This is a genomic window from Pseudobacter sp. (assembly GCF_051955275.1).
GTDB lineage: Bacteria > Bacteroidota > Bacteroidia > Chitinophagales > Chitinophagaceae > Pseudobacter.
The window spans coordinates 1-57,671 of record NZ_JBQCGW010000191.1; the positions used below are offsets into that span (position 1 = coordinate 1).

Annotated in this window: 38 protein-coding genes and 1 riboswitch (1 of these 39 running past the window's edge); of the genes, 25 read left to right on the forward strand and 13 right to left on the reverse strand. The window is 48.4% G+C overall.

Translation table 11 applies throughout. The features are described from left to right. Both ACTHMC_RS16470 and ACTHMC_RS16475 read right to left on the reverse strand, forming a co-directional pair. The coding region (locus ACTHMC_RS16470; RefSeq protein WP_440414660.1) for a ribonucleotide reductase N-terminal alpha domain-containing protein at nt 1-1,149 on the reverse strand (1,149 nt) is incomplete at its 3' end. Between the two features lie 47 nt (nt 1,150-1,196). Then, on the reverse strand, nt 1,197-2,171 hold the full coding sequence (locus tag ACTHMC_RS16475) for a ribonucleoside-diphosphate reductase small subunit (protein WP_440414662.1): 975 nt from the start codon (nt 2,169-2,171) through the stop codon (nt 1,197-1,199). 134 nt (nt 2,172-2,305) lie between these two features. Further along, nucleotides 2,306-2,509: riboswitch (cobalamin riboswitch) on the reverse strand. A gap of 268 nt (nt 2,510-2,777) precedes the next feature. Between ACTHMC_RS16475 and ppsA the strand changes: the two genes are divergently transcribed. Further along, entirely contained in the window at nt 2,778-5,210 is a 2,433-nt protein-coding gene (gene ppsA, locus ACTHMC_RS16480; protein ID WP_440414664.1) for a phosphoenolpyruvate synthase, read from the forward strand. A gap of 117 nt (nt 5,211-5,327) precedes the next feature. On the opposite strand, the gene ACTHMC_RS16485 is transcribed toward ppsA, so the two are convergent. Together ACTHMC_RS16485 and ACTHMC_RS16490 are read right to left on the reverse strand one after the other, a co-directional pair. Beyond that, on the reverse strand, nt 5,328-6,578 hold the full coding sequence (locus ACTHMC_RS16485; protein WP_440414665.1) for a hypothetical protein: 1,251 nt from the start codon (nt 6,576-6,578) through the stop codon (nt 5,328-5,330). A gap of 7 nt (nt 6,579-6,585) precedes the next feature. Then, nucleotides 6,586-7,821 carry a DUF4270 family protein gene (locus ACTHMC_RS16490; protein WP_440414667.1) on the reverse strand — a complete coding sequence of 412 codons (1,236 nt, stop codon included), beginning with the start codon at nt 7,819-7,821 and terminating at the stop codon, nt 6,586-6,588. 587 nt (nt 7,822-8,408) lie between these two features. Between ACTHMC_RS16490 and ACTHMC_RS16495 the strand changes: the two genes are divergently transcribed. The 8 genes from ACTHMC_RS16495 to ACTHMC_RS16530 all read left to right on the forward strand — a co-directional run bounded on the left by ACTHMC_RS16495 (nt 8,409) and on the right by ACTHMC_RS16530 (nt 19,116). Continuing rightward, on the forward strand, nt 8,409-9,434 hold the full coding sequence (locus ACTHMC_RS16495) for a Kelch repeat-containing protein (RefSeq protein ID WP_440414669.1): 1,026 nt from the start codon (nt 8,409-8,411) through the stop codon (nt 9,432-9,434). A gap of 96 nt (nt 9,435-9,530) precedes the next feature. Next, entirely contained in the window at nt 9,531-10,970 is a 1,440-nt protein-coding gene (locus ACTHMC_RS16500) for a sensor histidine kinase (RefSeq protein ID WP_440414671.1), read from the forward strand. After that, nucleotides 10,960-11,667: a LytR/AlgR family response regulator transcription factor gene (locus ACTHMC_RS16505; RefSeq protein ID WP_440414673.1), complete on the forward strand. Its 708-nt coding sequence runs from the start codon at nt 10,960-10,962 to the stop codon at nt 11,665-11,667. The genes ACTHMC_RS16500 and ACTHMC_RS16505 overlap by 11 nt, the downstream gene beginning before the upstream one ends. Before the next feature lie 254 nt (nt 11,668-11,921). After that, nucleotides 11,922-12,704 carry a murein L,D-transpeptidase catalytic domain family protein gene (locus ACTHMC_RS16510; RefSeq protein WP_440414674.1) on the forward strand — a complete coding sequence of 261 codons (783 nt, stop codon included), beginning with the start codon at nt 11,922-11,924 and terminating at the stop codon, nt 12,702-12,704. Nucleotides 12,705-12,806: 102 nt separating this feature from the next. Continuing rightward, complete coding sequence (locus ACTHMC_RS16515) at nt 12,807-13,781, forward strand: Gfo/Idh/MocA family protein (RefSeq protein ID WP_440414676.1); 975 nt, start codon at nt 12,807-12,809, stop codon at nt 13,779-13,781. Then, a complete protein-coding gene (locus ACTHMC_RS16520; protein WP_440414678.1) occupies nt 13,774-15,204 on the forward strand; it encodes a sugar transferase in 1,431 nt (476 codons plus the stop codon). The genes ACTHMC_RS16515 and ACTHMC_RS16520 overlap by 8 nt, the downstream gene beginning before the upstream one ends. A 33-nt stretch (nt 15,205-15,237) precedes the next feature. Next, nucleotides 15,238-18,153, forward strand: coding sequence for a M1 family metallopeptidase (locus tag ACTHMC_RS16525; protein WP_440414680.1), 2,916 nt, complete (start codon nt 15,238-15,240; stop codon nt 18,151-18,153). A 6-nt stretch (nt 18,154-18,159) separates the two neighbouring features. Further along, nucleotides 18,160-19,116 (forward strand): hypothetical protein, encoded by a 957-nt coding sequence (locus ACTHMC_RS16530; RefSeq protein ID WP_440414681.1) that lies wholly within the window; start codon nt 18,160-18,162, stop codon nt 19,114-19,116. Nucleotides 19,117-19,465: 349 nt separating this feature from the next. On the opposite strand, the gene ACTHMC_RS16535 is transcribed toward ACTHMC_RS16530, so the two are convergent. Continuing rightward, nucleotides 19,466-20,146 (reverse strand): 2-C-methyl-D-erythritol 4-phosphate cytidylyltransferase, encoded by a 681-nt coding sequence (locus ACTHMC_RS16535; RefSeq protein WP_440414683.1) that lies wholly within the window; start codon nt 20,144-20,146, stop codon nt 19,466-19,468. A gap of 34 nt (nt 20,147-20,180) precedes the next feature. Then, the gene (locus ACTHMC_RS16540; RefSeq protein ID WP_440414685.1) at nt 20,181-20,564 is read right to left on the reverse strand and encodes an STAS domain-containing protein; all 384 of its coding nucleotides are present in this window, start codon (nt 20,562-20,564) and stop codon (nt 20,181-20,183) included. A 95-nt stretch (nt 20,565-20,659) separates the two neighbouring features. Here ACTHMC_RS16540 and ACTHMC_RS16545 point away from each other — a divergent pair, with 95 nt between their 5' ends. After that, a complete protein-coding gene (locus ACTHMC_RS16545; protein ID WP_440414687.1) occupies nt 20,660-23,185 on the forward strand; it encodes an ATP-dependent Clp protease ATP-binding subunit in 2,526 nt (841 codons plus the stop codon). A gap of 620 nt (nt 23,186-23,805) precedes the next feature. After that, nucleotides 23,806-24,486, forward strand: a complete 681-nt coding sequence (cmk, locus tag ACTHMC_RS16550) for a (d)CMP kinase (protein ID WP_440414688.1) — start codon at nt 23,806-23,808, stop codon at nt 24,484-24,486. 2 nt (nt 24,487-24,488) lie between these two features. Here the strand turns inward: cmk and ACTHMC_RS16555 are convergent, their stop codons facing one another. Next, nucleotides 24,489-24,848: a SnoaL-like domain-containing protein gene (locus ACTHMC_RS16555; RefSeq protein WP_440414690.1), complete on the reverse strand. Its 360-nt coding sequence runs from the start codon at nt 24,846-24,848 to the stop codon at nt 24,489-24,491. A 159-nt stretch (nt 24,849-25,007) separates the two neighbouring features. Here ACTHMC_RS16555 and ACTHMC_RS16560 point away from each other — a divergent pair, with 159 nt between their 5' ends. The 3 genes from ACTHMC_RS16560 to ACTHMC_RS16570 all read left to right on the forward strand — a co-directional run bounded on the left by ACTHMC_RS16560 (nt 25,008) and on the right by ACTHMC_RS16570 (nt 27,010). After that, nucleotides 25,008-25,733, forward strand: a complete 726-nt coding sequence (locus ACTHMC_RS16560; protein WP_440414691.1) for a hypothetical protein — start codon at nt 25,008-25,010, stop codon at nt 25,731-25,733. 13 nt (nt 25,734-25,746) lie between these two features. Beyond that, complete coding sequence (locus tag ACTHMC_RS16565; RefSeq protein ID WP_440414693.1) at nt 25,747-26,514, forward strand: hypothetical protein; 768 nt, start codon at nt 25,747-25,749, stop codon at nt 26,512-26,514. Between the two features lie 232 nt (nt 26,515-26,746). Further along, on the forward strand, nt 26,747-27,010 hold the full coding sequence (locus ACTHMC_RS16570) for a hypothetical protein (protein WP_440414695.1): 264 nt from the start codon (nt 26,747-26,749) through the stop codon (nt 27,008-27,010). Nucleotides 27,011-27,059: 49 nt separating this feature from the next. Here the strand turns inward: ACTHMC_RS16570 and ACTHMC_RS16575 are convergent, their stop codons facing one another. The 3 genes from ACTHMC_RS16575 to ACTHMC_RS16585 all read right to left on the reverse strand — a co-directional run bounded on the left by ACTHMC_RS16575 (nt 27,060) and on the right by ACTHMC_RS16585 (nt 31,032). Continuing rightward, the gene (locus tag ACTHMC_RS16575; protein ID WP_440414697.1) at nt 27,060-27,332 is read right to left on the reverse strand and encodes a hypothetical protein; all 273 of its coding nucleotides are present in this window, start codon (nt 27,330-27,332) and stop codon (nt 27,060-27,062) included. Nucleotides 27,333-27,442: 110 nt separating this feature from the next. Then, nucleotides 27,443-29,638 carry a glutamine synthetase III family protein gene (locus tag ACTHMC_RS16580; RefSeq protein WP_440414699.1) on the reverse strand — a complete coding sequence of 732 codons (2,196 nt, stop codon included), beginning with the start codon at nt 29,636-29,638 and terminating at the stop codon, nt 27,443-27,445. 152 nt (nt 29,639-29,790) lie between these two features. After that, a complete protein-coding gene (locus ACTHMC_RS16585; RefSeq protein ID WP_440414700.1) occupies nt 29,791-31,032 on the reverse strand; it encodes a hypothetical protein in 1,242 nt (413 codons plus the stop codon). Between the two features lie 52 nt (nt 31,033-31,084). Between ACTHMC_RS16585 and ACTHMC_RS16590 the strand changes: the two genes are divergently transcribed. Further along, nucleotides 31,085-32,230, forward strand: a complete 1,146-nt coding sequence (locus ACTHMC_RS16590; RefSeq protein ID WP_440414701.1) for a glycosyltransferase family 4 protein — start codon at nt 31,085-31,087, stop codon at nt 32,228-32,230. Here ACTHMC_RS16590 and ACTHMC_RS16595 read toward each other — a convergent pair. After that, on the reverse strand, nt 32,227-33,177 hold the full coding sequence (locus ACTHMC_RS16595) for a glycosyltransferase family protein (RefSeq protein ID WP_440414702.1): 951 nt from the start codon (nt 33,175-33,177) through the stop codon (nt 32,227-32,229). The genes ACTHMC_RS16590 and ACTHMC_RS16595 overlap by 4 nt on opposite strands. Nucleotides 33,178-33,244: 67 nt before the next feature. Between ACTHMC_RS16595 and purL the strand changes: the two genes are divergently transcribed. From purL to proC, 3 genes are read left to right on the forward strand one after another with little or no spacing between them, the layout of a single operon-like run. Next, complete coding sequence (purL, locus tag ACTHMC_RS16600) at nt 33,245-35,479, forward strand: phosphoribosylformylglycinamidine synthase subunit PurL (RefSeq protein ID WP_440414704.1); 2,235 nt, start codon at nt 33,245-33,247, stop codon at nt 35,477-35,479. Between the two features lie 29 nt (nt 35,480-35,508). Next, nucleotides 35,509-36,504, forward strand: a complete 996-nt coding sequence (rfaD, locus tag ACTHMC_RS16605; RefSeq protein ID WP_440414706.1) for an ADP-glyceromanno-heptose 6-epimerase — start codon at nt 35,509-35,511, stop codon at nt 36,502-36,504. Between the two features lie 11 nt (nt 36,505-36,515). Then, nucleotides 36,516-37,313 carry a pyrroline-5-carboxylate reductase gene (gene proC, locus ACTHMC_RS16610; protein ID WP_440414708.1) on the forward strand — a complete coding sequence of 266 codons (798 nt, stop codon included), beginning with the start codon at nt 36,516-36,518 and terminating at the stop codon, nt 37,311-37,313. 21 nt (nt 37,314-37,334) lie between these two features. On the opposite strand, the gene ACTHMC_RS16615 is transcribed toward proC, so the two are convergent. Next, entirely contained in the window at nt 37,335-38,774 is a 1,440-nt protein-coding gene (locus ACTHMC_RS16615) for an AAA family ATPase (RefSeq protein ID WP_440414710.1), read from the reverse strand. 673 nt (nt 38,775-39,447) lie between these two features. Between ACTHMC_RS16615 and ACTHMC_RS16620 the strand changes: the two genes are divergently transcribed. The 4 genes from ACTHMC_RS16620 (at nt 39,448) to ACTHMC_RS16635 (ending at nt 54,492) form a co-directional block, all read left to right on the forward strand. Further along, nucleotides 39,448-41,103 (forward strand): CTP synthase, encoded by a 1,656-nt coding sequence (locus tag ACTHMC_RS16620; protein WP_440414711.1) that lies wholly within the window; start codon nt 39,448-39,450, stop codon nt 41,101-41,103. Between the two features lie 104 nt (nt 41,104-41,207). Further along, nucleotides 41,208-43,019 carry a membrane protein insertase YidC gene (gene yidC, locus ACTHMC_RS16625; protein WP_440414712.1) on the forward strand — a complete coding sequence of 604 codons (1,812 nt, stop codon included), beginning with the start codon at nt 41,208-41,210 and terminating at the stop codon, nt 43,017-43,019. Nucleotides 43,020-43,291: 272 nt separating this feature from the next. Beyond that, on the forward strand, nt 43,292-53,653 hold the full coding sequence (locus ACTHMC_RS16630) for a LamG-like jellyroll fold domain-containing protein (protein WP_440414713.1): 10,362 nt from the start codon (nt 43,292-43,294) through the stop codon (nt 53,651-53,653). Nucleotides 53,654-53,835: 182 nt separating this feature from the next. Further along, a complete protein-coding gene (locus tag ACTHMC_RS16635) occupies nt 53,836-54,492 on the forward strand; it encodes a hypothetical protein (RefSeq protein ID WP_440414714.1) in 657 nt (218 codons plus the stop codon). Nucleotides 54,493-54,759: 267 nt separating this feature from the next. On the opposite strand, the gene ACTHMC_RS16640 is transcribed toward ACTHMC_RS16635, so the two are convergent. Continuing rightward, nucleotides 54,760-55,107 carry a hypothetical protein gene (locus tag ACTHMC_RS16640; protein WP_440414716.1) on the reverse strand — a complete coding sequence of 116 codons (348 nt, stop codon included), beginning with the start codon at nt 55,105-55,107 and terminating at the stop codon, nt 54,760-54,762. Nucleotides 55,108-55,387: 280 nt separating this feature from the next. Between ACTHMC_RS16640 and ACTHMC_RS16645 the strand changes: the two genes are divergently transcribed. From ACTHMC_RS16645 to ACTHMC_RS16655, 3 genes are all read left to right on the forward strand, one after another. Beyond that, complete coding sequence (locus ACTHMC_RS16645) at nt 55,388-56,803, forward strand: tetratricopeptide repeat protein (RefSeq protein WP_440414717.1); 1,416 nt, start codon at nt 55,388-55,390, stop codon at nt 56,801-56,803. 86 nt (nt 56,804-56,889) lie between these two features. Further along, the gene (locus ACTHMC_RS16650) at nt 56,890-57,663 is read left to right on the forward strand and encodes a phosphosulfolactate synthase (RefSeq protein WP_440414719.1); all 774 of its coding nucleotides are present in this window, start codon (nt 56,890-56,892) and stop codon (nt 57,661-57,663) included. Then, nucleotides 57,660-57,671: the 5' end (the start) of a shikimate dehydrogenase family protein gene (locus ACTHMC_RS16655; RefSeq protein WP_440414721.1), read on the forward strand. 726 nt of this gene lie beyond the right edge of the window; the window shows 12 of its 738 coding nt (coding positions 1-12); it begins with the start codon at nt 57,660-57,662; its stop codon lies beyond the right edge, outside the window. The genes ACTHMC_RS16650 and ACTHMC_RS16655 overlap by 4 nt, the downstream gene beginning before the upstream one ends.

The window sequence follows — 57,671 nt, forward strand, 5'->3', positions numbered from 1 at the left end:
AGTTCTTCTCATGCGTTTCTCCTGTTCGTACTGGTGATACAGCTTCTCGAATTCTTCACCCCAGCATTCGTGGAGGCCTGGTGCTTCGTGCGGGCAGAAAAGGCTCCAGTCTCCGTTCTCTTCCACACGTTTCATGAAGAGATCCGGGATCCAGAGGGCGTAGAAGAGGTCGCGTGCGCGGAGCTCTTCCTTACCGTGGTTCTTGCGGAGGTCCAGGAATTCGAATACATCTGCATGCCAGGGTTCCAGGTAAATGGCGAAAGCGCCTTTGCGTTTGCCGCCGCCCTGGTCAACGTAGCGGGCAGTATCGTTGTACACGCGGAGCATGGGAATGATACCGTTGCTGGTGCCGTTGGTGCCTCCGATATAGGAGCCGGTGGCGCGGATGCCGTGGATAGAAAGACCGATACCGCCTGCGCTCTGGGAGATCTTGGCAGTTTGTTTCAGGGTGTCGTAGATGCCGTCGATGCTATCGTCCTTCATAGTGAGGAGGAAGCAGGAGCTCATCTGTGGTTTGGGGGTACCTGCATTGAAGAGGGTGGGCGTGGCATGTGTGAACCAGCGCTCGCTCATCATATGGTAGGTTTTGATAGCGGCTTCGATATCCTGTTTGTGGATGCCGATGGCTACGCGCATGTACATATGCTGCGGTCGTTCTGCTACTTTGCCGTCAACCTTGAGGAGGTAGGATTTCTCCAGGGTCTTGAAGCCGAAGTAGTCGAATGCATAATCGCGGTCGTAGATAATGGTGGAGTCGAGCAGCTCATGATTCTGCCGGATCACTTCCCATACATCGTCTGCAAGGAGAGGAGCGGCTTTGCCGGCTTTGGCGTCCCTGCATTCGTAGAGGAGCTTCATGGTTTCAGAGAAGCTCTTGATGGTATTTTTGTGCAGGTTGCTGATGGCGATGCGGCTGGCGAGCAGTGCATAATCAGGGTGCTTCACGGTGAGTGAAGCGGCAGTTTCTGCAGCGAGGTTGTCAAGTTCGGTGGTGGTAACGCCATCGTAGAGCCCTTCGATCACTTTCTTTGCCACGTCGATGGAGTTCACGAAGCGCCTGTCCAGACCATAGCAGAGTTTTTCAACGCGTGCTGTGATCTTGTCGAATTTGACAGATTCTTTTTTTCCGTTTCTTTTAACTACAAACATGATGCTGAATATTAATGGTGGTAGTAAGTATTAGTAATAATGGGTGCTTAGAAATCTTCTTCAAGCGTGAAGGTGTTGGCATCTTTTCCGCCGCCCATGACACCTGACTTCTGGTAATCGCCCACGCGTTTTTCGAAGAAGTTTGTTTTCCCTTCGAGGGAGATCATTTCCATGAAGTCGAAGGGGTTGGCGGTGTTGAACATCTTTTCACATCCCAGTTCCTGGAGCCAGCGGTCTGCAACGAATTCGATGTATTGCTGCATCAGTTTGGCGTTCATGCCGATGAGGTCAACGGGCAGAGCTTCAGTGATGAATTCTTTTTCGATGCGTACGGCGTCTCCGATGATCTTGTACACTTCTTCTTTAGGCAGCTGATTGCTGAGCATGCTGTAAAGAAGACAGGCGAATTCGCAATGGAGGCCTTCATCGCGGCTGATGAGCTCGTTGGAGAAGGTGAGGCCTGGCATGAGGCCGCGTTTCTTCATCCAGAAGATGGAGCAGAAGGAGCCGGAGAAGAAGATGCCTTCAACGGCAGCGAATGCCACCAGTCTTTCAGCGAAGGAGCCGTTCTCGATCCAGCGGAGAGCCCATTCGGCTTTCTTTTTCACTGCGGGAACAGTATCGATAGCATGGAAAAGGTGATATTTTTCCTGCGGGTCTTTGATATAAGTGTCGATGAGGAGGGCATAGGTCTCAGAATGGATATTTTCCATCATGATCTGGAAACCGTAAAAGCAGCGTGCTTCGGGCAGTTGCACTTCAGACATGAAGTTAACGGCCAGGTTTTCGTTTACAATGCCGTCGCTGGCTGCGAAGAATGCAAGTACATGTGAAATGAAATGGCGTTCGCCATCGTTCAGGGAAGCCCAGTCTTTCAGGTCTCCGCTCAGGTCAATCTCTTCGGCTGTCCAGAAACTGGCTTCATGCTTCTTGTACATTTCCCAAACTCTGGGATAGTTGATGGGAAGGATCACAAAGCGGTCTTTGTTTTCCTGTAAAAGAATCTCGTTTTCGTGTTGCATACTATCGCTTTTTAATTCACATTTAATGATCGCAGAAAAGGTAAGAGACAGCGATAATATGCCCTCTACTTCATTCCTGGAATAAAGTACAGGCACTTATCATAATTATGCATTTACCTTTAATGCGAAGGATTCAGCACAGATCATACCGGGCAGGTATCCTGACTTGTTTTTAGTCCCCATTCTGAGTGCGGGACCACCGGAGCTCCCATTGCCACAGGTGTGGTGGCGATGCCGGTGAACTTACAGTTGCGCAACAGTCCATGACTTACACATGGTTCCCCTGAATTCTCCCGGAGGCTGCGAACAGGTCCGGGAACCGGTACAAATTGCGTACAAGAGCGACTGCAAACGTAGTATCAGGGGGGGCGTTTTCCAATTTAACTTAATCACAGGATGTGTATAATTAATGGGGATTATATGGAAGTACAGGAATGATGCGGCTTGCGTCCGGCAAGTGCTTACAGCCCCTAGAATTAACCTTTGTTAACGCGTCTGCAATACACATTAAAAATATTGTTGATAAGTTCTACCGTATACAAACGTTCGTTACCTACTTTTGGATTGCCAAACAGATCCTGACATCAGACAACCATTTTTTTGAAGATGAAAACAACCAGCAACATCCTGCTATTGCATGAAGTTGGCATTCACGACATCGACACAGTCGGTGGAAAGAATGCCTCCCTGGGCGAGATGCTACAAAACCTCACCAATCTTGGTGTAAACATTCCCGGAGGTTTTGTCATCACAGTGAACGCCTACAATGAGTTCATTAAATTCAACAACCTCGATTCCACCATCCGGGCCCTGGTGAAAGAGATCGATTACAACAATGTGGAATCGCTTCGCCGCGCCGGCCTGCAGATCCGTAACCTCGTGCGTAACGCCAGGTTTCCACCGGAACTGGGTCAGCAGATCATTGAAGCCTACTACACGCTCTCTGCAAAGTATGACCAGCAAGGTACAGACGTAGCCGTGCGCTCCTCAGCCACTGCAGAAGACCTTCCCGATGCATCCTTTGCAGGACAGCAGGAAACCTATCTGAACGTACGTGGACCAGCCGCACTCATCGACGCCGTGCGTAACTGCTTCGCCTCTCTCTTTACCGACCGCGCTATCAGCTACCGCGAAACATTCAAGTACGACCACTTCCTGGTTGGCCTGTCCGTTTGCGTACAGAAGATGGTCCGCTCGGATCTCGGCAGCTCAGGCGTTGCCTTCTCACTGGATACCGAAAGCGGCTTCAAAGACGTGATCGTGATCAACGGCTCCTACGGCCTCGGTGAAATGGTAGTACAGGGAAGCGTATCACCCGACGAATTCCTCGTATTCAAGCCCACACTCGAAAAAGGATACAAATCCATTATCGAGAAAAAGCTCGGCATTAAAGACCAGAAAATGGTGTACGGTGATGACCCCGATGAACGTGTGCGCATCATCCCTACCGAAAGATCAGCACAGTACCGTTTCTGCCTCTCCGACGAGAATATCCTTAAACTCGCAGGTTGGGTGGCCATCATCGAACAGTACTACAGCAAGATCAAGAATTACTGGTGCCCTATGGACGTGGAATGGGCGCTGGACGGCCTCTCACAGGAACTCTTCATTGTGCAGGCACGCCCGGAAACCATCCATTCCCGCAAAAAGCACAATACCATCACTGAATATGTGATGAAGAACAAACCCGGGGACATTAAACCCATCGTAAAGGGAATTGCCGTAGGCGATAAGATCGGCGCCGGCAAGGTAAGCATCATGTTCTCCCTCGACAAACGCGTTGAAGAAGGACATGAGTTCAAAGAAGGCGATGTACTGGTTACCGACATGACCGATCCCGACTGGGAGCCGATCATGAAGAAAGCCTCCGCCATCGTTACCAATAAAGGAGGCAGGACATGTCACGCCGCTATCGTTGCGCGCGAAATGGGCGTCCCCGCTATCGTTGGTTGCGGCAACGCTACCGATATCCTCCAGGAAGGTCAGGAGATCACTATCTCCTGCGCCGAAGGCGATGAGGGTTTTGTATACAACGGTAAAATGGATTACGAAGTAACGGAAACCTCCCTCGATGATCTGCCGCAAACAGATACAGCACTCATGCTGAACGTGGCTTCACCGGCACTGGCATTCCGCTTCTCGCATATCCCTAACCGTGGTGTTGGCCTGGCTCGTGAAGAGTTCATCATCAACAATTATATCGGCGTTCACCCGCTGGCACTGATGCAGCACCGTGATCTGAACGATCCGGAACTCACCCGCAGCATCGAAAAGCTGATCAAAGGATATCAGAACGAAGAAGAATTCTTCATCCGCAAACTTTCATACGGCATCGCCAAGATCGCTTCGGCTTTCTACCCGAACAAGGTGATCGTTCGTTTCTCCGACTTCAAGAGCAACGAATATTTCAACCTGCTCGGTGGCAAACATTTCGAGCCACATGAAGAGAATCCGATGATCGGATGGCGCGGCGCCTCCCGCTATTACTCTGATGCCTATAAACCCGCATTCGGACTGGAATGTAAAGCTATCCAGCGCGTACGCGAAGAAATGGGCCTCTCCAATGTAGTAGTGATGATCCCTTTCTGCAGAACCGTATCGGAGCTGCTGAAAGTGAAAGAAACTATGAAGGAATTCGGATTGGTACAGGGTAAAGACGGTCTCGAGATCTACCTCATGGCCGAGCTGCCTTCCAATATCCTGATGGCGCGCGAATTCGCCGAGCATATCGACGGATTCTCCATCGGTTCCAACGACCTCACCCAGCTCACCCTGGGGCTCGATCGTGATTCCGCACTCGTGGCACATCTCTACGATGAACGCAACGACGCTGTGAAAAGAATGATCAGCATGCTCATCGACACCGCCAAAGAATGCAAGGTGAAAGTAGGCATCTGTGGTCAGGGACCTTCCGATTTCCCGGACTTTGCACAATTCCTGGTGGAAAAGGGGATCGACAGTATCTCCGTAACACCGGACTCCGTGATCAAAACAATCAAAGCCATCAGCGCTATTGAATCAACAGCTGCTGTGGTTTAATAATACGGATCCGCAAAAAAAGAAGCAGGGGCTCACCACAAAAGGTGAGCCCCTGTTTTATTTCGCAGTGCCCAGTCGCCCGCGTCCCCGCGAGTGACGGCAGCACACCAACATTCATCAATCATACTTTCTTCCCTTCGAGTACAAAAACTCCCGGAAAGAAAACCGGAAACTCAACTGCACAAAGGTTTCTTTGATGAGGTTGTTGGTTACGGTACCACGCTGTCCCGCTTCCAATGCCAGCCCGTAACTCATTTTGCCACCCAGGTAACCGCCATAACTAATGGTGGCGCCAACCTCATCGATAGGAGTATTGTTCACACGCAGGTAGCTCCTGTTGAAATAGCCGCCTACCTGCACATAGCTTTTTTCAAATTGCATATTCCATTGCTCCACCAGGTTGGAGACCTGCACGCCGGCTGCAATCCTGTAACTGTTGATCGTGCTCCAGTTTGAACCCCTTACCGGATCAGCGGCCCAGTCCTGGTAGGTATAATCCACCGAATAGGTAGTGCGTCCCTTGCTGGTCAGCGCCAGACCCAGGTCAAAGGTCATAGGTAAAGTGAAATGATCATTCGCCAGTATCTCTTCCTTCCTGATAGTGCTGCTTCCCTGGGTAATCGTAACGCTTCTTTCCCTGTTCAGGTCTGTCTTTGCCGCAAACTTCCCGCCTAAAGAATATTTCCAGTTCCTGCTCAGTTTTCCAAAGTAAATGGCGCCATATTCAAAGCGGAATTTGCTGTAGTAATCTTTCTTTTTTGTTTCGATGGGCTCCGTGGAATAGCTGGTCTGTAATTGTTCTGTCTGGTTTACAGATCCCGTCAGTATGGAGGTCCGAAGCCCCAGTGCAAGGTGCCTGCCCACATTGAAAGCATTGTTCCAGCTCACATTGTACACACCTCCATCTCCCTCATAAAGGGCATCATAATTTTCAGTGCTGCCTTCTATATTCAGTTTGGATCGATAAGAATAGTTCACGTAACTGTAGGGCATGAGACTGATGCCGGAAGTCCAGAAACTGTTCAGCTTAATGCCCACGGAAAAGTTCTTGATGAAGAGATCGCGACCGGTATTATTATCGCTGGTAATGGGTGTGCCTGCATAGCTCACTGTTTTTGCCGTAAGGCTTGCATTGCCCAGGAATACGCTTCTGTCGAGGCCCGCCAGCGACGCAGGATTCTTATTGAGCAAATGAAAGCCCGAGCTCATCAGAGCGGTACCGGAATTTCCCATGCCAGCCGTTTTATCATAGAACCTGTGCTCTATATCTCCGATACCATAAGTGGAGTAGGGGGAGTTGATGCTTTGCGCCCGGGAATGGATAGCGGTGATCATCAGTATGGAGAATGCTGTAAATCTGTATTGCATAAATGGGTTATTCAGTAGTGGTCAAAAGCGTGAGTTTCAGCTGGGTGATCCATTTCGGGTTTTGTTTGTTGCCGATCACGGCCCTGTTGAGCAGTTTGGTGGTACCCGGACTTTCCTCCAGCATGTACAATCCCATTTCTGCGCTATTGTTCTGCGTCAGCAGATACGCGATATAATGTGTTATATCGAAAGTGTAACTGGTATTGAGCCTGTATACATCATCGATATAGGGAGAAGCGGCCAGCGTGGCTTCGCCGGTAATATCAGTCAGGTTTTCGCCGATGATATTGGTGGCATTGGTCTGCGCCACAAATAATGTTTTCGGCAATGGAAAAGTATACTGGTCAAAGCTTCCTTCCACCGGCTTCAATATAAGTTGAGCTGATAACAACTGTATGGTTTTTCCGATGGTTTTAATATCCTGCAATGCCGGGAACTTCACTTTCAGCATTACACCGGTGCCCGTCTGCGTGTAAGCGACAGGATTGCTTTCATCGGGATAAAACTCTTCCTGCCCGTCCTGTTTTTTCTCCAGCGGTGTACCTGTTCTGTTTGTCAGGAGTTGATTGAACTGGTATTCACTTCTTGTCGGGTAAAAGTTGATCGTATGTTTTTCATAATAAGGCCAGGTGGTGTGATAATGTATCCTCATCACGGTGCTGCTATCGGTTTTGAATGAATACACCGCCCCGTTATTATTCGCATTCACTTTAATGGTGATGCCTTTCAGATAATTCAGGAACGACCCGGCATCCTGAAAAGCCGCATCCTTATCCCTGATCTTCTGAAACATTTCTGCGCCTTTGTTATCTGCGAGTTTAAAATACAATGAATCTCTGGATGGGCTCAGAGAGCGGCTTACGCTACCAAGGGCTGCCGGAGCCCAACTGAAACTGCTGGTGCTCCAGAGCCTGTTTGCGTAGGTGTAATCCGCGGCTTCGGTCATCTCATATGCTAAAAAGTCAAGTGTTTTACTTGTATCCCCGTACCATATTTTATTGGGTTGAGCCACCAGTGTCAGCGAATCATACACGGCATCCTCAGGTATCGTTGCATTCTGTGCCGCTTCCGGCAGGCCAACCTGGAAGAATGTCTGGGCGAGTGTTGGTCCCATCAGTGGGTCCACGCACCTGCCCACCAGCAGTACGCCATTACCCGAAGTGGGGAAGGAGTCTAGTACTACAGTAGAAAGAAAAGGAGTAACGGTATCGATGGTCAGGATCCTGGTAAAGCTATCGGGCAAGCCAGATCCAAACTGGATTTCTTTTTTCTGGCAAGCCAGAAAAGAAAAAACAAAACACGTTGTAACAATGATCCTGTAAACATTTCCGGGGGCATAAAATTGCTTGATCATTCCTGGGTTGTTCATTTGTCCGCAATATATCCGGCCACTTTTTCAGCATTTTGTTATTATATATCAGCCTCGCAATAAAATCGGCAGAACCATATTTTGCATCTGCGAGCCGCACCCGTACCTCTTCCTCCTCTCCTGAAATCGTCTAAATCCAGCGTGATCCCTCATTCGGTGTTGCACGCTCAGTGTGCCCTGCAAAGAAGGGATGGGAATTGCCGGGCCTTCAAACATACGATCCCAACGCCCGGCTATACACCTCTGCTTCAACATACCCCGCCACCGCCCATCAAAGTACAAACAGGTGTGGGTATGTTTTACAGCCCGCAATCCCATCCCTTCTTTGCCCAAAACAAAAACTAACTCAAAACACCTCCAATAGACAAAACACTCCATTTAGTCGATTTCCTCCCACCCCCCATCTATTTTGTGTTCTTCTTTGCGCAACCCCCAAATACTTTGCGCAAAAATTCACACAAATGAAACATCCCGTTTTACTCCTCCTATTCTCTTCCCTTTTCATTCTGAGTTCCTGCACCAAAAACGGTGATGACAGTGATGATGACCTCGTCGGCAACTGGGTGCGGAGTGAAGACTTCAGAGGCGATCCCAGAAGCGAAGCCGTTTCATTTGTCCTGGGCAACAAAGCGTATGTAGGCACCGGCCTCTTTGCCACTAACGGACAGTACAGTACTGAGTTCTATCGCCTGGACCTGGATCTTGGCTACTGGGAAAAGATCCCCGACTTCCCCGGTGAAATGCGGCGTGGCGCTGTGGCCTTTACTGCCAACGGAAAAGCTTATGTGGCCTGCGGGTTCAATGGCCCTGCCAACAAATTGCTGAACGATGTATGGGAGTATGATCCCGTTCAGAACACATGGACGGCTAAGAATCCCTTTCCCGGCGTGGCGCGCAGAAATGCTGTGGCATTTACGGTTAATGATAAAGGTTATATAGCCACGGGCTACAATACCAGTGCGCTATCCGACTGCTGGGAATACAACGCCACGGATGACAGTTGGACGGAGAAGGCCAGTATCCGTGGCCGTAAGCGTTCACAGGCCGTGGCTTTTGTAGTGGCCGGCAAAGCCTATATCTGCAGTGGCAACAATAATGGTGAAGCGTTGAACGATCTCCAGCTCTTTGATCCGGTGGCCAATAAATGGACTGATCTCCGCAAACTCACCAATGTGAGCGATGAAACTTATGATGATGATTACGCCAATATCGCACGTTATGGCGCTGTATCATTTACTGTCGGAAACAAGGCTTACCTGGCTACGGGCCGTGCCGGGTCACTGATATCGGATACCTGGGAGTATGAACCATCCACTGATCTCTGGACCAAAAAGACTTCCTTTGAAGGCACGGCACGCGAAGGCGCCACCGGCTTTTCTTTGAAAGACAGGGCGTTTGTACTTACAGGTCGCAGTGGCTCCGAGATCTTCGACAATATGTTCGAGTTCCGTCCATTTGAAGAACAGAACGATGATGACAACAACTAACCCGCATTTGTTATAGATAAGATAAAATAGCTGCTTTGGCAGGCGCTGCGATGTTTTGCATGCAGCGCCTTGCTAACTTGGCGGCTCAATTACACAATGAGAAAAGACAGTGCGCTTGACGTGTTCGCTTATGTGCTGGGCTTCAAACCTGCAAAAACGGTGGTGCATCGTCTGCTCATCATTTCATTGCATATCATCGGCTGGGGGCTCTTCCTTTCCATGCCGCTGCTGATCTACAGGATCGAGATCCTGGATACTTACTTTCTTTACAGGGAAGTGATCAACAAGGTTTTCCTGATCGCACTGTTTTATTTTCATTATTACTACCTTATCCCTCGTTTCTTCCAGCGCAAACAATATGGAAAATATTTCCTGACCATCATCGGCTCTCTGCTGATCATCTGCATTCAGCAACTGACAGTGGAGTCTATCATACAGAATAAATTCAGGACTATGTCGGGCATGGTGATCAGAGCTGGAGGTAACAGGATGTTTCATCGCCTGGCGCCGGTAGGCAAATTACAAATGGCTCCGTCCATCAGCGCAATTACCGTAAGCCCTGACAGTAACCTGATCAAAAGGGTAGAAGGGGATGGCGCTTTCGTGGAAAGCTTTGAATACAGAAGGGCTTTCAACCACAGCGAAACGGATACGGTGATCATGACGAGAAGCCGCACTTTTCCTGCCGGAGATTCCATGCATGAGCGATTCATGGAAAGACATTTTGCGGATGCAGGTCCGGCCGCACCCCTGATGCGGACTGTTCCTTTCGGTATGCCGGGGCCCATGAACACCCTGCATCTTTTCGGCACGGAGATACCGTTGATGGCGCTGCCCATGCTGCTGATGGATACGCTCACATCTGCCATCATCATTTTACTTATCAGCGGATTCATCAAACTGGCCAACTCGCTTCTCATCAGCGAAAAACAAAAGAAAGTACTGGAAACAGAAAGGCTCAATGCCGAGCTCAGCTTCCTGAAACTGCAGATCAACCCGCATTTCCTGTTCAATACGCTCAACAGCATCTATTCTCAGGCGCACCTGAAATCGGAACAAACGGAATATTCCATTCTCAAGTTCAGCCAGATCATGCGCTACGTATTGTATGATACCAGTACCGAAAAGATATCACTGAAAAAGGATATTGAATACATCAGTAATTATATCGACCTTCAGAAACTCCGCTTATCCAAAAACGTTACTGTGAAATATGAAGTGAGTGGCGATACTGATCATTTGCTGATCGCGCCATTACTACTGATCACCTATATAGAAAATGCATTTAAACATGGTGTAAGCTATTCCATCCCCTCCGAGATCAGGATCCGCATGGATGTGATCGGCAATTCTCTGATGCTGACCGTAACCAATGCCGTTACTTCTTCACGCCAGACGGGGCATGAAGGGGTAGGACTGATCAATGCCCGGAGAAGGCTGGACGTGTTATATCCCGGCAGGTACCTGCTGGATGTGGTAGACAATAAATCCCTCTACATTGTTAACCTCAAAATTGAACTGGAGCATGAAAATTAACTGCCTCATCATTGATGATGAACCCTGGGCCCTCGACCTGATGGAGGATTTTATTCAGAAGATCCCGTACCTGAAGCTGGTGGCAAGATGTGAGGGACCAATGGCCGCCAGACCTTACTTTGAGCAGGACGATATCGATCTCATTTTCCTGGATATCCGCATGCCGGACCTCTCGGGCATCCAGTTCCTGAAAACGCTCTCAAAAAAGCCTTCCGTGATCTTCGTTACTGCTTACAATGAATTTGCCGTCGAAGGATTTGAAATGGACGCCATCGATTACCTGCTTAAGCCTGTTCCCTTTGATCGTTTTGTAGCCGCCGTCAGCAAAGCATACGAATACATCAGTTACCGGAAAAACAGGAACGTAAATGCAAACGACGATTTCATCTTCATCAAAACTTCCCACAAGATCCAGAAGATATTCTACGAGGATATTATCTACCTGGAAGGACTGAAAGATTACACCCGTATACACCTGTCCGGTAGCCGGAAGCCCGTAGTAACTTTACAGAGCCTCAAATATTTCGAGAGCCGTTTACCTGCTACCAATTTTATCCGCATTCACCGTTCCTATATCGTATCACTGAGAAAGCTTGACACCGTATCCCGTAAAACGGTGTTCCTTGGCGAGACAGAACTGCCCTGCAGTGAGCATTACCGGGGTATCCTGTACAACCTCATCGGGGAAAAGTTGTAGGAATCAACGGGTTATCATTTTTCAACAGAATAGAATATCGTATAATATGTTAAAAACCCTAACTGAGGCGTAAATAAAATGCCACAGGGATGCATATTTTTGAGAAATACGTACATTTGCCACGGTTCAATTAGTAAAAATCCAGGATTGCGCTGCTAAACTTCAGCGCAATTTTATTTGAAGTATCCCGTTGATAGAAAATATGCGGTAGTAGCACGCATGATTTTTTACCCTAAAAATTGGAGAACGTGTCCATGCAAAAACCAAAGAAGTTAAGGCTGACCAGGATGGTCCAGGCAGCTGTGTTGGGGGTTCTGATTATTTTCCACTTTTCGTTCGTACCGTATACTACCGATGGAACTGTGGCCCCTTCACCTGAAGCGAAAACATTTTATTTCTCCCCTTCACCCATTGGCAGTATCGAATACAGTGCCATTGCCTGGTCATTGACCAAAATGGCGGTGTACGACAGCCTTCATCTGGAGGAGCAGGGACTGAGCCGTACCGTTTTCCAGATGGCCCTCAAGGGAATGGAAAAACTGAAAAGATCAGGCCTCGTACGCGATAATATTCTCTCAATTGCAGATTTCTCCAAACCAAGCAACGAAAAACGCCTTTTCGTTATAGACCTCAATAGTTGTCAGATGCTTTTCCATAGCCTGGTGGCCCATGGCAACCGCTCAGGAAAAGAATCCGCACGCGTTTTCTCCAATAAACCCAAAAGTAATGCCAGCAGTCTCGGTTTCTATGTAACCGGCAAACCTTACCAGGGCAGCAATGGTTATTCACTGAAATTACAGGGAATGGAGAAGGGTATCAATGACGCTGCATACCGCAGGGCCATTGTTGTACACGGTGCAGATTATGTGTCTGATTCCTGGATCAACAGCCAGGGTTATATCGGAAGAAGCCAGGGATGTCCCGCAGTTCCCAACGATATTTCCCGTCCGCTAATCGACGAGATCAAGGATGGCACTGTTCTCTTCATCTATCATCCAACTTCTGCTTATATTTCCCGTTCAAGGCTGGTGCGTTAAATGAAAACAAGGCTGAGTTATTCACATCCACATACTTCGTGGTAATAAAAAACCGTTTTCTAAACGGCCGCAGCGTTTATCTTTGACAATTAATTTTTTATTATGCTAAAGGTAGGCGTATTCGGCGTAGGCCATTTGGGTAAGTTCCATCTGAACAACTGGAAAGAGATGAAGGATGTTGAACTGGTTGGATTTTTTGACCCCTCAGACGATGCAGCACAACAGATTACTGAAAAATACGAGCTGCCCCGTTTCCTGGATGCCGAAATGCTCATGGATGCCGTGGATGCCGTGGATATTGTAGCGCCTACCACTTACCACTTCGACCTTTGCAGGAAAGCTATCCGGAAAGGCAAACATGTTTTTGTTGAAAAACCCCTCGCCAACACCATGGAGGAGGCCCGGGAACTGGTGAAACTGGTAAAGGAATCCAACATCAAATTCCAGGTAGGCCATGTGGAAAGATTCAACCCCGCCTTCCTCTCCCTGCAGGGGCTTGACCTGCAACCCATGTTCCTTGAAGTGCACCGCCTGGCAGAATTCAATCCCCGCGGCACGGAAGTGAGCGTGATCCTCGACCTGATGATCCATGATATCGATATAATCCTGAATCTGGTGAAGAGTGAAGTGAAGATGATCTCCGCCAGCGGTGTAGCTGTGATGACGGATACACCCGATATTGCCAACGTGAGGATCGAATTCAACAATGGCTGCGTTGCCAACCTCACATCCAGCAGGATCTCCATGAAGAAGATGCGCAAAATGCGTTTGTTTCAGAAAGATGCGTATATTGGTGTAGACTTTCTCAACAAGAAGTCTGAAGTGATCAAGCTCAAATCGCCACTCGATGTTGATGCCTTTTCCTTTGATCTGGATACACCACACGGAAAAAGGACCATCGCAGTGCTCAACCCACAGGTACCTGAAGTCAATGCGATAAAACAAGAACTGGAAGCATTCCGCGATTCAATTGCGACAAATACACCTACACGTGTGTCTGAAGTAGATGGTTACAGAGCCATGGACGTAGCGCATCAGATACTTCAGAAAATTAAAAACAACAGTATTGTTGCCTAAACCCTCAAAAGGGAACATACAAACTATTCATAGTGCCTGGTACCTGCTTAGCGATTATACGGCTGCAGTACTGGGGTGGATATTGTTTTATTTTGCCAGGCGATATTTCCTGCATGAACGCATCATGCTCGATGGTAAGATCTACCTGAACGACAGGTTCTGGGCCGGCATCATCCTGATCCCCATCGCCTGGGTGATCTTCTACGGAATGGTGGGCGCTTATCAGAGCCTTTACCGCAAATCCAGGCTCAGCGAGTTTTCCAGCACCTTACTTTGTACCCTGCTCGGCTGTACCCTCATTTTCTTTGCCCTGGTGATCAATGATCCCCAGCACCACTATACTTATTTCTATAGCGCACTCGGAACTTATATCGGCGCACAATTTCTCTTTACCTGGGCCGGCCGCTATTTTATCCTCAACCGGATAAAAAAGCAGCTGGTCCGTGGAAATGTACATTTCAACACCCTGCTGATCGGCGGCAACTCAGTGGCCACCCGCATCTTCAAGGAAACCCGCGAGGGCCTGGCAAATGCCGGTTATCATTATAAAGGATTCCTGGCGGCAGGGCAGGAGCCCAATGGTATCAGGGAATACCTGCCACAGTTCGGTTCGTATAAGGATATGAGTGAGGTGATAGATCAACGGCAGATCAAACTGGTGGTGATTGCAGTGGATAAGAACGAAAAACAGCAGATCAACCATATTGTGGAAGTGCTCAGCGAAAAGGACGTGGATGTAAAGATCGTGCCGGATACACTGGATATCCTCTCCGGAAGCGTTCGCACCAGCAATGTTACCGGCGCCCTGCTCTCCGATATCCGAACAGACCTGATGCCCGAATGGCAACAGAATATCAAACGTGTGATAGATGTGGTAGTGGCGCTGACCGGCCTCATCCTTTTATCTCCCTTCCTCGCATACGTGGCGCTCAGGGTCAGGTTCTCCAGTGCCGGCCCCATCCTGTACTCACAGGAAAGGGTAGGATACAGGGGAAGGCGTTTTCATATCCTGAAATTCAGGAGCATGTACCACCCCGCAGAAGTCAATGGCCCCCAACTCTCAGATACCGATGATCCACGCATCACCAAATGGGGCAGGACCATGCGTAAATGGCGTGTAGATGAATTGCCACAGCTATGGAATATCCTGAAAGGAGAAATGACCCTGGTAGGACCACGCCCGGAGCGAGACCATTATATCCGCCTCATCCAGCAGCAGACACCTTATTATAATTACCTGCTGAAAGTGAAACCCGGACTTACTTCCTGGGGCATGGTGCAGTTCGGTTATGCCAGCTCTGTAGACGAGATGATCACCCGCATGAAGTACGATCTGATCTATATCGAAAACGTTTCACTGGCGCTTGACCTCAAAATAATGCTGCACACTTTCCGCATTCTCTTTCTTGGCAAGGGGAAGTGATTTGCTTTGTATCTCCTCAGTAATCCCTTATTTTTGAAAAAAGGTACATTCGTGCACAGACTTCTACTACTATTGGGCTGCTGCCTGCTGCTTCAATCCTCTCTTCGCGCGCAATCCAACTACTGGCAACAGGAAGTTCATTATACTATAGATGTAAGTCTCAACGATAAAGACCATGCGCTGGATGGTTCCCTGAAACTGCAGTACATCAACCACTCTCCCGACACCCTCCGGTTCATCTGGTTCCATATCTGGCCCAATGCCTATAAAAATGACCGCACCGCTTTCTCTGAACAACTGCTGGAGAACGGCCGCAAAGACTTTTATTTTTCGGATAAGGAACAACGTGGGTATATCAACCGCCTCGATTTCCGCGTGAACAATGAACGCATCAGAACAGAGGATCATCCGCAATTTATAGACGTAATCAAGGTTTGGTTGCCCGCACCCCTGGCTCCGGGAGCTCAAACCCTTATCACCACACCCTTTCACGTGCAACTGCCGGCTGTGTTCAGTCGCAGCGGCTGGAAAGGACAGGCTTACCAGATCGCACAATGGTATCCCAAACCCGCTGTCTACGATAAATCCGGCTGGCATCCCATGCCTTATCTCGATCAGGGTGAGTTCTACAGTGAATTCGGCAGCTTTGATGTGCGTATCACCGTTCCTGAATACTTTGCCGTAGCTGCTACCGGCAACCTGGTAATGGGTTCTTACCTGCCACCCGCCGGCGCCGCATCTGCACCCAAAAAAGAAGAAAAGAAGAAATTTTCTATCCTGATGGAGAAGAAACCGGTGAAGAAAGCGGCACCCTCTCCCTTCAACAAGAATAAAAATAAAAAGGCAGCCCTGGCCATCACCGATGATCCGCCACCCGATAAACCTGTAAAGATTGAAACCCTGGCAGCCACACGCACCCTGCAGTTCAAACAGGACCGGGTACATGATTTCGCCTGGTTTGCCAATCCGGAGTTCATCCTGGATTCAGATACGCTGCAGCTGCCTTCGGGCCGCATCATCAAAGCCAATGTATTCCGGCTTCCGGCCAAAAAGGAAACCTGGAAACGTGGCCTCGGTATGTTGAAGGAAGCCATCCGCTGGCGTTCTGAACTGATCGGGGAATACCCCTGGGACGTGGTGAGCGTGGCGGAAACTCCCATGGGCTTCAACGGCGGTATGGAATATCCCACCATCACCAGCATAACGCCTGTGTCCAGCAGCGCCGACCTGGAAAAGCTGATCGGCCATGAAGTAGGGCACAACTGGTTCTACGGCGTGCTAGGTTCCAATGAGCGGGATAATCCGTGGATGGACGAAGGATTCAACACTTACTACGATAACCGTTTTAATGATAGCAAAGCTGTAAAGGAAGATGGCAACTGGATGACACGCCGCATTCCGGATAACGACCCGCGCCTTTTGGTGTCTATCGTCACCAAAGACAAAATAGACCAGCCCATCACTACCAAAGGCCCCGACTTTACCTTGCTCAACTACGCCGCAGTGGCTTACATGAAAACATCCATCTGGATGGCTGAGCTGGAAAAAACACTGGGCAAGCCGCTGTTCGACAGCTGCATGCGCACCTATTATCAAACCTGGCAATTCAAACATCCTGCACCGGAAGATTTCCGTAAAATAATGGAAGAAAGCTCCGGTCGTAACCTGGATAAGATCTTCAATGAGCTGGATCGTAAAGGAGATATTGCACCATACACTGGTCCGAAGAAACTCAAACCGGCTTTCATGTTCTCCTTCAAGGATAACGACAAAGTGAATTATATCAACTGGTTCCCGGCAATTGGTTACAATGCCTACGATAAGTTCATGGCCGGTCTCATTATTCACAATTACAATCCCCCTTTCCATAAATTCCGCTACGTGCTTACCCCGCTGTATGCCTTTGGCAGCAAGCAGGTCAACGGTGTCGGCAGGATAGGGTATACTTTTCTACCGGATAAGGGCGTACGAAAACTGGAACTCGGTCTTGGTGCAGCCCGTTTCTCCACTATGCAGGGAACGGACAGCAATTATAATCACGTGTACGGCAATTATTACCGCTTCACACCTCAGCTTCGTGTTACATTCGGCAGAAAAACAGCCCGCACCTCCCTCGAGAAATGGATCGAATGGAAAACCTTCATCCTGGGCGAACGTGGTTTCAATTATGCCATCAGCAGCAAGGATTCCATGTACCATCCTTACAAGGGTAAAACGGAACGCAGCTATGTGAACCAGCTCACTTTCAATATCACTGATTATCGCATTCTCTATCCTTATGATGCGCAGTTGCAGGTACAGCAGGGCGATGGCTGGTACCGTGCGCAGGCTACCGGTCACTACTATCTGAATTATGCTACCGGCGGTGGTTTGCAGGTTCGGGCCTTTGCAGCCAAATTCGGCTACCTGGGCGAGCGCACATCAGAGAAAGAATTCCGTACACTCCGCTATCAGCCCAAGCTCACGGCAGTACGCGGCAACGAAGACTATACTTACAGCAATTATTTTGTGGGAAGAAATGAACTGGATGGCGCCGGCAACCAGCAGATCATGATCCGTGATGGCGGTCTCAAGCTGCGCACCGATCTCTTCCAGGACTTACAGGGAAGGTCAGACAACTGGATAGCCTCCATGAACTTCAGCACCAGTCTTCCTGCCAAAATGTTTCCTGTTGAGTTACCTATCCGGTTGTTCCTGGATGTGGGGACCTACGCAGGGGCCTGGAAGAACAATGCTGCCACCAGTCGCTTTCTCTACGTGGGAGGCATTCAGCTGGTGCTGTTCCGTGATCTCGTTAATATCTACGCACCCCTGGTGTACAGCAAAGAGTTCCGCGACAATCTCAAAACCGTTCCTGAAGAGAATAAATTCCTGAAGAAGCTTTCTTTCAGTATCGACATTCAGCGGCTCAGTCCACGTAAAATGACTAACAATATCTATTCATTCTAAGGTCTCATGCAAGTTCTACCGGCCATACAGTACCTGACCCGCGAACAGCTGGACATCCATAAATGGGACCAGGCGATAGCTGCTGCCCCTAACGGTCTGCCTTATGCGTACAGTACCTACCTGGATCATATGAGCCGGCACTGGAGCGCACTTGTTTTGAACGATTACGAAGCCGTAATGCCGCTCACCTGGAATAAGAAATATGGCATTGCCTACCTGTACCAGCCTGCCTTCACGGCCCAGCTCGGCATTTTCGGCCAAAACCTCAGTGCCGGACTTGTAAAAGATTTCATCAGCGCCATTCCCAAAGAATTCCGTCTCATTGAAATAGAACTGAACCACGCCAACACTTCCCAGAATATCGCCGGTCTGTCCCTCCGCAACAATTACACCCTTAACCTGCGCTCATCCTACGAAACCCTTTCCAGCCAGTACCGCGACAATATCAAACGCAACATCAAAAAGGCTCATCAGCTCAACCTTCGTTATGAAACCGGCATTCCTGTTGCCGACGTGATCACCCTTTCCAAATCCCAAATGCAGAGCATTTCCAACCTCACCGACAGTGATTACCAGCATTTCCAATCCCTCTTCAACCAACTGGTAAACCAACAAAAAGCCATCGCCTGCGGCGTCTACAACGCTGCCAACGAGCTCATCGCCAGTTGTGCCTACGTGATCTCGAATGACCGTGCCTGTTATATCATGGTAGGTAATCATCCGAATGGCCGCACCAACGGGGCATCCCATTTTCTCATAGACCGCTTTATCCATCAACACGCCGGCCAGCCGCTTCTCCTCGATTTCGAGGGTTCCGATATCCGTAACCTTGCATTCTTCTACAGCAGTTTCGGTGCAACACTGGAAACATATGCATCTCTCCGCATGGATCGTTTGCCCTGGTATGTACTTTGCCTTCTCGGGTTTAAAAAACGAGTCTGGAAAACAAACCGCACCTTTTAGTGGTGCTATTGGTCGTTGTGGGGAAAGATCTGAGGTCTGGTAATTCTATTGAGCTTCTTCCCTTATGTTTTCAAGGACTCTTTTTTTCAAACCCTCGCCGGCATGACCCCGCGGGTGCATCATTCACTACTTTGATGTATGAAGAGGCAGAAAATAGCAATGATATTTATCAAGATTTGAAGCGCAAGAATGAGTTGAAGTGCTTATAGAACTCTATTGAAGAAGTTCAATCGCGGAGATAAAATAGCGGTTTTCAGGCATTCAAAAGGTAAAGGCTGGAAAATAGCTGATGATAATGAGGAAATCCTGAAGGGAGGGTATAAAAACTCTTGCCTAACTTTGCGAAGAACTATATCCCCATTTCCCTTTCCTCCAGGATCTTCTCCGCAATCAAAATATCCAACGGCCTGGTGATCTTGATATTCGTCGGTTCCCCTTCCAGCAAGTGGATCTTCACTCCCAATCTTTCCACTACACTTGCTTCATCCGTAAAACTCTCATCATATTCCTGTTCAAAAGCGGCTTTGATCAGGTCTGAATAAAACGTCTGGGGAGTCTGAATGATCTTGATCTTATTACGGTCCACAGCGGTATTGCCATTGAAATTTTCAATCCGGATGCTGTCGACAGCTGTTACTGCGGGAATGGCATTGCCTCTTTCCTGCGCCATATTGAAGCAGCGCCGGATGAGGTCGGGGGTGAGCAGGCAGCGTACCCCATCATGAACGAACACGATGGATTGCTGATGGATATGATCGAGGCCATTTTTAACGGAATGGAACCGGGTTTCACCGCCGGTGGTCATCCAGATACGATCGGGGGCATAGGTTGACCGGAGGATCTCATGACCGGTCTGAAGATGTGCTTCAGGCAGCACCAGGATGATGGTGAGGTCATCGAATGCTTCCAGAAAAGCGGTGAGTGTATACCATAGCACGGGTTTATCGCGCAGCGGGAGGAATTGTTTGGGTAACTGGGTACCCATCCTAAGGCCGGAACCTCCGGCCACGATAACGGCAAATTTCTTCATGCGATTCAGTTAGTTCCGGGCTCACCGGGTTTCATCAGAAATCATTGTCACCTCCAAGCAACTCCCGTTCAATTTCTTCCATCTGAACTATATCCCAGGCCTCGCTTTCGGTGGGAGCGTAGTTAAACACTTCCAGCAGTTCCAGGGAATCAAGCTCTTCCTTTACAGCAGGTTGGAGTTCGCAGATCACGAAGCTGGCCTGCTGTTCGTAAAAAGTTTGCTGGATCTTTAACAATGTTTCGGCAGCAGCTTCATCCATGTTTTCAATGTCTTTCAAATTAACGATTACGTTTTTAACGTCAATTTGGAGGAAAGGAAGCAGACTTTCACTCAATTCCGCTGTCATATTGCCAGAAAGCGCTGGTTCTGTGATGTAAATGACATGGAATTTTTGCTTGGTATCAATTTTGACCTTCATAACACACTTAGTACTTGTTAACAACCGTTAATAATACGGTCAGAACAGAAGTCAAAAATATTTGTTATTATTGTATAACACAACAAATTATAAAAATGGACAACAATTTTTCAGCCCAGGTGAAAGAGATCATTTCGTTTAGCAGGGAGGAGGCTTTAAGGCTGGGGAACGATTTTATCGGTACCGAACATTTGTTGCTGGGGTTGATCCGGGAAGGAGAGAATACCGCTGTCCGCATTCTGAAGAGCTTCAATGTAGACCTTTATGAGCTCAGAAAGGAAGTGGAAATGGCGGTAAAGGACAAAACCGGAAAGAATATTGCCAACATAAACAGTTTACCCCTAACCAAACAAGCGGAAAAGGTAATTCGTGTAACCGTGCTCGAGGCAAAAGCGCTCAAGAGCCCTACGGTGGAAACCGAACACTTGATGCTCTCGATTCTCAAGAACAAGGAAAACATAGCTACTCAAATTTTAAATCAATTCGACGTGGATTACGATCTTTTCAGAAATGAACTAGGCGTGGTAAAGAGCAACGACGTACGAAGCGAGTACGCTGATGAAGGGGAGGATGATTTTGATGAAGAGAAAAAATATTCGCAGCAGAAATCACGCGCTGCCGGTAATGCCAAAAGCAAAACACCGGTGCTCGACAACTTCGGCCGCGACATCACAAGACTTGCAGAAAACGGATCACTCGATCCCATCGTAGGCCGTGAAGCAGAGATCGAGCGTGTATCGCAGATCCTCTCCCGCCGCAAAAAGAATAACCCCATCCTCATCGGTGAGCCAGGTGTTGGTAAAACCGCTATCGTGGAAGGATTGGCGTTACGTATCGTGCAAAGAAAAGTATCACGCGTGCTGTTCGACAAACGTGTGATCTCTCTGGACCTCGCCGCCCTGGTGGCAGGTACCAAATACCGTGGTCAGTTTGAAGAAAGAATGAAGGCTATCATGAACGAGCTCGAAAAGAACCGTGACGTGATCCTCTTCATCGATGAGATCCACACCATCGTGGGCGCCGGTGGCGCTTCCGGTTCACTGGATGCCTCCAACATCTTCAAACCAGCCCTCGCAAGAGGCGAGCTCCAATGCATTGGCGCTTCCACACTGGATGAGTACAGGATGTATATCGAGAAGGACGGTGCCCTTGACCGCCGCTTCCAGAAAGTAATGGTAGAGCCACCTTCCGTGGATGAAACCATCCAGATCCTGAACAATATCAAAAGCAAGTACGAGGACTACCACAATGTTACCTATAGCGATGACGCCATTGAAGCTTGTGTGAAACTCAGCGACCGCTACATCACTGACCGTCTGCTGCCAGACAAGGCCATCGACGTGATGGATGAAGTAGGAGCCCGTGTTCACCTCAAGAATATCAATGTACCCAAGGAGATCCTCGATCTTGAAAAGAAGATCGAAGATGTGAAAGTGGAAAAGAACAAAGTGGTGAAGAGCCAGAAATTTGAAGAGGCTGCTTCCCTCCGTGATACGGAGAAACGCCTCCAGGAAGAACTGGAAAAAGCGAAAGCAGGTTGGGAAGAAGAATCCAAACACAAACGTTATCCCATAGACGACGAAGCCATTGCCGAAGTGGTGAGCATGATGACCGGCATCCCCGTTAAACGGATGGTGCAGGCTGAAAGCGATAAACTCCGCCGCATGTCTGAAGACATGAAGGGAATGGTGGTTGGTCAGGACGAAGCCATTGAAAAAGTGGTGAAAGCCATTCAGCGTAACCGGGTGGGCCTGAAAGATCCGAAGAAACCGATCGGTACCTTCATCTTCCTCGGACCTACCGGTGTGGGTAAAACGGAGTTGGCGCGTTCTCTCGCCCGTTATATGTTCGACTCTGAAGATGCGCTGGTGCGTATTGATATGAGTGAATACATGGAGAAATTCACCGTGAGCCGTCTGATAGGCGCTCCTCCCGGATATGTTGGATACGAAGAAGGTGGTCAGCTCACTGAAAGAGTACGCCGCAAACCTTACTCCGTGATCCTGCTGGATGAGATCGAAAAAGCACACCCGGATATTTACAATATCCTGCTGCAGGTACTGGATGATGGTCAGCTCACTGATGGTCTCGGCCGTAAAGTGGACTTCAAGAATACCACCATCATCATGACCTCCAACATCGGTGTACGTCAGTTGAAAGACTTCGGTGAAGGTGTTGGTTTCGCTACACAGGCGCGTACAGCGGCCAGCGATGAGAACAACAAGCAGGTGATCGAGAAAGCGCTGAAACGTACTTTCTCTCCTGAGTTCCTGAACCGTATCGATGATGTGATCATCTTCAACAGCCTCAATAAGGACAATATCTTCAAGATCATTGACATCCTGATGAAGGGCGTAACCAAGAGATTGCAATCACTCGGATTCACACTGGAGCTCACGGAAGAAGCCAAGAACTTCATCGCCGAGAAAGGATATGATGTTCAGTTCGGCGCCCGTCCGCTGCACAGGGCCATCCAGAAATACCTGGAAGATCCGCTTGCAGAAGAGATCCTTAACATGCACATCAAGGCAGGGGATATCATGGTGGCTGATCTGGATAAAGAGAAAACAAAGATCACGTTCACTATCCAGGAGCCCAGAAAAGAGAAATCAGAAGCGTAAGCTCAATATAGTTTTTCACTACAAGGAAACACTTAGGCTCCGCCGCAGGGCGGGGCCTTCTTTTTGCCTGTAAAAGACAAGCGGTTATGCGAAAACGGTATGAATGGTGATTTTTGCTGTATATCGGCACTAAAAGTTACGGTGAAACACAACTTTTCTTTCAAGGTGCCGTTTTAAATACACAAGTCCTTGAGTTTTGATTGCCGTAATCTGGCGCCGGTTATTTTTCGCGATACCACCACCCTCATTGCGGGCATGGACACTACAGAAAATCCAATGCTTACCGAAAACCGAGTGACTTACAGTAGTGAGTCCACTTTGTCGTCACCCACTACATTATTGAGAAGGCGGGCCAGTTTGCTGGTCCGCTTTCTTTTTTGATTTAAAAGGTGCCGGTAATCGGGGGAGCAGCGATTGGTTACAAGTGTCAGGCTCCCGTTCGTTCGGGTGTGCCCAGTAGCTCGCCTCAGACGAGTTACATATATTCCTTCGCCTCCGGCGAACACTGTGCCCGCCAGAGGCGAGCCATTAGAGGTCACCCGCGGGGACGCGATCGACTGCCACACACTGAGTATTCATTATTGCGGATTGCCGCTTTTTTCTCATTTTTGCAATGCACCATGGACAAGAAGATCATCATCACCATCGACGGCTGGAGCAGCTGTGGCAAAAGCACCCTTGCAAAACAATTGGCGAGAGAACTGGGGTATGTATATATAGACAGCGGCGCCATGTACCGCTCCATCACCCTGTACTTTCTCCGTAATCACGTTGACTGGACCCACGCCGATCTCGTTCATGAAGCCCTGGGCAATGTGAAACTTGAATTCCACGCCAACCACAAGAACGGCCAGAGCGAAATGTTCCTTAACGGAGAGAACGTGGAGTATGTGATCCGCGACCTGGTGGTTGCTGAAAAAGTGAGTGAAGTGGCTGCCATCCGCGAAGTGCGGGAATTTGCCGTAAAACAACAGCAGGAGATGGGCAGTAAAAAAGGGATCGTGATGGATGGCCGTGATATCGGCACTGTTGTATTCCCCACTGCGGAGCTCAAGATCTTCATGACGGCAGACAATGCCATCCGCGTGCAGCGCCGCTTTAAAGAACTCTACGAAAAGAATCCCAACATAACCATAGAAGAAGTGCGCGCCAATCTTGAAATGCGCGATTATATCGACTCACACCGTGAGGTAAGTCCTCTGCGCCAGGCGGAGGATGCACTGGTGCTGGATAATTCTCATCTCACCATCCGCCAGCAGCTGGATATTGCGTTGGGCTGGGTGAAGGAAAGGCTTCCATAAGTTTACACGTAAAATTGTTCCGAGATCACCTTGCCGTCGCGCAGTGAGTACACGCATAGTTCCGGCATTTTGAACCGGCCTTTACCTTTCATGGTAACGTCCATGGTCATCACAAAGGCGAAGGAATTTTCCGCAACGATGGGCTCACCCACCTCGATGCTGTGCATTTCTTCCACCAAGTTCTGGAACTTTTCGCCCTTTGCGATGATATTTGACAGTCCTCTCGTTTCTTTTTCAAAATCATCCGTGGCATAGGGCTCTATGCTGATCACATCTTCAGCATACAATTCCTTCTGAGCTTTTTCCCAGAGGCCGTCCCGGCAGTAGTTAGCCAGTTGATTGGCAATTTCTTTGGTGGTCATGGCTGTTGGTTTTAAAAAAGAACTACAAATATGCTGCCATCGGGCCTCGTTTTCCGGGAACTGTTTACCTAAATCAATTTTTTTTGGGGAAGGTTTCCCGGGTTGGAGGAATGCAGTAATTTGGAGAAGAGTACCCATTAAGCATTAAACCAAAACTATATGGAAGACAAGAGCCTCCAGGCTTTCCTGAATGGATTCAGGAGCCCTGCCTGGTTGATCGTGGCCGTTGGCGTGCCCATTCTGACCGAGTGGATCATCAACCGGCTGAAGGCGCTGAACAGCGCTAAAATTCTGGCCGGAACTGTGCCAGAACAACCTGCCAGGGTAGGGGGTGCGACAGCTCCGCCGGTGAACCGGCTTCCCCGTTTCTATGTTTCCCTGCTCAATACTTCGGTGAAGTTCATCAGGCCGCTGTTCCTGGTCTGTCTGCTGCCGCTGTTCCTGTTGGGGCTGGCTGGTTTTGCGTACACAGCCTTTCAAGGGGAATTCCATTTCACGGCATTCCTTTACATTACCTTCTACACCTGCACTTTCGGGTACAATGTGATGCGCTTCTTTGGTGCAGGCAATAAGCACCACAGCCGGTTCGGGAAGATCGTGCGAACTATTTTCCTGGCAGGGACGGTGGGACATGTTGCGCTTATTCTCTTTCTGCTGGTGCATCAGTCGTTTTACAATTTGCTTCTGTTCACTGCTCCCATGACCAGCATGGATACCTGGGTACCCATTTGGTTCCTGACCACTTGCATCTTTGGAGGGCTGGTGGCCATGCAGGAACTGTCGAGTGCAGGAGGAAGGGACGATGAGGCGTTGGTATGGGTGCTTGCTGCCTGTGTTGGTACTTATGTGCTGATGCTCATCAATCTTATTTACCAGGTATTCTGATAAATGAATATTTATGGATGATTTTCAACAGAACATATTCAATCCGAAGGATTCCCTGACCATCCTGCTGGGTATCCTGGTCTCCCTTGCCATTGCATTTTATAAAGTGATCTACGACGCAGGCAAACGAAAGCTTGCGCAGATCGGACAAACTGCAGATAACATAGGCGCGTTTGGTAGAAAAGGTAATACTGGCTTTGCCCTTCTGGCCTTATCTGCGTTTGTATTCAGCATCATTGCTGTTTTTACAATAAACAATTCAGGGCAATTACCGGGCCCTGTTACCCGGGCGCTGTTTTACTGGAGCATATTTTCACTGGTGGTCATGAACCTGCTGTACCTGTTCCAGTACAATCCTTACTACCGGTTACGGATACTTGATAATTCCCATCTGCGGGGCGGCACCATTGTTACACACAGTATCATTCTCACATTGGTGGCTTTCCTGCTGGTGAGGCAGTTGTTTTATCAGTATGTACTGGTGAAACAATTACCCTTGAAACAGGAAGATGGGCTATCAATGGTTAAAATACTGTTGCTCTTCCTGTTCCTTTTTCTGAATATACTGGTGCTGGGTGGCCAGCAGTTCCAGCGTGCAAGATCATTATGGTTCAGACAACTGGCGGTGGGTTTGTTGGTAGTGTTCGTGAGCATTTGCTTGTTTATACCAGTTACAAAACCCTTTCAGAAGGGGTATGTGTTGAAGATGCTGGAACAGGATAATAAGCAGGTGAAAGCATACCTGGATAGTATGGAAAAGATGACCCGGGCTGCTCAATAAGAACCGGCCGTTCAGGAGTCTTTAGTATACACTTCAGCATAAAAATCAGTTGCCTTATACATAGAAAGCAACGTCCTGCCAACCCATTGCCTACCTTTCTTACATGAATCGGTTTTCCCTGGTACTCATAATAATTTGCTTCGCCTTTACATTCCCTGTTAAAGCACAACAACCTTGTGTTTCAAATCAGCTTGAAACAATTGTATATTTTCTAACTATCAACAAATCAAAAATGTTGAGATACCTGGAACCTGTTCCCGGGGCAGGTTTCGTTAAGACTGACCATGAATACATTTATTTCTGGAGAATGAATGCTGAACAAATTGCCACCTGGTTGGAGAATAGAACAGAACATTCTATAATTACAAAAAAGCAAGTCTCTCCTGATTATTATTCATTTTCCATCCCTAATCATGCCAAGACTCCTGCCCTGATCGCTGCTTTTAATCATTTAGGAGTAAGAATAACGTTCAATGGTCACGGCAAGAACAAATAGAAGACGAGCAATCCCAATGCAAGTCCCAGGCAAGTGTAATTCAATCTTTTTACAAAGGTCTGGCAAATAAAGAGGATCTGTAGATTGCAAAGAATTCTCCGGCTGCTATTGCATCATAAATAAAGCGATCCACTTTATACTCTTTGCCCTTTGCCGACCTGATCAAATATGTCTGGTGGCTGTTGGTCCGGTTGCGGGTAGTTTCTATCGAGCAGCCTGTTTTGCTTTCTCTGCTCCAGGAGCCTGGTAACAACCAACTATCAGCAATAAGAATCATTACGATCAGTAAGGTGATACCATATGACGTCAGTATTCTTTTCATGCTCTTTACGAATACCAATTAACTAAAAAGGGCTACCCCCTCTCAGGAGCAGCCCATTGCTTGTCATGTCAGTGTACCAGCTTTCAGTTACCTGATAACTGCTACCTGATCTATCTCAGGAATAACATTTCACGATACTTAGGCAGTGCCCAGTACTGATCTGCAACCAGCAGTTCAAGTTTGTCTACATGGTAGCGGATAGCATCAAAGAAAGTGTCCTTCACCTGGCTCTGATAAGCGATCGCTTTAGTGCGGGTGTTGGTGATATTGTTGGCGATCTTTCTTGCCTCGATCATTTTTTCTACCAGGTCGCTCACCTTATTGATATGCTCGCTGATCTTAACGAGGATCTGCTTCTGGTTGGCGAATGATTCTTCTGCCAGGCCGATGTCTTTCAGACCCTTGATATTGTTGATCAGGATATTCTGATACTTGATGGCTGCAGGCAGGATATGGCTGGTGCAGAGCTCACCCATGATACGGGCTTCGATCTGTACGCGCTTGATGTATTTTTCCAGCTCGATCTCGTGGCGGGCTTCCAGCTCAACGTGGGTAAGTACGTTGTTGCTTTCGAAGAGGTGCTTGGCTTTTTCGGTAACCATTGCATCCAGCGCCAGCGGAGTGGTTGGGATGTTTGGCAGACCACGGCGTGCAGCCTCATGGTGCCATTCTTCGCTGTAACCGTCGCCTTCGAAGAGAACCTTCTCGCTGCTCACGATGTACTCGCGGATCACATGCATGATAGCGATCTCTTTCTTCTCGCCTTTTTCGATCAGGGCATCCACTTCAGATTTGAAGTTCTTCAGTGTTTCAGCCATGATAGAGTTCAGGGTGGTCATCGGGTTGGCGCAGTTGGCAGTAGAACCTACAGCGCGGAACTCGAATTTGTTACCGGTGAACGCGAATGGAGAAGTACGGTTACGGTCGGTATTGTCGAGCAGCAGCTCAGGAATGCTCCTGTGCAGATCCAGTTTCAGGATAGCTTCGTCCTGCTCATCGAATTTATCACCTACTCTTTCCTTCACATCTTCCAGTACCTTGGCCAGGAACTGACCGATGAATACGGAGATGATGGCAGGAGGAGCTTCGTTGGCGCCAAGGCGGTGGTCGTTACCGGCAGAAGCGATGGAAGCGCGGAGGGTATCAGCATAATCATGAACAGCTTTGATGGTGTTCACGAAGAAGGTGAGGAACATCAGGTTGGTCTTCGGCGTTTTGCCGGGAGCCAGCAGGTTCACACCAGTGTCTGTAGCCATGCTCCAGTTGTTGTGCTTACCGCTACCGTTGATGCCAGCGAATGGTTTCTCGTGCATCAGTACGCGCAGTTTGTGACGGCGTGCAACACGGTCCATGATGTCCATCAGAAGGGTGTTGTGGTCAACTGCCACGCTCACCTCTTCAAAGATAGGAGCGCACTCGAACTGTGCAGGAGCCACTTCATTGTGACGTGTACGGAGGGGAATACCCAGTTTATAGCTTTCTTCTTCGAAGTCCCTCATGAAAGCATAGATCCTTTCAGGAATAGATCCGAAGTAGTGATCTTCTAATTGTTGTCCTTTTGCAGGAGCATGACCGAATACGGTCCTGCCGCTCATTACCAGGTCAGGACGGCCGTTGAACATAGCTTCGTCGATCACGAAATACTCCTGTTCCCAACCGAGGGTTACATTAACCTTGGTAACATTTTTGTCGAAATAGTTGCAAACGTCTACCGCTGCTTTGTTCAGGGCTTCCACAGATTTCAGCAGGGGAGCTTTGTAATCCAGGGTAGCACCGGTGTAAGAAACGAAGATGGTGGGAATGCAAAGTGTTTTGCCTTCGCCGATCTCCATGATGAATGCAGGAGAAGAAGGATCCCAGGCTGTGTAACCACGTGCTTCGAAAGTAGCACGGATACCACCGTTAGGGAAAGAAGAGGCATCAGGCTCCTGTTGGATCAGACCATCACCGTCGAATGTTTCGATAGCGCTGCCATCACCTTTGAGCGTGAAGAAGGAATCATGTTTTTCAGCCGTTGTACCGGTAAGCGGTTGGAACCAGTGTGAGTAGTGTGTTACACCTTTGCCCTCTGCCCACTGACGCATTCCGGCAGCGATCTGGTTGGCAACTGCACGGTCCAGTTTTTTTCCGCCTTTCACGGAAGCAACCAGACTCTTGTAGGCTTCATCACTTAAATATTCACGGGCGGTCTTGAGGGTAAATACGTTTTCCCCGAAAATTCCGGTAATCTTCGTTCTACTCGCGGCGGCATGGCCATTGGACTGAGTAGACAGGTCGTTGATGGCTTTAAAACGTAAAGATTCCATTAAATGTGTGTTTTGCTTTGTGCAAATAAACAACGTATTGCCCGTTTAGAGAAATATTTTGGACAGGATGTGAATATTTTTGACAAAATGGTGAAAATAAGTCAATTTTTTGCGACAAACATCAGAAAACTAACGGGTGGAAGTATTGAAAACTAAATATGTAATTTTTTATTATTTGTGTAGAGAAGGCAGGTGAGCAGAAAGAGTTCCGGTATGATCTTGTACCTCACAATGGCGCCGGGAAAGGGCACCGTATATCCGATGAAAATATACAGGCATACACCGAAAACCAGCAGGAAAAGCAGGAAAGGATGGGATAGCCGGACCTTCCATTCATCCCACCCACGGTAACAACTCCATATAAACAGAAACCAGAAGAACAGGATATCTGCCGAAGCAACCAGTTGCAGCGGTCCCTTAGCCTCCCAGGGCAAAGGCCGGAAAAATGTATTCACCGTTGCCTGAGGCAGCACCTTCGCAAAACCGGTCACAGAAGGATGCAGCGTATCCAGTGCCATCCGGTTATTACTATGCAGCAGGAAAAACTCCGCCTGCTTCTGAACAACCAACATAGGCAGGTTCTGTTCCCGGGAAATACCCGCGGATAAAAAGAAAACAACAATCCCCGAAACATACACCGGGATCCACACCTTCCAGGCTTTCATTTTGTATTTAACGGTAATGTATACACTCAAAAGGGCAGGAAAAAGGAGCAGGGCTACGGGATCCCGCATGATCATCACCCCCAGTAAACCGAGGAGGGAACCGGTCAATTGCTGTGGGTTACGGGTCTGCATCCATTTGTATCCCCTGTTCAAAGCCAGGGTCAGGAACAGGAACAGCAGGGGATCACCCCTGAGCCCGCTGAGCCAGAAAACAACGGGAGGGAACATGAAAACCAGCACCAGCCAGGTTTTTCGCTGCAGCGGAAAAAACTTAACCAGTAATTCATAAAACCAGTAATGTCCCCAGAAGGTTATAAAACTAAAAAAAACTATATTTATATAATAATTACCTCCGCTCACCAGATTGAAGAATGCCAGCGGTTTCATCACTAACAGGTATTCCCAGTCGCTCAGGAGGTTTCTTAACCCCGCTGAAAAAGTAGCATTTCTCTGAAAGGGTAATAATGGATTGAAGTCCGAGAAAAAGAGAGCAGGTTGTTGCAGTAAACGGATTTTTTCTTCCAGGCCCTGATGATGAAAGAACCAGGTATCATCCCCGCCGAAATAGTGGCCGAAAATATAGCCGTAACTTACGCCGGCTACTACTTTCACACCAAAAACCAGGTACAGTTCGTTATTGGAAAGGATAGCGGATCTGTTTCGTAATATGCGTTTCAACAGCCAGCAGAAGCCGGCCGTGAGCAATAGTATATATAAGATTGTGAGCATCCGGTGGCTAAATATATTCTATAAATTATAATTTTGACGCTAATATCAAACAATGGCCCGGCATCCCGATAAAAATAAACTGATTGCATTTGTGTCCAACAGTGCATGGTCTGTCTATAATTTCAGGATGGATGTGATCTGTTGTCTGCTGAACCAGGGATATGATGTGCTGATCCTTGCGCCTGACGACGATTATTCCGTTCACCTGAAAGAAGCTGGTTGCCGGTTCGCGCCCATTGATTTCAATAATAAAACAGCCAATCCATTTTCGGATCTTATCTTCTATCGTCAGCTGAAGAAATTGTACAGGCAATACCGCCCCGATTTCATTTTCCACTACGTGGCAAAGCCGAATATCTACGGCTCCCTGGCTGCCCATGCCGTGAAGATCCCGTCAGTGGCTGTGATCACGGGTCTCGGTTATCCCTTCGCAAAACGTAACTGGCTTTATTACACCCTGAAATTCCTCTATAAGAAGGCGCTTCGCCATACCAAAGAAGTATGGTTCCTCAATAATGAAGATGCAAAGATCTTCATCACGGAAAAGATCGTGAATATCGAAAAAGCGAAAGTATTACCAGGCGAAGGGGTGAATACCGGGTATTTTTCTCCTTCCTATTCTTCCGGTAAGGAGAAAGATGATGTATTCACTTTCATCATGAGTACTCGCCTGCTCCGCAGTAAGGGTATCGGTATTTATGCAGATGCTGCCCGGATCTTAAAGAAGAAGAATTATATCGTGCGATTTGAGCTGATCGGGTTCTTTGAATCACATCATCCTGATTCCATCAGCACGGATGATCTGCGCAGATGGGAGCAGGAAGGACTGATCCAGTACCGGGGCTTTGCTGAAGATGTGCGCCCTTACCTGGAGCATGCCGATTGTTTTGTGTTCCCCAGTTTTTATAACGAAGGGGTCCCCCGATGCCTGATGGAAGCGGCCTGTATGGAGCTGCCCATCATTACTTCGTATAACCGTGGCTGTAAGGAAGTGGTGCTGAACAATTCAACCGGTTATATCTGTAAAAGCCAGGATGCTTTTGACCTGGCGGATAAAATGGAGAAGATGATCAACCTGCCCGCTGAAGACCGCGCCCGTATGGGTAAGAACGGCCGCTCGCTCATCACTAAAAAGTTCGGGATGGAAAGGGTGATCGATGAATATATCAGTACATTGAATCTGGACCTCGAAGATTAGAAGCTGAGGTCGTCATCGAAAGTGCCTCCCCAATGGTCTTCAATCAGATCAAGCACGCCTGACTGGCGTATCTGTTGCTCCCAGGTCCAGCTCTGCAGGTCCGGAATATCATAGATCATTCCGCAAACCCGGTCCCAGCGCAGGTCAGCAAGGTCCTGTTCCACATAGCAGTATTTTCCACCATATCGTTGTTCAAAATCCATGATCCAGTGGTATTGAGTGCTTACCACGGGCAGGCCTACGGCCAGGTATTCCAGGAACTTGGTGCTTGTCTGCCGGTTCAGCGGCTCCTTGTCTATCATGAAATTGAGGCCGAACCTGGCCCTTTTCAGCTGCAGCGGCACTTCTTCATAAGGGATCGGGCCGATAAAACTGATATTCCCACTCTGCTGATATCTTTCCTTAAGCAGGGGGCCGGCTTTTCCTACCACCAGGATGCTTCTGTCTCTCAGATGGCCGGTGGCAAAGCAGTCGAGCAGTTTCTCCGGTTCCCGCACGGGGCCCAGGTCGCCCAGGTACACAAAATCGAATTCGCCGGTGGAGGGGGCGGAAGCATATTGCAGCCAGGTATCCGGGATACCCATATCGCGGAAGCCGGAAGGCACATCATCCTCAAAACCAAAGCTTCTTTTTACGTATTCATTCAGGAAGAGGCGATAGTCCGGTTCCACATTCAGCCATTTCTTGCTGAGGTTCTTCCATTTCCGCCAGGGTGGGATGGAAGTGGAAGTATATTCATGGATCTTGAGCACGTTGCGGCGGCGGGGGCTGAGGTCGGTTCCCATGTACCGCCACTCCACATCGCAGGGGAGCTTTTTTATTTCTTCTTTGTTCACCAGCACCGTATCAATGCCATATCTGCCGAAAAAACCACGATAGGCTTCGGTCTCAGACAAATAGGCCTTGTTATTATGCACGAATGCGATCCTCATAGAATGGGCTAACAAGGGATAAATTTATAAATAAGATTGCATAGTGGTTCGTACTTTTGCACCTCGGCCAAAAAACCACTTCATGGAAATAACAGTAAAAACGGCGCAGCAGTTGCGTCTGACAGCAGAGGAATTTGAACTGATAAAAGAAAAATTAGGACGAACCCCCAATTTCAATGAACTATGCGCTTTCAGCGGCATGTGGAGCGAGCACTGTAGCTACAAAAACTCCATCAAGTGGCTGAAGACCCTGCCCCGTGAAGGCAAAAAGATGCTCGTAAAGGCTGGCGAGGAAAATGCCGGACTGATGGACATCGGCAACGACTACGGCGTTGTTTTCAAAATCGAATCACATAACCACCCCTCCGCCATCGAGCCCTTCCAGGGTGCCGCTACCGGCGTAGGTGGTATCCACCGCGATATTTTCACCATGGGCGCACGCCCCATCGCATCCCTCAACTCCCTCCGTTTCGGCAACCTGGCCGAAGCAAAGACCCAGCATCTGCTGGCCGGAGTGGTACACGGGATCGGCCACTATGGAAACTGCTTCGGCGTTCCCACAGTAGGCGGCGAGATCTACTTTGAACAATGTTATCATACCAACCCCCTCGTGAATGCATTCAGCGCAGGGATCGTAAAGATCGGTGAGACCGTTTCCGCAACCGCTGAAGGCCTCGGCAACCCCGTAATGTTCGTGGGTTCCGCTACCGGTAAAGACGGTATCGGTGGCGCCAGCTTCGCCTCTGCCGATATTACCGCTGAATCAGCACAGGACCTCCCCGCCGTTCAGGTGGGCGACCCCTTCCAGGAAAAGAAACTCCTCGAAGCCTGTCTGGAAGTGATCAGGACCGGAGCCGTGGTAGGCATGCAGGACATGGGTGCGGCAGGTATCATCTGCTCCACCGCTGAAATGAGCGCCAAAGGTGGCGTAGGCATGCGCATCGACCTGGATAAAGTGCCTACCCGTCAGAAGAACATGAAATCATGGGAACTGCTTCTCAGCGAAAGCCAGGAGCGTATGCTGATGGTGGTGGAGAAAGGAAAAGAGCACCTGGTTGAACAGGTATTCGAGAAATGGGACCTGCCTTGCTCCGTGATCGGCGAAGTCACCGGCGATGGTATCCTCAATTTCTACATGAACGGAGAACTGGATGCGAGCATCCCTGCTGAAGCCCTGGTGCTCGGCGGCGGCGCTCCCCAATATACACGTGAATTCAAAGAGCCTGCTTACCTGCAGAAAGTGGCCGCCTTCAACGCAGACAGCGTACAGGTGCCAACCGACCTCCGTGGCGTGGCAGAGCAGATCATCACCATCCCCAACATCGCCAGCAAACGCTGGATCTATGTTCAGTACGATAGCATGGTAGGTACCGGTAATGCCTCCACGAACGCGCCTTCTGACGCTTCCGTGGTTGTAGCCAAACCAACCAACAAAGGCCTGGCCCTGACTGTAGACTGTAACAGCCGTTACGTGTTCGCAGATCCGTATAAAGGAGCGCAGATCGCTGTTGCTGAAGCTGCCCGTAATATCGTGTGCAGCGGCGGCGAGCCCCTGGGTGTTACCAACTGTCTGAACTTCGGTAATCCTTATGATCCGGAAGTTTACTACCAGTTCGTAAATGCCATCAAGGGTATGGGCGATGCCTGCCGTAAGTTTGATACACCGGTAACAGGCGGTAACGTTTCTTTCTACAACCAGAACCCTGAAGGTCCTGTTTACCCAACACCAACCATCGGTATGGTGGGACTGCTGGATAATGTAAACAAGAAAATGACCCTTGACTTCAAGAATGCAGGAGACACCCTCTTCCTCATCGGAAAGAGCCGCGCAGACCTGGGGTCATCTGAATACCTCAATAAGGTGCATGGTGTGGAATTCAGTCCTGCTCCGCATTTCGACCTCGAAGAAGAGTTCACCCTGCAACAGAAAGTGGCTGAGCTGATCAAAGCCGGTGTGATAGAGTCCGCTCACGATGTGAGCGAAGGCGGTCTCTTCATCACCCTTATTGAAAGTGCATTCAACCGTAACCTGGGCTTTGCTGTAAAAGCAGCAGACGCAGGCATCCGCAAAGATGCTTACTGGTTCGGAGAAGCACAGAGCAGGGTAGTGGTGAGTGTGAACGAAGCCAAACTCGATGCCTTCAAAAAAGCACTGGGCAACCATCCTGCTGAACAGCTGGGTGTGGTTACCAAAGGCGGTATTGAAGTGGACGGTAATGTATGGGGACCTATCAATACCTGGAAGGAGAAATACGACAATGCCATTCACAACCTCCTGGCGGCCCACGAAGCTGAACACGCCATGAGCGCTCTCTAAATAATTTTCCATCGGCCTAAATAAATCGCATGGATAAGCATATCAGTATCGTAGTTACAGGCGCTGCCGGTTTCATCGGCAGCTGCCTTGTAGGCTACCTGAACCATCATGGTTTCAACAACCTCATCCTGGTAGACGAATTTTCAAGGGAAGACAAATCTCCCAACCTCGACGGTAAGAAGTGGACCGCTGAAGTAGAGCGCGAAGAATTCTTCGACTGGCTCAAGGAAAATAATCCCACAATCGGTTTCGTGTTCCATATCGGCGCCCGCACCGATACCACAGAATTTGATTACTCCGTGCATGAGCACCTCAACGTGGAGTATTCAAAGAAGATCTGGGAATATTGCAGAAGCAACAATGTGCCTGTTGTGTACGCCTCTTCTGCAGCTACCTATGGCAATGGCGAGTTTGGTTATGACGATGATCATGAACTGCCTTACAAACTCCAGCCACTCAATCCTTACGGTGTTTCCAAAAATGAATTCGATAAATGGGCATTGAAAGAAACCAGCCAGCCGCCATTCTGGGCCGGATTGAAATTCTTCAATGTATACGGCCCTAATGAATACCACAAAGGCCGCATGGCCAGCGTGATCTTCCACAGCTATCACCAGATCGAAGAGAAAGGTGTGGTGAAACTGTTCAGGAGCCATCGCCCGGATTTCAAAGATGGTCAGCAGTTGCGCGACTTCGTGTATGTGAAAGACGTGATCAATGTCTGCTACTGGCTGATGGAGCAATGGTTCGCCAAACACAAAGTGGAGAACGGATTATACAATCTCGGTACCGGCAAGGCAAGATCTTTTGAAGACCTGGTGAATGCCACATTTGCGGGCATTGACAGGCATTCAAAGATTGAGTATATTGATATGCCGGAAGATATCCGCGACAAATACCAGTATTTCACCGAAGCCAATATGAGCAAGCTTCAAAAGGCCGGCTATTCAGCGCCCTTCTATTCCCTGGAAGATGGGGTTGATGATTATGTGAGAAATTATCTGTCAGCAGGGGAATACTATTAAACTGAATTGCAATGAGCCAGAAAATTGCCATCATCGGTGGCGGAAACCTTGGAACCGCTATCGCGGAAGGGCTGATCAACAGCGGCTTTTCCCTCCCTGAACATATCCTCATCACCAAGCGTAATACCAAAACGCTGGGTGCACTCGCTGAAAAAGGGGTGCTGGTGAGTGATAATAATGAAGAAGCGGTGTCCTTTGCAGACCTGGTGATCCTGGCCGTAAAGCCCTTCCAGGTGAATGATGTGCTGGGCAAACTGCAACCGGTTTTCAAACCTGGAAAACAGGTGCTGGTATCCGTTGTAACCGGCATCACCATCGATCAGATCCTCAAAGCGCTCGATAAAAAAATAGCCATCATCCGCGCCATGCCCAACACGGCCATTGCCATTCAGGAAAGCATGACCTGTCTCTCTGCCCATGAAGTGGGCCAGGAACAAGTGAACTATGTGGAAGATCTTTTCAACCAGCTCGGCAGAGTGGTATGGATCGATGAGAAACTCATGGATGCAGCCACTGTACTGGGCGCCTGCGGCACGGCTTATGCCATGCGGTATATCCGCGCCAATATCCAGGGCGGTATCCAGATCGGCTTCGATGCCGCCACAGCCAGCCTGATTGCGGCCCAGACGGTAAAGGGCGCAGCTGAGTTATTGCTGAAGAAGGGTGCTCACCCTGAACAGGAGATAGATAAGGTAACCACGCCGAAGGGGTGCACTATTGCAGGGCTGAATGAGATGGAGCACCAGGGCTTCAGCTCCTCGCTGATCAAAGGGATTGTGGCGAGTTATGATAAGATCCAGAAGGATTAATGGGGGGCATAGCTGATATGTCTAATTGAATAAGTCTTTCATATCTATTTCATTCTGGACTCTTCCCAGATAATATTCATTTTGTTTTATTCCGAAAGTGGTGATCAGCGTTAGAAACAAAGTACTTTTTGTATTGGTTTCTTTTCTGAATACATTCACTTTTTTGTCGAGTTCAGCAGCATACTTTTTATCGATAACAAAGTCTGTATTGGAAAACTTCATCTCACAAATATTGATGCATTGATCCTTTCGGTCTAACAATAGATCTATCTGTGCTCCTTCCTCTCCCTTTCCCGGATTGTGCCTCCAGGTGGAAGCGTTCGTAAGAACACCTTCTATGCCCAATGCACGTCGTATCGGGAGAACATGCTTAAGGCAAACAGCTTCGAAGGCAAAGCCGGTCCAAATGGAATATGCTGCTGTATTATATTGTCTCAGCCAGGCCCCCGATCCATTATCTTTTGCGTTTTCAATGAACTTCAAATAAAATAAGGAGTATTCGTCGGAGAGCTTATATACGCTGTCGTTTTTTTTCTTTTCAAAAGGTACGTAGGAGGCAATGAAACCTGACTCTTCCAGCTCATTCAGTAAATGGGTGGTTGTGCCTCCGGAAGTAAAGCCACATTCCTCAATAATTTCATTCCTGTTTAGTCCATCAACTTTATTGGCCAGGACTCGAATCACTGTTTCATGATGTTGTGAATTTTTAAATAAGGCGGCATACAAATTTTTGAACTCATTTTTCAGGAAACCATCTTTTGAAAAGCAAAGTCTGTCGATAATCTGAGCCGGACTTTCACCAGGATTGATATTACGGAGATAATGGGGAATGCCACCCATTGTCATGTAAAGCTGTAATAAATTGTATTTCTCCAGAATGATATTACGGCTCTTTAAATAGCTTTCTGTTTCTCCAAGTGTGAATGGGAGCAGGCGGATTGTTTGTGTAACCCGATTGTGCAAGCCTCCTTTATTATTTAAAATTTTATCAATCATCCAGGAAGCTGCTGACCCACAAATAACTACTTTGATATGCGGCATTCTGGATGCCTGGGTATTCCACCAGTGCTCAAATGCTTTCAGAAAGCCTGATTTGGGTGTTTCTATCCAGGGAAATTCATCAAAAAACAATACAGCAGGCTGGTTTTTTCTGAGGCTTGAGATATATGCTGTCAGCATACTGAATGCCTGGAGCCAATTGGCAGGTATGGCGAGAGCGACTTTACTCTTTGTAAGAGCCTGAAGAATTTCTTTAAAATTTTCGAGTTGTGTTTTTGTGTTCGCAGAATGGATACCAGTGAATTCAAATACCAGCGACTTTTCATAGTAAGTACGTATCAGATAAGTTTTGCCTACCCGGCGACGGCCATAAATTGCAATTAACTCGGCTTCTGTGGTCTGTAGCCTTGCTTGAAGAATTTTTTGCTCTTCTATTCGTCCTATTATTTTATTTATAATCAATTGTTTATGTTTTTTTTACTTATTATATCCAGCCAAAACTAGCAAAATTTACTGATTTTGGCTGGTTATTGTGGTCAATCTTCAGCCAAAACTTTCCTTATTGTACGCCTGTAGTTACACCCTTCGTAATTCCCTTACGTATATTTTCACTACCCCCGGTAATACTAAACCATGCTCAACCATCGTTTATATCTTACCCAATTAACCAGAAGCAACAATATCTATGAAAACTGATAGGATAAGTTTATTTATTCTTGCCGTTGAAATTGTGTTGATTACAGCCCTCCATTCTGCCAAAGGCAATGAAGTTGAATCCCCCTCCAAATTGGTTAAAGCTAAAACCGTTCAGTATACGCCTACCTATACCTCCTTCAGCGTAATTGGTTTGAAAAGGTAAATTCAAACCGGAATTCTCCCCATCTTTTCCCCTCTCATCACAAGAGGATTTTTTCCGCTTGGCAATTAATTGTAACTTTGCATGACCTCCCGGAATTATTCTTCATTTGATTCCCGTTGGTCAAAATGGGAATGGGGTAGTCAATCAAGACAAAAGTATCATACAAAGATTTGGACGTCGGATTCGATGTGGCTGATCGCTTTTATAAATACCTGTCCTATTTCAGCCAAAATTCAACAACACCAGACGAAATTTGTAAACAGATAACCATAGATTATGGCCAAGTATATTTTTGTTACCGGAGGGGTAACTTCTTCATTAGGTAAAGGGATTATTGCAGCTTCGCTGGCTAAATTGCTCCAGGCAAGAGGCCTCCGTGTCACCATCCAGAAATTAGATCCCTATATCAACGTGGATCCGGGAACATTGAATCCTTATGAGCATGGTGAGTGTTATGTTACAGAAGACGGTGCCGAAACCGATCTGGATCTCGGTCACTACGAGCGCTTCCTCAATATCTTCACTTCCCAGGCCAATAACGTAACCACCGGCCGTATCTATCAGACCGTTATCAATAAAGAAAGGGAAGGGGCCTACCTCGGTAAAACCGTACAGGTGATCCCGCATATAACGGATGAGATCAAACGCAGAATGCTGCAGCTTGGCCAGACCAAAGAATACGATATCGTGATCACCGAGATCGGTGGTACCGTAGGTGATATCGAGAGCTTACCCTTCATCGAGGCCCTGCGCCAGCTGCAGTGGGAGCTTCCTGAAGAGGACACTGTGGTGCTCCACCTCACGCTGATCCCTTACCTCAAGGCAGCCAAAGAATTAAAAACGAAACCCACCCAGCACAGCGTGAAAATGCTGAGCCAGGAAGGTGTTCACCCGGATATCATCGTGTGCAGAACGGAAAAACCACTCGGTCCCGAACTGCGCCGCAAGATCGCGCAATTCTGTAATGTGAAGTCTGAAGCCGTTATCGAAGCAGCGGATGCACCAACCATTTATGAAGTGCCTCTGCTGATGATGCGCGAAAAACTGGATGTGATCTGTATGAAGAAACTGAACCTCACACAGACCCTCACAAAAGAACCAGACCTCAACCGCTGGAAAGAGTTCATCGATAAACTGAAATATCCCAAGAGCCAGGTTACCATCGGCCTTATAGGAAAATATATCGAGCTGCAGGATGCTTACAAATCCATCCTGGAAGCATTCGTTCATGCAGGCGCTATCAATGAGTGCAAAGTACAGGTAGTGAATGTGCATTCAGAGTTTATCACAGAAGATAATGTGGCAGAGAAACTGAGCAGCCTCGATGGCCTGCTGGTTGCTCCGGGCTTCGGTCATCGTGGTGTGGAAGGAAAGATCATTGCCGTGAAATACGCACGTACGCAGAACCTGCCGTTCTTCGGTATCTGTCTGGGTATGCAGATGAGCGTTATTGAAATGGCGCGGGATATCCTCAACCTGAAAGAGGCGCACTCCACAGAGATGAACCCCAATACGCCTGATCCGGTGATCGACCTGATGGAAGAGCAGAAGAATGTAACGGCCAAAGGCGGTACCATGCGTCTGGGCGCTTACGACTGTTCCATCAAAGAAGGCTCCCTGGCTCATAAGATCTATGGCAAAACAACCATCAGCGAGCGCCATCGCCACCGCTGGGAGTTCAACAATAAATACCTCCCTCAGTTTGAAGCAGCCGGTATGGTAGCCAGCGGAAAGAATCCTGAAAGCGGACTGGTAGAGATCGTGGAACTTCCCAACCACCCATTCTTCATTGGTGTTCAGTACCACCCGGAACTGAAGAGCACCGTGGAGAACCCGCATCCGCTCTTCGTTCATTTCATCGCTGCGGCCAAAGACCACACCGAAAAGAAGAATGAAGCGAAGAATCCCGCTATGCAAGGTGAAATGATCTAAAGAAATACACTGGTTTTCCGGCAGTTAGACCTCCAGCAGGTTTCTGACTGCCGGCAGGCCAAAACCCCTATCTTTGCTCCCTCTAAATTGATAGTATAATGAATATGGACCGCAATACGGTGATTGGCTTCGTGTTACTTGCCGTATTATTATTCGTTTACCTGTTTACTGCCACCAAGAACAGCAATGAAGCGCAAATGGCCAAACAGCGTTACGAAGACTCTGTTTCCCTGGTGAAATTCAAGGCAGATTCCCTGGCAGCACTGAAAGATGTTGCCGCAAAACAGGCCGTTATCGACAGCAATGTAGCAGCTCCACAGGTGGAAGCCCTCACTGTTGTTGAAAACGAAGTGCTGAAGATCACCTTCACCAACAAAGGTGGAAGACCCGCCAAAGTTGAGCTGAAACATTACAAATCATTTACTGACAGCTCCCTGGTAGTGCTCAATGGTACCCCCTTCGATAAGATCTCTTACGGAGTGAATGTGGCGCCCAACCAGGCCAGCCAGACCTCTGAACTTTTCTTCACACCCGGTATTGTTACAAAGAATGCAGACGGTTCACAAACCGCCGTATTCACGCTGCCTTCCGTTAACGGTACTATCCAGCACAGTTTCGTGATTAAGCCGAACGCTTACATGATCGACTGGAACGTACAACTGAACGGAGCAGACAAACTGCTTACCGCCGGAATGGTGAACCTCACCTGGCAGGCAAAGACCATGCTGAATGAAAGCGACCTCGATTACGAGCGCCAGCAGTCTACTATTTGCTTCTATGAGGATAACGACTTCGATTATATCATGTCCAAAACGGACCATAAGTTTGAAAAGCCGGTAGAATGGGTAAGTGTAGCCCAGCAGTTCTTCAACACCACCCTGGTGAGCAAGAACAAATTCACTGCCGGTGAGATCAGGTGGTTCCGTCATACAGACGCCAATTCAAAAGTACTGGCCGAAGCCACTACCACGCTGCAGACCAAACTGCCGCTGGGGGCTGCAGCCGTGCTGCCTATGCAACTGTACTTCGGGCCTACTGATTACAAGATCCTGAAAGCACAGGATGCTCCTGAAATGGACAAACTGGTGAACCTGGGTCGTGATATGTACACCTTCGTTCGCCCGATCAACAAGTACATTGTAATGCCTGTGTTCAACTTCTTCGGAAGTTTCATCGGCAGTTTTGGCCTGGTGATCGCACTGCTCACACTCTGTATCCGTCTCATCACTTCTCCGCTGGTTTACTCCAGCTACCTGAGCGGTGCTAAGATGAAAGCGCTCCGTCCTGAGATCGAGAAGATGAAAGCCAGACTGGGCAACGACCAGCAGGCGGTAGGTATGGAGCAGATGAAGCTCTTCCGCGAAGCAGGGGTGAACCCGCTCGGTGGCTGTATCCCGGCCCTGTTGCAGATCCCGATCTTCTTTGCGTTGTACAGCTTCTTCAACTCAAACATCGCACTCCGTGGTGAATCATTCCTCTGGGCAGATAACCTGGCTTCATATGATATCCTGTTCCAGTGGAAAACACATATCTGGGGTATCGGAACGCATATCAGTTTGTTCACACTTACTGCCGTGATCACCAGCTTCCTGATCTCCCTGTACAATATGAACATGACGCCGGATCAGAACAATCCCGCGCTCAAGTACATGCCGTACATCTTCCCTTTCATCCTCTTCTTTGTATTCAACCGCCTGCCTGCGGCCCTCACCTGGTACTACACGGTATCCAACGTGATCACGCTCCTGTTGCAGTGGGTGATACAGAATTATATCATTGACCACGACAAGATCCTGGCCAAGCTGGAAGAGAACAGGAAGAAACCGAAAACACAGAGCAAATGGCAGGAGCGCTTGACGCAAATGCAGGAAGCTCAGAAAAAGATGCAGGAAGAAAAAGCGAAAGGCAGAAAGTAAGCTTCGCCTTAAAATAACAGGAGGGGTTAACCGAGAGGTTAACCCCTTTTTCCTTGTCAGATTTACTCAGAGCCCAGTCACTCGCCAGAGGCCAGTGACTGGGCTCTGCGAAATTACCTGCATGGGCATGCGTACTTTTACTATATTATGAAAAGGTTCTATTTTAATGGCAATTAATTACTACAAGCACCTCGAAACATACCTACGAACCGCCTTTAACATATTATATAATTTCGATGGGTTTTTAATTGGATTATCTAATGTCCCTTCGAATGAAACAAAAATACCTTGTCAGCGCAAGGCTGAAAGCCTTTGTGCGCGTGCTCTTACCATTAATCTTACTCTATGCCGGTCATGCAAATGCCACGGACTATTTTGTTACCAATGGTAACAATGCCGGTGCCGGCTCTCTGCGTCAGGCTATCCTGGATGCCAACGCAAATGCAGCAGGCGCTCCGCACACCATTACTTTCACTTACTCAGGTGTGGTAACGGTTTCCGCTTCTCTTCCCACTATTACAAGACGTGTAACCATCGACGGTGTTGACCGCACCACGCGCATCCTGAGTGCGCCAGGCGGAAACAACACGGTGGCCCTGTTTGTACTGGGTGCCGGTTCCGGTGGATCAACCATCAGGAACTTCACGCTCAGAAACACAGGGGTGAACGGTGTACACCTCACCGTGGCACTCACCGGCGTTACGCTGGAAAACCTCACCATCAGCCAATCAGGTGTGCATTACCTGAACAGGGGTGTGATGACCAATGCTGCACAGACCAATCTCACCATCCGTAATGTGAAGGTGACTGGCCTGGAAGACAAACAGATCGCTATCCATTTTGCAGACAAGGTCACCAACCTGCTGATGGAAGGAGTGGAAGTGTCAGGCGGCGGCGGTGTTTCCGGCAGGGCTGTACATTTCCAGGGCATCGTTACAGGTGCCATTATCAGGAACAGTCTGTTCAATATGGATGATCCTGCTTCGGCAGATGACGGAGATTATGGCCTCTTTTTTGCAGCCAATCATTCCGGCGTTGAGATCGATAATACCACCTTCAATAACTGTGAAGTACATGCGATTTACGCAGCTGCAGCCAGCAGTAATTTCACAGTCAGGAGCTCCACCTTCAACAACCTCGTGGGCAGCGGATCCGCAGTACATGTGAAATTGCTGGGAAATACCAATATTGTCTCTTTTGATAATAATACCTTCAATGCCGATCAGCAGAATGTATCGGATGATGCGGATTACGCCATTCTGTTCCCTGCTGTAAGCAATCAGCGTGTGACTCTCACCAATAATAAATTCTTCGACTACGATGTACAGGCTGTGAGGATGGGAGACAATCACTCCAATAACCATGATAATATCCTGATCCAGGGCAACGAATTTGCCCGCAACGGCACTTTGGCCGGTGATCAGGGCGCATTGGTGATCTGGACGCGCAATACCACTTCCGATGGCGGTCCTGTACTGATCACAGAAAATATTTTCAGGAATAATACCGGTATTGCAATCGGATTATATCCTGCCAATGGAATTACTTATGTAGTACCCAACTTTACCATCAGTAAGAATACCATTTACGGAAATACCGGCACACAGGGTGCTATCGATATCCGTTGGATTGATAAGATAGTGATCACACAGAACAGCATCTACAATAACCGCGGCTTGGGAATCGATCTTTCAGGCGAAGCCAACTGCGGATATGAAGGTGTGAACAGGCCACAGCTGATCAGCTCAACTGAAACTGCTGCCGGTGTGTACAATGTGGTAGTGAAGATGCCTACGCTTTGCGGCACCAACGCCTGCAGCCTCGAGCTCTTTGCCAACAACGCAGGCACTACCGGTGCATCCGCCCAGCATTATGTAAATACTTATACGGGCCTCGGTTCCGGCAACCGGACACTCACTGGAGTGTCTGCTGCAACCATTACCGCGCTGAATCAGGCTCCTTACGGTTTCTGGGCAGCCACACTGCGAGTGAACAATAACTGCGGAACTTCAGAGATCAGCAACCGCATCGGTATCAAACCAACAGGCCCGGCCGGAGTAAGCGCCGGCGTACAGCTCTGGCTGAAATCAGACGACTTCAATGCAGGCAACCTGGTTGCCAATACAGGTTGGGAAGATGCGAGCGGTAACAACCGTAACTTCAGCACCCTGGTCAGTGATCCCGCAGCTGTGAAGTCAGGGCTGAACTTCAACAATTATGTAAATTTCGATGGAGATGATTATCTCTATTCTCCCGTATATGGATATGCAAGCGGATTCTCTGCGGGTGAAGTGATCACTGTACTTCGCGCAGCTACCAATAATGTGAACAGGGGGTATCCTTATGATTTTGGTGGAACACCAAGAGGTATCCACTATTCCTGGAATGACCAGGCCATCTATACCAGCTTCGGTACCAATGACAGGCTGGGATATATTCCCAGCAACAAAGTAGTGAAGGATGCAAAAGCCGCCACTACAATCACAGGTGGCAATATCAATATCCTCAGCTGGAACATTATGGGTAACTATGCTGGCGCCGGATCATGGGGGCTTGATTTCAACGGCGGACAACAATCTGCAATTTCCACTGCCAATACTGCCAACTTCACGCTGCCTGGCAACAGGGAGTTCATTGCCTATGACGGTAGCTCCAAGCTGGCTTTTGCAGGGGATATCGCAGAAACGGTATTGTATAGCCGAAGATTATCTGAAACCGAACGCAGGCAGATCAATACTTACCTGGCCATCCGCAGCGGTATTACACTTTTCCATGATTATCTCGCTGCCAATGGCATCACTACCATCTGGAGTCAGACAGGTAATGCCGGTTATAATAATGGTATCGCCGGATTGTACAGGGATGACCTGGGTATTATCCACCAGCGCCAGGCTAAAACTATCAGCATGAACGATAGTCTTACCGTGGTGATGGGCAACAAGATCTTTTCTGCCAACGATGATAATGAAACCGATATCGCCAACGACCGTGCTGCAATGGTTTGGGGCAATAACAAATTGGGCACAGCATACAGTGTTACCGTAACCGGTACCAATGTAACCGCCCGTCTGGCGCGTGTCTGGAAAGTACAGAAAACCAACTGGTCCGACGCACAGGTGATCACACTCAAATTTGTAGGCGCTACTGATAAGAACTATCTTATCATCAGCAACAATGCGGGTTTTACCGCTATCACCCATGAAGTGAAAATGAACAAGGATGGTTCTGTTACCATTCCTTCTTCTTACCTCGCCGATGGGGCCTTCTTCACTTTTGCCCGTCAGCAGTTTTATCCCGGTGGTGTGGCAGCAGGCCTCGCAACCTGGATGAAAGCCGGTGATGACTATACACTCAGCGGTACTACCGTTACATCGGTGATTGACCAGGCCCCTGCACAAAGGACCTGGACACGCATGTACAACCGCACACTCAACTGGTTCAACACCGGGTATAACTATAACGCTTATATCCAGTTTCCGAATAATGAACACCTGAACACGCCAGCATTTACAACAGCATTCACCAATGGAGAAGTGTTCTCTGTGCAGGCTTCAGCATTGGTAAGGGACGGCTCAGCAGTAACCACCTGGTCATTTCCCTTTCAGCTGGGTGGGGTATCCACGTCTACGGCACCGCCCTCTTACCGTAATACCGGTAATGCAGTATGGCCCACCTTTGGTTCAAGCGCAAGGCTGACCTTCAGCGCGGCTCCAAAGGACCTTGCTATACCCACAATCCTTAACCTGGCTTCAGGTGGTAACAGATGGTCGGCCAATATCGATGGCAGGTCCATTGTGAACAATGCAGCCAATACCACCAACTTCACCGGACCCAGTTATATTGGCGCTGGTGGTGCAGCCTTCTTTACAGGAACAATTCCGGAAGTGATCATGTACAACAGAAAGCTGGATGCTACTGAAAAACTGAAAGTAGGAAGCTACCTGGCAGTCAAATACGGTGTAACCCTGGAGCAGTCAACTTCCGCACTGGATTATATTGCCAGTGATGGTACCGTTATCTGGGCCAGTTCCGCCAATGCTGCTTACAAAGCCAATATCACTGCCATCGGCCGTGATGATCTGAGTGCACTTTACCAGAAGCAGAGCCGCAGCGCCAATGCAACCACCGCCAGCTATTTTACAATTGCTGCTGGCCAAGCAGTGATGCCTTCCAATGATGAGAATACCGATGATATCATTAATGATAAATCATTCTTCTTCTGGTCTGATAACAATTTAGCAGTGACTTATAATCTTGCTGTTACTGGTGAGAAGGCCACCATGCGTATGCCCAGGGTCTGGAAAGCGCGTAAGAGCAACTGGGCAGATATGCCACTCACTTTGAAGATGCATTATCCTGCCAGCAACGTTTACCTGCTGATCAGTTCGGATCCAACCTTTGCTACAATCAATGAAGAGATCCCTGTAAACGCAGATGGAACGGTAAACTTTGAATCCGATGCTATTCCTGATGGCGCTTACTTTACGTTTGCAAAGGAGATCAAAGGTCCTGGTTTTGTGAATACCGGAGTACAGTTCTGGCTGCGTGCAGATGATGGCGTTAGTTCCGGATCAAGCTGGAATGACTTCAGCGGTAATGATAACAATGCGGTGCAACCCACTGTTGCCAGTCAGCCTGTTTTCAATGCCAGCAATACCAATTTCAATCCCGGTTATGTACTGGATGGCGCCAATGATTTCATGAATTTCCCTACCAATGCAGGTATCAGCGGAACTAACCAGTTCACGGTGGTGAGTGTTAGCAAAAGAAATCCGGCAACTACCAGTGATATCATCCTGGGTGCGCCAACTGATGCCACCAATGGTTTCGCCTACGGTTACACCGTAAATAAATTCTTTGTAACCGCCACCACAACCGGATTGGTTACATCCACGGCTAATTATACCACCGCCAATGTTCCCATGCTGCATGCTGCCACGCGTGCTGCCGGCAATGTGTTCAGTCTGTACACCAATGGAGCTGCCGATGGCGGGGGAACAGCAGCCTGGACCCTGTTGAGCAATAACTTGCGACTCGGCTGGCGTGGTGGTACCACTACTGACCAATATGCAGGTAGCATCAATGAAGTGGTGGTCTACAATCGTGTACTTACTGCAACTGAGTTGCAGCAGGTGAACTCTTACCTCTCGCTGAAACACGGTCTTACACTTGCAAACGGTACACAGGATTATATCGCAACTGACGGTACTACCAGAATGTGGACCGTTTCCAAGAATACAGGTTACGTGCAGGGCATCGCAGGCCTTGGCCGCGATGAAGCCACAGGCCTCAACCAGAAGCAATCCGTTTCTGCCGTGGATAATACTGTTACCATGGCACTGGGTGCATCCGTCTTCCCAACCAATGCGGAGAACCCCAATGAGATGGACGATCTCAGCTTCTTCACCTGGTCAAGCAATGGAAGCCCGGCCCTGTTCATGATCCCTGTTACTTCCACCCCCAATGCCACTACAAGAATGGCCAGGGTCTGGAAAGTAGACAGGACCAACTGGACTGATCAGGATATCACTATCAAATTTGCCCAGAATGGTGACCGTTACCTGTTGGTGAATACCAGCGATGATCCGATGTTTGGAGCCACCGGCACCACCGAATATGCCCTCAATACTGCAACCGGCTCTATTACCATCAATACTGCCGATCTGCCTGATGGCGCTTATTTCACTGTTGCCAGTAAGCTCACAGGCCCCGCCTGTGTAAATGGAAATATCTCAGCCTGGTTACGTGCTGATTATGGTACATCCACTCCGGGCAACTGGATCGATTTCAGCGGCCTGCAAAGGCATGGAATGCAGGGAACTGCTGCAGCCATTCCTGCAGTGATTGAAAGCTCAGTGAACTTCAATCCTGTTTTCAGGTTCAATGGTACCAGCCAGTTTTTGAATATCACACCCAATGTGCTCAACCCCGGAAATAACAACTACAGTATCATTGCGGTAACCAAACCCAATAATATCAATGAAAGGCAGGTGTCTTACCTGGGAGCTATCCCTGCTTACCAGGGCGTACTCCTTCAATACAATAACAATGCAGGTGCCGGCGGCCTTGCCAACATTGAAGCCAGCTGGCCTAACAACGGTTTCTGGGGCGGCGCTACTGCTGTTAACAAAACGGATCTCCTGTTAACCACCTATGATAAAACAATTGGCAGAAGACTCCGCCAGGATGGTTCGCAGGTAGCGGCCAATGCAGATGTCACCAGCTTCAATTATGTTCAAAGCTTGGGCACCATCGGTAATTTAAACAATGGGTTCTTCTATAGCGGTGACATTGCCGAGTTCATCGTTTACAATAACAAAGCACTCACAGGTACGGAACTGCAGCGCGTGGAATCCTACCTCTCACTTAAATATGGTATCACCATGGGCGCAGGTGCTGTAAATTACCTGGGCAGCGATGGTACTACCATTATGTGGGATGCCGCCGATAATGCCGGATACAATTTCCATATCACAGGTATCGGTCGTGATGACTGTACCGAGCTCTACCAGAAACAAAGCATCAACAGCAATGGTGGTATCCTTGCGTTGGGAGTTGGTGAAATTTCAACCTCCAATGTGCTCAACACAAATACCATCGAGAATAATAATTCTTATCTCTTCATTGCTGACAATAACCTGCCTGCAGATTACACGGAAACCCTCAGTGGCCTGAACAATCTCACTTCCCGCATGGCAAGGATATGGAAGGTTGATAAGACCAATTTTGCTGACCGCGATGTGAACTTCAAACTCACTGGTGGTAATGAGAAGATCTACCTGGTAGTGAGCGCAACAGATAATGTGTTCGATGGAACAGATGCTGCTTACCAGTTGGATGCCGATGGTAATGTATCGGTTCTTACTGCAGATCTACCTGATGGCGCTTACTTCACTTTTGCAAAAGAACTTCGTGGACCTGGTTATGTGAACGTAGGTATCAATCTCTGGCTGCGTGCGGATGATAATGTATCCGCTGTTGATAACTGGATCGATTATAGCGGTAATGATAATAATGCTATTCAGCCCACTGCGGCTAATCAGCCTGCATTCAATAACGCTACTACCAACTATAACCCTGGTTTCGTATTCAACGGTACCAATTCTCAAATGACTATGACCCTGGCGAAGTTTCCGCTCGGGACCTCTCCCAGAACATTGATCAGCGTAGGTACGCCAACCAATGTAACCGGAACCCGTTATATGTTTGGATTTGGTAACAATACTGCCAGTGCTTATAATTCGCTGGTGAATGTGGCAAACGCTATCACCTATTCCGGGTTTACCAACGATGTTTCAGGTGCAGCAGGAACGGCTGTGATCAATGTACCCCAGGAGGTAATGGGTACATGGGTTGGTGGCACTAACGGGCTGGCCAGTCTGTACAGCAAATCAAGATTGCTTCTGTCTCAGAACAAAACCTGGAACACCGGCACTACAGGCGGAGCATATGTGGGAATGTTATCCAACTCCACTCAATTCTGGCAAGGCCCTCTCAATGAAGTGATCACCTACAACAGGGAACTTGCCGCCTTCGAGCGTCAGCGTATCAGTTCTTACCTGGCCATGAAATACGGATATACCATGGATCAGACCACTGCTACCAGCTATGTAGCCACTGATTATGATGGTACTTCCGGAACCACTTACTGGGATGCAACGGCTAACGCCACTTACAAGAACAATATCGCAGGCATCGGTCGTGATGACAAGACCGGCCTCAATCAGAAACAAAGCCGCAGCGTGAATACCGCCGCCAATGGTAATATGATCGCTATCGGTCTGAATACAATTGCCACCACTAACCTGGATAACTCCTCCTCCTTTGCTGATGACCTCAGCTTCCTGGTATGGGGAGATGATGGTCTGACCGGCACGAAAACCACAGAGTATCCGACCGTGCTGGATCCCGGCTCCTGTAGCAAGATCACCCGCCTCCAGCGGGAATGGAAAGTGCAGAAAACAGGATCTGTTGATGTTGTGCAGATGCAGATGTTCCTCGCAGGACTGGTACCAACCAGCACGTCATTGAGTGACCTCAAACTGCTGGTTAACAACAGCAGCGATTTCACTGCCGCCAGTACCTCCGTGATAGTACCAACCTCGTACGATGCAGTTACACAAACAGCCACTTTCAGCAATCTCAGCCTCGCCGACGGTCAGTACTTCACACTGGTTACCGACCTCACCAACGAAGCGCCCGGTGGCGTGAAGGATCCATTGTTCACCTGGTACCGTGCAGATAAAGGAGTTACCACTGCAACAGGCGTAAGTGCATGGGCTGATCAGAGCATCAATACCAAAGATGTAACCCAGGCTACTGCTGCTGCACAACCTGTTTACAATACCACCAACAAGCTGTTCAACTTTAACCCAAGCATCACGTTCAACGGAACATCCACTGTGCTGACCAATGCTACTATCAGCCATAGCGCGGCTGCGGCAGGTGAAGAAGTGTTCACGGTACTGATCCCCCGTGATGGAGACTTCCTTGGATTGGGAAGAACAACTACCGGCACAGAACAGTTCTCCAGGTTCTACACCAATGCTTCCGGTCAACTGGGCTGGGTGAGCAGGGTAGGCACCAATGCAGGAAGCCTGTTGACCACTGCCAATAACCTGGGTAAGATCCAGCTGGCGAATATGCACCGCAGCGCTTCTCCGGCAGGAGCAGGTGTGATTGAATACAACGGTGCATCAGCTATTACCGGAGCTCAGAACTTCTTCCCGGTGCAGAACCAGATCAATATAGGTTCAAGAAGATACAATGCTTCCGGTTCTGTTGCCAATGACCTGTTCTTCAATGGCGAGTTGGCGGAAGTGGCCGTGTTCAGCCGTGAGCTCACAGCCACGGAGCGCCTGAAAGTAGCCAGCTACTTCGGTCTCAAATATGGCCTCACCCTCAGCCATGATTATATGGACCCCGATGGGACCGTACTCTGGAATGCAACAGCCAATGCTACTTACAACTACAATATCACCGGTATCGGTCGTGATGATTGTAATGGCCTTCACCAGAAGCAATCCCGTAGCGTGAACAGCGCCGAAGCCCTGATCACACTGGGTAATGGAATGGGGATCGCCACTACCAATACAGACAACTCCAATGACCTGGGCAATAAATCTGCGCTGGTACTGGGCGATGATAATGCAAACAGAACTGACTGGACGGTCACTAATGCACCTGCTGATCGCAAGCGTATCGCCAGGACCTGGAAAGTGCAGGAAACAAATACGGTTTCTTCTGTAACTATCCAGGCGCCGGCAAGCACCAGTGCCAATGCAGTGAAACTGCCGCTTGAAAAAGCCGGTAAGATGTACCTGCTGGTGAGCAACAGTGCAGACTTCACGGGAACCGTTGTTGAGATGCCGATGACACTCAATGGTGATGTATGGGAAACTTCCTATGATTTCACCGATGGCCAGCACTTCACATTTGCAACCGGTGGTGATTGTGTGGACAATGAAGCCGTGCTCACTGCTTACAATGCAGAAACAACTGCGGCTACTGATAAGTGTTATACCGATGGGTGGATCCTCTTCAAAGACCCTGCAGACGCCGGCAAATACATTGCAGCCATTTACGATCCTGCGCAACTGATCGACCGTACGAAGATCACTGCAAAAGTGAACGTGAATGCAGCTTTCAATGATCTCGGAAAAGGAACTGCACAAAAAGCCTCACGCCTCATGCGCCGCCTACTGGAAATCAATTGCGCCGGTTGCTATGATGCAGTGGCCAATCCGCAGCCTGCCTTTGTGGTAAGGATGTTCTACGCTTCCGCTGAAAAAACAGGAGCTGAAAATGTGGAAACGAATAATATCGAAGCTATCAAAACTGCCAACGGTCTAACCGATGCGCATTCCTTCAGCTGGTTCAAAGCGGGTAATATGACGGCCGCACAGGTTGTTTCAAGGCTCTCGGCCGAGGGAATTGGCGGCGGCGGACAGGAGTGGGTAGATGGCGCCCTGGTAACAGGCACCATGGATGGAACAGAGTATGTTGATTTCGATGGCGTGAATGGCTTCTCTACATTCGGTGGTATCTGGACTGTCAACCTGGAGCAGGTTCTTCCGGTAAGCTGGGGCGAAGTGAAAGCCGCACCGGTAAACAACCAGTACATCCATGTAAACTGGACCACGCACAGCGAGCTCAATAACCACCATTTTGTGGTAGAAAGAAGCGAAGCCGGCGGAACATTCACCCTGCTCACTACTGTAGGAGGAAGAGGAACTACGAATGCTACCAACAATTACAGTTTTGACGACAGGAATGTGAGATCAGGCATTCTCTACCAGTACCGCATCCGCCAGGTGGATATCGATGGCAGAAGCAGTTTTTCCAAAATCGTGGTAGCCCAGCTGGCCGGTAATGGAGAAAAAGGCCTGGTGATCCGTCCGAACCCGGTTGTAACCAATACCCTCCGTTACGAGATCTCCGTTCAGCGTGGTCAGTACATTCAGGCCAATGTGCTGGATGCTGCAGGAAGGGTGCTGGCAAAATCAGCCTTCAGGGCCAACAGCGGCTGGAATCAGTTCACAACAGGAGTAGCTGCGCTGAGCAGGGGAACTTACCTGCTGCAACTGATCCTGGAAGACGGATCGATCATCTCGGAACGATTCATCAAAAAATAAAACGAAAGCCCGAAGCCCTTCACTTAGGTTGCGGCTTTAATTACAGAAAGGAGCCCGCACAACATGGTTGTTGCGGGCTCCTTAATTATAGCTATCTTGTTAGAAATCTGTTTTTTATTATTACTTTAGACAACGGTTAAGGCCATCCGTACCGTCTTAATGATATCAACCAAGCCAGCATCATGAAAAAGTTTACCCTCTTACTGGTTATTAGCACCCTTTGGACCGTTTTCGTTCAGGCCCAGAAAAAGATCTCCGAACTTACCATGGTTTATGATGCTTCCGTCTCTACCGGAAGCGCTGATCCCAAAATTGCCGACGCCTTTGATGGCGCCACCACTACCGTTTATATCAAAGGGAATATGAGCCGCTCCGAAATGGTCAGCGCGCTTTTTTCTTCCACTACTATTCATGATTCCAAAACAGGATCAGCTGTAGTGCTGAGAGAGGTAAGCGGACAAAAACTCCTGATCCGCATGACAGCCCAGAACTGGGCCGAAAAGAATAAAAGATACAACGGTATTACTTTCACCAATACTTCAGAAACCAAGACCATCGCGGGTTACAAGTGCACAAAAGCCACTGCCTCCCTGACTGATGGAACTGTTTTCACAGTCTATTATACCTCAGATATCATTCCCGAGAACAGGGATTATGATTACCAGTTCCGCAACCTGAACGGATTGCCGCTGGAATACGAGCTGGTACAGGGAAAACTCACCATCAAGTACACGGTGAGCAGCATCAATATGAACCCGGTACCGGTTTCTAAATTCGACCTGCCTAAATCAGGGTACAGGGAGATGACCTACGAGGAAAGCAAGAAAACAAGCCTGTAAATAAGCAGGGGCACTGATTAATTTGAGTGTGCCCAGTCGCTTGCATCCCCGCCAGTGATTTCTATTTGCTCTCCTCTGGCGAGACCTGGTTCCCCGGAGGCGAAGAAATATTTGTCACTCGTGACCCCGCGAACGACGGCAGCCCCAGAATATAAGACATAAAAAAAGCCAGCCTCATCGGCTGGCGAATATTTTTACGGCGATTAAATTCCTGCTCCAGATATTGAAGGTCAGGCGGTTGCCTGGGCGATACAACAGTAAAGCGGACTATTTCCGCAAACGTACCTTCAGATCCAGTACGTTCAGATTAGAACGGAACGTAGGCTGTGATTTGATCTTTACCGAGCTGGGCAGGATGAAGATCTTATTGCCTTGTTCATAGGTAACCAATGAGTTATAAGTGATATAACTATTGGCCTGCTGACTCCGGGACAGTTGACTACCCGAGTATAGAGGCCCCGCCTTCAGGGTGAAACCATTGGTTGTCCTGATAGGGGTGAATTCAGGCTTCAGTGGAACATTCGATTGGCTCTTCTTCCCACCTCCGCCACTACTGGCCAATGCAAGCGCCACTGTCCCAATCATCGCGCAACAGATGATCGTACTTCTTAGCATTTGGTTAAGTTTTAGCGTAAAGTTTGCCTGCATAATTAGTGCAAAAATATATAAAAAAATTGGGATTCCTTTAACCGTTCATCCAGCTCTTTATATTTCTTTTAACGCTTAAGATGCTAAAATGTTACAGTTTGCATAAAATGATTCCTTTTTTTACCGGAATGTTGCATCCCGGACATAAATTGTTGGCTTACAGGCAAAACTTATGCACGGCTGTCAATAACAAAACTTGGCCGGACCATCCAAGAGCGGTATTTTACATAAACCATTACATTGATTCATGAGAGATAACCCATCGAGCCAGAATAACGACGAAATCAAAGAATTGGTAAAGCAGTTCCAGAACCTGAAAAATGGCAAAAGCCACTCTTTCCTGGATGAAGAATCGTTCGAAAAGATCATCGACTACTATGATGACGAGGAAGATCTCCAACAGGCACTCATAGCCGCAGAACTGGGGATCGAGCTCTTCCCGTACTCTTCCATATTGCATATCAAGAAAGCTGACCTGCTCATCGCCACCCGCCACTATACAGAGGCACTGGAAGTACTGAGCCACGCGGCTGTGCTTGACAGTAATGATATCAACCTGTACATCCTCAAAACGGCCGCCTACCTGGCGCTGGACCAGCAGGAGAAAGCAGTACTGCTCCTGGAAAATGCCCTGGAACTTTTCGAGGGACAGGAGCGCATCGAACTGCTTTTTGAACTGGCAGATGTATACGATGATTACGAAGAATTCGATAAAATCTTCGATTGCCTTAAACTCATCCTGGAACAGGATCCTACCAATGAGGAAGCCCTGTACAAGATCTGCTTCTGGACAGACTCTACCGGTCGCAATGAAGAGAGCATCCGCCTTCACCAGGATATCATCGATGAGCATCCCTACAGCGAACTGGCCTGGTTCAACCTCGCCGCCGCTTACCAGGGGCTCAAACTCTACGAAAAAGCCATCGACGCCTATAAATACGCCGTGGTCATAGACGAGAAGTTCGACTATGCTTACCGCAATATGGGAGACGCGTTCATCCGTATCCGTAAGTACAAGGATGCGATAGAAGCATTGGAGAAAGTACTGGAGCTTTCAAGGCCGGAAGATGTGATCTATGAAGCCATCGGCCATTGTTATGACCGCCAGAAGAACTATGCCCAGGCAAGGTTCTACTATCGCAAGGCTTCGCACCTCAACCAGGAAGACAGCAAGTTGTATTTCAAGATCGCCTGCACTTACATGAATGAGGGACAGTGGACCGTTGCCATCAAGCAACTGGAAACTGCCATGCAGATCCATCGTTTACAACCGGAATACAACCTGGCCATGGGAGAGTGCAGGATGCAACTCGGGGATTACAAAGAAGCTATACAATATTTTTCTAATGTAGTTGGTCAGCGCCCCAGGAATGTTACCAGCTGGGAATCGCTGATCCGTTGCCTCTACCACGGCGAATTCTATGAAGAAGCCCTCGAACAGGTGCAGGCAGCACTTCATATGACGAATGATAAACCTGTGTTCAGGTTCTACCTTTCTGCCGTGTATCTCGCACTGGGCAAGACCAAGGAAGCATTGCTGCAACTGGAAAATGCCATGAGCCAGAGCCCGAAGCTTTTGAAGAAGATCGTGGAACTGGATCCTTCCATCCTGCAACACCAGCTGGTGGCTGATATTGTGGCCAGATTCAAGAAGAATAAATAGGACATGATTTAAATCCTGTTTGCATTTTTCATTATTCCCTATTTTTGCGGCGACTTTAGAAAATTCCTAAGTGTAAAACCAGACGAATGAATTTCAATCTTTCTCAGATCCCCGAAAGGACTCCTCAGCCCCGTACGGATGGTGTAACCATGGTAATGGACAAAGGCCTAAGTATCCCTGAAGTAAAAAATTTCATGGAGATCTCCGGCCCGCATGTGGATATAGTGAAGCTGGGCTTCGGCACTTCTTTCGTAACCCCTAACCTGAAAGAAAAGATCAAGGTTTATCAGAGCTACAATATTCCGATCTATTTTGGCGGAACACTTTTTGAAGCTTTCCTGATCCGTAACCAGTTTGATGATTATATCAATGTCTGCAAAGAATACGGCATTTCTTATATGGAAGTGAGTGATGGTTCCATCACTATCCCCCATGCGGAGAAATGCGGATATATCGAAAAGCTCACCAAGCATGGTACAGTGCTCAGTGAAGTGGGTAGTAAAGACGCAGCCCATATCATTCCTCCCTACAAATGGATCGAACTGATGCGTGCAGAGCTCAATGCAGGTTCTTCTTATGTGATCGCAGAAGCGCGCGAAGCCGGTAACGTGGGTATTTACCGCGGATCAGGTGAAGTGCGTGAAGGCCTCGTGCAGGAGATCCTCACACAGATCCCAGGCGAGAAGATCCTCTGGGAAGCGCCTCAGAAAGCACAGCAGCTGTACTTCATTGAACTGCTCGGTTGCAATGTGAACCTCGGCAATATCGCTCCAACGGAAGTAATTCCCCTGGAAGCTATGCGAATTGGTCTCCGCGGCGATACCTTCAGCCTCTTCCTCAATAACGAAGTAAACCAATGAAACGGTAT

What these genes read in the sequence shown, in the direction of transcription:
- ACTHMC_RS16630 (WP_440414713.1), top strand. Translation starts at nt 43,292, where the DNA reads ATGAAACAAAAATACCTTGTCAGCGCAAGGCTGAAAGCCTTTGTGCGC.
- yidC (WP_440414712.1), top strand. Translation starts at nt 41,208, where the DNA reads ATGGACCGCAATACGGTGATTGGCTTCGTGTTACTTGCCGTATTATTA.
- ACTHMC_RS16575 (WP_440414697.1), bottom strand. Translation starts at nt 27,332, where the DNA reads ATGAAAAGAATACTGACGTCATATGGTATCACCTTACTGATCGTAATG.
- ACTHMC_RS16560 (WP_440414691.1), top strand. Translation starts at nt 25,008, where the DNA reads ATGGAAGACAAGAGCCTCCAGGCTTTCCTGAATGGATTCAGGAGCCCT.
- ACTHMC_RS16495 (WP_440414669.1), top strand. Translation starts at nt 8,409, where the DNA reads ATGAAACATCCCGTTTTACTCCTCCTATTCTCTTCCCTTTTCATTCTG.
- ACTHMC_RS16565 (WP_440414693.1), top strand. Translation starts at nt 25,747, where the DNA reads ATGGATGATTTTCAACAGAACATATTCAATCCGAAGGATTCCCTGACC.
- ppsA (WP_440414664.1), top strand. Translation starts at nt 2,778, where the DNA reads ATGAAAACAACCAGCAACATCCTGCTATTGCATGAAGTTGGCATTCAC.
- ACTHMC_RS16590 (WP_440414701.1), top strand. Translation starts at nt 31,085, where the DNA reads ATGGCCCGGCATCCCGATAAAAATAAACTGATTGCATTTGTGTCCAAC.
- ACTHMC_RS16585 (WP_440414700.1), bottom strand. Translation starts at nt 31,032, where the DNA reads ATGCTCACAATCTTATATATACTATTGCTCACGGCCGGCTTCTGCTGG.
- ACTHMC_RS16510 (WP_440414674.1), top strand. Translation starts at nt 11,922, where the DNA reads ATGCAAAAACCAAAGAAGTTAAGGCTGACCAGGATGGTCCAGGCAGCT.
- ACTHMC_RS16620 (WP_440414711.1), top strand. Translation starts at nt 39,448, where the DNA reads ATGGCCAAGTATATTTTTGTTACCGGAGGGGTAACTTCTTCATTAGGT.
- rfaD (WP_440414706.1), top strand. Translation starts at nt 35,509, where the DNA reads ATGGATAAGCATATCAGTATCGTAGTTACAGGCGCTGCCGGTTTCATC.
- ACTHMC_RS16555 (WP_440414690.1), bottom strand. Translation starts at nt 24,848, where the DNA reads ATGACCACCAAAGAAATTGCCAATCAACTGGCTAACTACTGCCGGGAC.
- ACTHMC_RS16645 (WP_440414717.1), top strand. Translation starts at nt 55,388, where the DNA reads ATGAGAGATAACCCATCGAGCCAGAATAACGACGAAATCAAAGAATTG.
- ACTHMC_RS16500 (WP_440414671.1), top strand. Translation starts at nt 9,531, where the DNA reads ATGAGAAAAGACAGTGCGCTTGACGTGTTCGCTTATGTGCTGGGCTTC.
- ACTHMC_RS16540 (WP_440414685.1), bottom strand. Translation starts at nt 20,564, where the DNA reads ATGAAGGTCAAAATTGATACCAAGCAAAAATTCCATGTCATTTACATC.
- ACTHMC_RS16530 (WP_440414681.1), top strand. Translation starts at nt 18,160, where the DNA reads ATGCAAGTTCTACCGGCCATACAGTACCTGACCCGCGAACAGCTGGAC.
- ACTHMC_RS16485 (WP_440414665.1), bottom strand. Translation starts at nt 6,578, where the DNA reads ATGCAATACAGATTTACAGCATTCTCCATACTGATGATCACCGCTATC.
- ACTHMC_RS16570 (WP_440414695.1), top strand. Translation starts at nt 26,747, where the DNA reads ATGTTGAGATACCTGGAACCTGTTCCCGGGGCAGGTTTCGTTAAGACT.
- ACTHMC_RS16635 (WP_440414714.1), top strand. Translation starts at nt 53,836, where the DNA reads ATGAAAAAGTTTACCCTCTTACTGGTTATTAGCACCCTTTGGACCGTT.
- ACTHMC_RS16640 (WP_440414716.1), bottom strand. Translation starts at nt 55,107, where the DNA reads ATGCTAAGAAGTACGATCATCTGTTGCGCGATGATTGGGACAGTGGCG.
- ACTHMC_RS16535 (WP_440414683.1), bottom strand. Translation starts at nt 20,146, where the DNA reads ATGAAGAAATTTGCCGTTATCGTGGCCGGAGGTTCCGGCCTTAGGATG.
- ACTHMC_RS16650 (WP_440414719.1), top strand. Translation starts at nt 56,890, where the DNA reads ATGAATTTCAATCTTTCTCAGATCCCCGAAAGGACTCCTCAGCCCCGT.
- ACTHMC_RS16505 (WP_440414673.1), top strand. Translation starts at nt 10,960, where the DNA reads ATGAAAATTAACTGCCTCATCATTGATGATGAACCCTGGGCCCTCGAC.
- cmk (WP_440414688.1), top strand. Translation starts at nt 23,806, where the DNA reads ATGGACAAGAAGATCATCATCACCATCGACGGCTGGAGCAGCTGTGGC.
- ACTHMC_RS16580 (WP_440414699.1), bottom strand. Translation starts at nt 29,638, where the DNA reads ATGGAATCTTTACGTTTTAAAGCCATCAACGACCTGTCTACTCAGTCC.
- purL (WP_440414704.1), top strand. Translation starts at nt 33,245, where the DNA reads ATGGAAATAACAGTAAAAACGGCGCAGCAGTTGCGTCTGACAGCAGAG.
- ACTHMC_RS16515 (WP_440414676.1), top strand. Translation starts at nt 12,807, where the DNA reads ATGCTAAAGGTAGGCGTATTCGGCGTAGGCCATTTGGGTAAGTTCCAT.
- ACTHMC_RS16475 (WP_440414662.1), bottom strand. Translation starts at nt 2,171, where the DNA reads ATGCAACACGAAAACGAGATTCTTTTACAGGAAAACAAAGACCGCTTT.
- ACTHMC_RS16545 (WP_440414687.1), top strand. Translation starts at nt 20,660, where the DNA reads ATGGACAACAATTTTTCAGCCCAGGTGAAAGAGATCATTTCGTTTAGC.
- proC (WP_440414708.1), top strand. Translation starts at nt 36,516, where the DNA reads ATGAGCCAGAAAATTGCCATCATCGGTGGCGGAAACCTTGGAACCGCT.